Genomic DNA, 57671 nt, shown 5'->3' on the forward strand with positions numbered 1-57671 from the left:
TCTTTGAATCATGCTCGTTGCTCCATTCGTTTTTCCTAAATCATACCACATTTTCTTTAGTTTTCAGACACGTCCTAGTATGATGAATGTACAAATAAAAACGCAAAAGACAACGGGGTCTTTTTCTGCGCTTGTGATAGAGCGCCGGGAAGGGCCCTGTTTTTTTGCCTGGGGCCAACTTCCCGAAAAATGAGAGCGTTTTCATTTGGGGTTCCTAACAATCTCAGAAAGAAAAGGGGATGACAACAATGTCTCACACACTGGCAAAGCGCAGCTTTTGGTCGCTGACGCTGCTGATGGCCGCTGCACTGCTCGCAGCGTCGCTGCCTGTCTTGGCGCACGCGGCAACACCAGCTCCACAAGTGTTCGACAAGGGGAAATGGGCACCTGCCACCTATCAGGCTGTCAACGCATTGATCGAGAAAAACGGCAGCAAAAATCCTGCCTACAACGCGGCCAAAAAGCCGTATGTCGTCTTTGACTGGGACAACACCAGCATCATGCACGATACGGAAGAAGCCCTCTTTGTCTACCAGATCAACCACCTCGCCTACAAGCTCACGCCGGAAGAGTTCGGCAAGGTGATTCGCACCAACGTGCCGGAAGGGCCTTTTTCCGATGCGTATAAAAACGTGGACGGCAAACCTGTCACTCTCGACGCGATCGCAAGCGACCTGGTTGCCGACTACACTTACCTGTACCAAAATTACGAAGGGCTCAAAGGCAGCAAAACGCTGGAGGAAGTGAAGGCAACGGAGCAATTCGCCGACTTCAGAGCGAAGCTGTATTTTCTCTACGAAGCGATCAACGACACACACAGCAACACCATCGGCTATCCGTGGGTGCTCTACCTGTTCACCAACATGACGATCGACGAGGTTCATCAGCTTGCCGAGGTTTCCAACGATGCGAGCCTGGGCATGGCGATTGAAAAAGTAACCTGGACGAGCCCGAAAGCTTTGGCAGGCAAAGCAGGCGTAGTAAAAGCTTCCCACACAACCGGGCTGCGCCTGACTTCGGAAGTGGCGAACCTGATGAACACGCTGCGCGCAAACGGCATTGACGTCTACGTCGTGTCCGCTTCGCTCGAGGACGTGGTGCGAGTTTTCGCCACCCTGCCGAAATACGGCTACAACCTGCCATCGGAAAACATCATCGGCATGCGGCTGAAAACGGAAAACGGGCTGATTACGAACGTGTACCAGCCAGATTACCCGATCACTGTCGGGCACGGCAAAACAGAAGTAATCGAGAGCGTGCTGGTCAAAAAATACGGCTATGGGCCGATCTTTATCGCGGGCGACAGCAACGGTGATTTTGAGATGATGACCGAGTTGGACAGCGTACAGCTCGCCCTGGTCGTCAACCGCGTCAAAGGCGGCAAAATCGGCCAGCAGGCAGCCAAAGCCGCCGAGCAGCTCGGCAAAGCCAGCCCAACGGTTGTCCTGCAAGGCCGTGACGAAAACACCGGCATGTGGATTCCGAGCGAGTCGACCATTCGGCTGGGCGAAAAAGAGCCGCAGTTGATCTCCAAATAAACGAGCTAGAAACGAGAAAAAACCGCCCGTACAAGCAGGCGTTTTTTTCTGTTCAGCCCATTTTTTTGCCTAGCCCAAGCCCATTCCACGCCCATGAGAAAAAGCCCCGCCAAGTGCAGGTGGCAGGGCTTCCCTCTATCACACGCTGTTATTGCATCGCTACTTTCAATACAGCACGAACAGAGTCAGCCGATTTGTCCAGCGCTGCCTTCTCGGAGGCAGTCAGATCCAGCTCGATGACTTTCTCGATGCCGTTGCCACCCAACAAGGTAGGCACGCCGAGGTACAGGTCGTGGTAGCCGTACTCGCCTTCGAGATAAGCGATGGACGGCAGGATGCGCTTCTTGTCTTTCAGAATCGCTTCCGCCATTTCCACCAGGGCGGCCGCAGGCGCGTAGTAGGCGGAGCCGTTGCCGAGCAGGGCGACGATCTCGCCGCCGCCTTTGCGCGTGCGCTCGACGATGGCATCGAGGCGATTTTGCGGGATCAATTTGTCGAGCGGGATGCCGCCTGCGTAGGAGTAGCGCAACAGCGGCACCATTTCGTCACCGTGTCCGCCAAGCACGAAGCCTGTCACGTCTTCCACGGAGACGTTCAGCTCCATGGCGACAAACGTGCGGAAGCGCGCCGTATCGAGCACACCGGATTGACCGATGACGCGGTGTTTCGGGAAGCCGGATGTTTTGAAGAACGTATAGGTCATCGCATCTACCGGGTTGGACAGGATGAGTACGATGGAGTTTGGCGCGTAAATTTTCACTTGCTCCGCTACCGAACGCATGATAGCCGCGTTCGTCGCCACCAGGTCGTCGCGGGACATGCCTGGCTTGCGGGCGATCCCTGCTGTAATGATGACGATATCGGAGCCTTGAATATCCTTGTAGTCGGACGTTCCGGTGATGTTGGCATCAAAGCCGAGCACCGGCGAAGACTCCATCATGTCCAGCGCTTTTCCTTTGGTCGGGTTCTCAAGCTGCGGAATATCGACCAAAACGATGTCAGCCAGTTCTTTTTGCGCCATGATGAACGCCGTTGTCGCTCCGGTAAAGCCGCTGCCGATGACGGCTACTTTTTTTCTGCGGAATGTCATGGTAGTTCCTCCTCGTCGTGTCGTTTCCCACATATGTTACAAGACCAGCTTCACACCGCTTGCTTTTTGCTCCAGCATTTTGGAGAGAATCGTACCGATGTGGGCGCCTGCCTCGATCGGCGACGTCCCTTGACGATGAATATTGGAAATTACCGTGCGCTCGGACTCTACCATTCCTTTGCGCGGACGGTAGCACATGTAGGCGCTCATGGAGTGGGCCGTAACCAGACCCGGACGCTCTCCGATCAACAGCACCAGCACTTCCGGCTCCAAAATCTCGCCGATATGGTCCATGCTCGCGACGCGTCCGCCTTTGACAAAAAACGGAGTCCCGCAACTCAGGCCGTAGCTTTTCAACGAGTCCATCAAGGAGGGAAGCACGTCTTTCAGGTTGGCGTCGACCGCGCTGGCACTCAGGCCGTCGGAGACGACGATTTGTACCTGCGGCTTCTTTTGGCAACGCTCCTGAAGCAAGCGCACGCCTTCCTCGGTGAGAACGCGTCCCATGTCCGGGCGCTTCAAATAGTTTTCGGTGTTGTCGTACTGGGTTTCTACCGTGAACAAGGAAAACTGGTCGAGCACTTCCTGGCTGACTTCCCCGTAGACGGCATCGACTGCCGCTGCGTGGTCGCGGCGGAGTTGCAGCATCGTTTTCGTCAGCGGTCTTACCCCTGTACGCCATACGCCGATCCGCGCAGGCGTGCTGGCCAACAACTCATCCAGCCCTTCCTTCCATTTCGGATTCGGGATTTGCGCTGTTCGCTCCGGCTCCGCTGGCGCGGCGTGTGTCTCCTGCGGGCGGGAAGCCATTGGTGCCGGAGCTGCTTCCTGCTGTGCCCCGGCTTTCGCGTCCGCCGCTGCTGCCGCTTTTGGCTCAGGCGCTTTTTCGCCCAGCTCGGTCAGCTTTTTTTGCAGCTCTGCCACCACTTTGTCTACCAAAAAATCCAATTGTTGTTCCATCCGTCATACACCCCCTCTTCTTACATGAAGATTGTCGGATCGCCTGCTATTGGCGTCAGCTTGCCGTTTTCCATGATCCCCATTTTTTCCAGCCACTTTTCAAAAGCAGGTGCCGGACGGAGGCCGAGAACCTCGCGGAACGCGGCAATATCGTGGAAGCTGGTCGATTGATAGTTGAGCATGACGTCGTCCGCCATCGCCACCCCGATGACAAAGTTCACCCCTGCCGCCGATAGCAAAATTCCGAGATTGTCCATATCGTTCTGGTCAACCTTCATATGGTTTGTGTAGCAGACGTCGCAGCCCATCGGCAGCCCGTGCAGCTTGCCCATGTAGTGGTCTTCCAGCCCGGCGCGGATCACTTGCCGGCTGTCGTACAAATATTCCGGTCCGATGAAGCCGACTACCGTATTGACGATAAACGGGTTGTACTTGCGAGCAAGACCGTAGCAGCGCGCCTCCATCGTCACCTGGTCGATGCCGAAGTGCGCCTCGGAGGACAGCTCGGAGCCTTGGCCCGTCTCGAAGTACCAGAAGTTCGGCCCGTAGGAAGTGCCTTCCTTGCGCATCAGCTCGTCGGCTTCGTCCAGCAGCTTGACGTCAATCCCGAAGGCGTTGTTGCCTTTTTCGCTGCCCGCAAGACTTTGGAAAATCAGGTCGGCAGGCGCCCCCTGACGGATGGCGCGCATCTGCGTGGTCACGTGAGCGAGTACACAGTTTTGCGTCGGAATCGCCCATTTGTCCATTACCTCTTTGGTCATGTTGAGAATATCCTTGACGCTGTCCGCTGTATCAATAACCGGGTTGATTCCGATTACCGCGTCGCCGATTCCGTAGCTGAGTCCTTCGTACAGCGATGCCTTGATGCCTTGTACGCTATCGGACGGGTGATTGGGCTGAACCCGCGATGCCAGTACGCCTTGCTGACCAATCGCGGTATTGCAGTGAGTCACCACGCGAATTTTGGCCGCAGCCGTAATCAGGTCGAGGTTGCTCATCAGCTTAGCGGTAGCCGCGATCATTTCGCTGGACAAGCCGCGGCTGATGCGCTTGATCTCGTTGTCGCCCGCCTCGTGGCTCAAAATGTACTCGCGCAACTCGGCGACGCTCCAGTTTTTGATTTCGTTGTAAATTTTTTCGTTGATGCCTTCTTCAATGACGCGGGATACTTCGTCTTCCTCCGGAGGAAGCATGGGGTTGTTGCGAATGTCGGCCAACGTCAGATCAGCCAATACTTGCTTGGCAGCAACGCGTTCCCGGGAATCGGAAGCGGCGATTCCAGCCAGTTGGTCGCCGGATTTGTCTTCGTTTGCCTTCGCGAAAATTTCTTTCAAATCGCGAAATTGATAGGTCTGTCCAAGCACAGTCGTTTTCGTGTTCATTTCGTCCACCCCTTTGTACGTTACGCCTTCTCATCAAAAGCGAGGGTTTTTACCACGACCGGGATAATCGTTCCCGAAATCGGCTCACCCAGGTCGATATAATCGCCATACTCCACCCGCACCTGATCGATGCAAATAATCTCTGGCTCTCCCTTGCAGCGCAGTGCCAGTCCCTGCCCCAATGCTTTGGCCATGTCTGTCTCGCAGATGACGACCATCGTCCGGCTCTCGGCAAAATAATGCCGATATTGGTCCGACAGCTCCTGAGCGATCGTTTGCAGCAGCGCATACGAGCAATAGCCGATGCCTGAGATCGCGAGCGCGAACGGGATGCCTGTTGTTTTATCAAAAAGCCGTTCACCGAGCTGGTAGATCGCCGCTACCTCCTGATGAATCCGCGCCGGGTCCGACAGTTGTTCCTGGGTAAGCTCCAGCTTGAGAATCGGAATGTTTTTAATCGGCAAAAGCTCCGGCTTGATATGCACCGTCGAGCCGCTGATTTCCGTGCTTTGCATTCCAGCCCCGATCACGGTGGCCCGCACGGTTTGCTCCGGATCGAGCCAGCGCACCGGGTACGTTCCTTTTTCCCGCTCCTGCTGCAGCACATAGCCCAGCAGCGGACCAAAATCGCCGTAGCGGCTGACATCTGCCATGCTTTTCACGGGCGGTCCCGTCATCAACTGTCCGACCCCGCCGGAGACGGTCAGCTCTTCTACCGGAAATTCCCCGCGCAAATGCGGCCCTACGACGAGCAAGCCCGATACGTGCCGTTCTTTGCCCGTCAAATAATCCAGCATGCTGCGGGCCATCTGCTGGGCCACTTCTGTTATTTCTGGCAGTCCGACTTTTTGCCCGACCGCGATGCGCAAGCCTTTTGCCTTCAGCCATTCCTGAATGTTTGGCGACACGTAGGTGACGACGTCCTCCCGATCCAGGCGAATCAGCCTGCCGCCGACGTGGAAGGTCACTGTCGCAATCGCTCGGCCGCGCTGAAAATAAGCCGCATTGGCCGTACCGCCGCCGATATCCACGTTGACGATCGTTCCTTGCAGCGTTTGCGAGCGTTTTTCCGCACCCGCGCCTTTGCCTGCCAGCACGCCTTCGAGGTCTGCCCCCGCCGTTGCCACTACAAAATCGCCGGATCGCTCTGCCAGCAAATGCACGATGTGTTGCGCGTTTTTCTTGCTGGCCGTCTCCCCGGTGATGATGACGGCCCCCGACTTGATGGACGACAGACTGATTTGTGCTTTTTCGTACTCCGCTTGCAAAATCGCCCCGATGCCTTCCGCGTCAATCTCATCGAACCCGAGCAGCGGAGTGGAATGCACTTGACTCGCATACAGCAACTGGCGCTCCACGATCTGGTAGCGCGGCAGCGAAAAGGTGCTGGACATGCGCCCCAGGCGCAGACGACTGACGATCATTTTGGTCGTGCTCGTTCCTACATCGATGCCGACGCTTTGGATCCATTGTTCATCCATCGTGAACCTCCTTGAACCATTGGCGTGCCAGACAAGGCCGCAAAAGAAAAACGCCTGAACAGCCGAAAAAATCGCTTCCGGTCTGACTCAAGCGCCTTTGCTTTGCTTGCTATCTACTTGTTTCGTTTCCCGCATTTGTTTATCGGTCAGGAAAATCAGCCTTGGGAAAACAGCGTTTCCTCGCCGGCGAGAATTTCCTCGGCGAGCTTCACAAGCGGCATGCGCCGTTGCATGCTTACTTGCTGCATCCATTTGTAAGCGGCCTCTTCCTCCAGGGAGAGTGCGCTCATCAGTTTGCCTTTGGCCTTTTCCACGCATTTTCGATCCTCGATCTTCTGTTTCAGATCGCTAATATCTTTCTTCAACGACACGACTTTTTCCTTTTGGCTGAGCGCGATCTCCACAGCCGGAATCAGGTCATCCTCGGATACGGGCTTTACCAGATAAGCCGTCACTCCGGCTTTCCGCGCATCGATCACCAGTTCCTTCTGGCTGTACGCGGTCAAAAGAAGGATGGAGCAGTCCGAAAAGGAGCGGATAATCCCGCTTGCCTTGATGCCATTAAGGCCAGGCATTTTCACATCCATGATAATGAGGTCGGGTTTGTGACGATGAGCGAGTTCGACCGCCTCTTCCCCGTTTTTCGCCTCGGCCACAACCTGATAGCCTTCGTTTTCCAGCATCTCGCGCAAATCCATGCGAATGATCGGCTCGTCGTCAACCACCATAATCTTTGGCTGTGTCATCTTCATCCTCCTTCTGGATCGGATAGAGAATGGTAACTTCCGTTCCGTTGCCTGTGTTGCGGAAATGCATCGTTCCCTCCAGGTCTTCCTTGACGAGCGTGTCGACGATTTTCAAGCCAAGGTGACCTTTTTTGAGAATATGCTCCATGTCCTCAATGCCCACCCCGTCATCCGTGACAGACAGGCTGACGAAATCCTCCTTCGAGACGAGCGCAATGGAGATTCGCCCTTCATGAAGCTCGCGAAATCCGTGGATCATGCAGTTTTGAATCAGCTCCGTGACGATTAGGGCAAAGGATGTCGCCTTGTTGGACGGCAGGTACACGGATTCTCCCGTCACGACGACGTGTATAGCTTGCTCTGAACGTCTCATGGAAGAGACGATTATTTTCGATATTTTGGTTAAAATCTCTTTGAAGTCGATCTGCTCCAGACCGTCCTGCGCCAAATATTCGTGAATAATGGCGATGCTGTTGATCCGGTTGATGCTTTCCCGGTAGACTTTCTCGATCTCGTTCGACTGCGAACGCCGCATTTGCAGGCGCAGCAGGCTTGCGATCGTTTGCAAATTGTTTTTCACGCGATGGTGAATCTCTTTGATGACAGCCGACTTAATCATCAACTGCTTTTCTTTTTCGCGGATGTCCGAAATGTCCCGGAGCAAGATGATGCCTCCGATGATGTCGAGCTTGCGCACGGACGAAACCGCTTTCATCATGATAAAATGCTTTCCTTTTGACAACTCATCCTGAATGTAGCCCCCGTGACGCACGAAGTTTTCCGGGGAAACTCGCCAGGAAAAAATGCGTTCGATGCTCACGCCCTTGTCCGGTCTCTCAAAGCCGATCAAGGAGAGCAGCTTGTGGGCGCGCCCGTTGGCGTAGGTGATGATCCCACTCTGGTCAAACAAAATCATGCCTTCATGCAAAAGTGAAGAAATCGGCATATCAGGCACTGCGAACTGAATCAGCGTCTCGCTCAGATGTTCGGTCGTTTCCTTGAGCATCTCGACATTTTTTTCTTGTTCGACCTGCTTGGAAATATCCTGCTCGGTAATCAGCGTCCCGATCGTTTTGCCCTCGGCGTTTGTAATCGGCACGACGCTTTGACGCATGACGACCTGCTCCTGCGAGACACCTCTCGACCCGATCACCGGCTTTCCTGTAGTCAGGCAGTACATGACAGCAGGCTCGTTGATCGCGGTCGCCAGATGCCCCACGACGGAGCCGCTGTACATGGATCGCGCGGTGCTAGGCTTGGCCTGCGCGACCACCAAAGCAGCACTTCGGTCTACTGTCGGGCAGTCGATGAACATGTCTGCCTGCGACAGATCGGCAAAAATCTGCAATTTGGAAGCGAGGTCCTCCACGATCTGGATGTCGTCCTCACTCAATATCGTAGACGCTTTGCACAGTTCCCGTATGGATTGCATGCGAACCTCTTTTCACCTGCTAGGAGTTGATATTGCCTTCATTTTCTCACAGACTCGCTACGGCGGAAAGAGGCTTATTCGCTTACCATTTCTTGCAAATACGCGCGCAATTCCGGCACTCCCTCACTGGTGTAGGAGGACGTCCGAAAAATTCGCGCGTCGCCCAGCGACTGGCGCAAAAAGCCTTCCGCTCGTTGCACATCGGCAGCGGGGTGATCTACCTTGGTGATGACTCCTACGCACGCTTGGGGAAAGCCGTGCGCGAAGCCCGGGGGAAAGTAGTTGCGCTCGCGTGTGGCATCCTGGACCATCACCACGATGGTCGCCTCCAGCGCGGTTGCCATCAGGGTGCGGTAAAACATCGGATTTTCGCTGTACTCGCCCGGCGTGTCGATCACCCAGTCCCGATATTCCAGCGCTTGCGTCTTCCTGGCCGGCTGTTCATCGTTGAACAGCGCTTTGACCAGAGAAGACTTGCCCGCTTCGATGGCCCCGATAATCATGACACGGCCTGTCATGATTTCGTCACCAATGCCGGTGTGAACCGCAGTTTTTCGCTCAGCACCTGATTGACCGCGTCCACTGCCATCTCTACAGCAGAGACATCCCCCACGACAATCAGTGAACCTGTGAAACGATCGAGAAACCCAAGCTCGACACCTGCTGCCTTCGTTGCGATGTCGGCAGCAATAATGGCCGTTTCTGTCGGTGTCAGGGTCAGAATGCCGATCGCTCCGGCCTCCTTGATCCCCAGCTTGGTATAGAGCATAGGGTCAGGGTTTGCGATCACATGAGCCAACGTGACCTGTTTCCCTGGGACAAATTCCTGTATGACCCGTGAACGTTCCTGTTCCATCGCTATCCCTCTCCTCCTGCGGCACCCGGCACCTCAAACGAATCGACGATGCCCACGATGATCGCATCGATCGGCACGCTGTTGCCAGTAAAAAGGATACGGGCAGGCGTCCCGCGCGAGACGATGACCTGCTCGCCGATCCCTGCCCCGATCCGGTCTGCTGCGATGACGGTTTGCCCGCTCTCTTCGCCGCGCCAGTCAATGGGCTGGACAACCATCAGCTTGAGATTTTCCATGCCGGTTTCCTTTTGGGTTGCCCAAACGCTGCCGATCACTTTTCCCAAAAACATGCGATCACCCTTTTCCTAAATAGCTGACCGTAATGCCGCGCTCTCTCATGCTGTCGTAAGCCAGCGGAGAGACAATCGCTCCTTTTTTCACATGCAAGGTCGTATCCCGCAACTCCGGCTGGGATTTGATCCAGTCAGCCGTCAGCAGCTTGCCGGAGAACACCGCTTCTGCCTCGTCCAAGGCCGTCAAGGTCGGCTGCTCAGGCTTTGCCTCTGCTTTTTGCAGTTGGGACTTCAGCTTGGAAACGACGCGGTCAGCCAAGCGTTTCTGCTCCACGAACTCCACGCCAAGCTCCTTCATCGCCTCGACATGACGCAGGAACAGCCTGTCGTATGCTGGCGTCAGCGTCAACGTTTGCAGGGTGCGGCGGTCGGCGCGCTTGATGCCCGGCACGTCGGAACCTGCGATGACGAACTTGCCTGTCACCAGTGCGGAGAAGACGATTTCTGCCTTGATCGTGCCTTTCAGGCCGGAGGCGATTCGCGCCGCATTGTCCAGATCAATCTCCGGAATGACGATCCCGGCGTAATCTTTCGGCACTTCCAACGGGGCGGGAGCATACTCATCCGCTGTGAGAATTTTGCCTGCTCCCCCGCATTCGATCTTGTGCATCCCCAGCCAGGAGGAAGTTTCCCCGTCCAGGAAAAGGATGTCGTGGCAAATCCCGTGGTTTTTCAGGTGGATAAAATGATCCTGGAATGCCTCATGTGCCTGGCTGTCGCAAAAGACATACAGGACACGAGGCGCTTCCGGTTTCTTTTCTGCATTCATGGAAAGCAAAATTTCTTTCGTAATCGATGCCACCATTTCTCTGATGTCCATCAAAGCTCTACCTCCGTTAGCCGGAGTAAAACTGGCCGTTTTTGCCGATCACTTTTACCCGGTCGCCCGTTTTCAAATTGGCGGCATTCCCTTCATCCAGATCGACGTGGAAATCGAGCGCGAATTGTGGATGTACGCGAACGACCACATCCGGATAGATGACAGGGCGGTCACTCTGCGTCGCAAGGATCAGCGTGTCGCCGTCCTTCACCTGGAACTGCTCGGCATCCGCAGGCGACATGTGAACGTGCCGCTTGGCTACAATCACACCTTTGTCCAGTACGACTGTGCCTTTTGCTGTTACGAGTACCAGACCCGGTGTTCCTTCAATATCTCCAGACATCCGCACAGGGGCATGCACGCCCAGCGTAAATCCGTCCGTGCGGGAGATTTCCACTTGCGTCGCTCCGCGCGCCGGTCCGAGAATGCGCACGCCGTGAATGCTGCCTTTTGGCCCGACGATGGTCACCGTCTCCTGGCAAGCGAACTGGCCAGGCTGGGACAGATCGCGCATCGGCGTCAATTGGTGTCCTGCGCCAAACAGCTTCTCTACATCGGCTGGCGACAAATGAACGTGGCGATTGGAAACGCCAAGGGGAATTTCCTGTACGGCCCCGGCAGTTTGATTGGTGGAAGGTTGCTGCTGTTGTTCTTCAAAAGATTTCACTTGAATCCCTCTTCCTTTCAAGAAATCTGCCGCTGCTGGTGTGATTTTATCCCCTTTCTCCAGGAGAAAGGGGTTTGGGATGCCTGTCTTATGCATGGCTCGCAAAGATGCTTCTGTAATAACTGCCATAGGGGATTACCCTTCGAGCTTAGGCAGGATCAGTTCAATGTCTCCGTGCGGGCGTGGGATGACGTGTACAGATACGAGCTCGCCTACTTTTTCGGCAGCAGCGGCGCCTGCGTCCGTGGAAGCTTTTACTGCACCTACGTCACCACGTACCATGACTGTTACGAGACCGCCACCTACGTGTACTTTGCCAATCAGTTTTACGTTCGCTGCTTTTACCATTGCATCAGCAGCTTCAACTGCTCCTACCAGACCTTTTGTTTCTACCATTCCCAATGCGGACATTTCTCCAGCCATTTTTTTATTCCTCCTTAATTATATGGACAAATTTTTACTAATTTACGACGTCATTTCTGTTAAAACCGATTTAATAATGTTTTTGATCTCTTCGCGGCTCAAGCCGACGTTCAGCGAAGAGACTGCTTGCAGCACGGCTTCCTCTGCCTTTGTCGCTTGTGCAGCTTGCACTGGCGCAGACTCAGGCATTTCTCTTACGCCGAAAGCGACGCGCTTGATGTTGAAAAGATGCTTGGGACCGATGTTGTCGGATGTGATGTTGTTCCCGAAAGAACCGCATCCGAGCGTAAAGGACGGCTGCACGCCAGTCGTGGCCCCGATGCCCCCGAAGGTGGTTCCGGTATTGACCGGGATGCGGGAAGCCGGCATCGCCTGGCCGTAAGATGCGATGATGTTTTCATCCTGTGCGTGAATCCCTGCGGTGTGGCCCAAGCCGCCGTGCGTGAGCAGCTCGCGGCAACGGGCAAACGCCTCGTTGTCTCCTTGAACGGTGTAGAGAGCGAGAATCGGCGCCAGCTTTTCCACGGACAGCGGATACTCTTTGCCTACGCCAGTCTCTTCCGCCACCAGCACGCGCGTTTCGGCCGGAATCGAGATGCCTGCCATTTGCGCGATGACGTGCGGGGAGCGGCCGACGATTTTGGCGTTGAGCGAGCCGTTCACCATGATGATGGCGGCTACTTTTGCCTTCTCGTTCTCGTCCAGGAAGTACGCTCCTTCGCGCTTCAAAGCGGCAATCATCTGATGCTTGACCGCTTCCTCAACCACTAGTGCCTGCTCCGAGGCGCAGATGGTGCCGTAGTCAAAGGTCTTGCTCTGCACAATGCGCTTGGCAGCGGCAGCGAGGTCAGCGCTGTGGTGGATGTAGACCGGAACGTTTCCGGGTCCGACACCGTAAGCAGGCTTTCCGGAGCTGTACGCAGCCCGCACCATTGGCGTACCACCTGTTGCGAGAATCACGTTGGTCAGCTTGTGCTTCATCAGCTCGTTTGTAGCCGGGAGCGTCGGCTTGCTAACGCAATGGATCAAGCCTTCCGGCGCTCCAGCCTGCACAGCGGCCTGTGCCATCAGCCGCGCTGCTTCCAGCGTGCATTTGGCTGCCGACGGGTGCGGGCTGAAGACAATCGCGTTGCGCGCCTTGAGCGCGATCATCGACTTGAAAATAACGGTCGATGTCGGGTTGGTCGACGGCACGATACCAGCCACGATCCCGACCGGCTGCGCCACTTCCCACACCTTGTTCTCTTCGTCCTTGCGAATGATGCCTACGGTCTTCACATCTTTGATGGAAGCATACACATCCTGGGAAGCGAACAAGTTTTTCATCCGTTTGTCCGGAACGTTTCCGAAGCCAGTCTCTTCAACCGCCAGAGCGGCCAATCGCTCGGCATTCTCTACGCCAGCCTTGGACATGGCAGCGATGATCCGGTCGATCTGCTCCTGGGTGTAGGTAGCAAGCTTCGCCTGCGCTTCCTTCGCTTGGGCGAGGTACGTGCGCACTTCCTGAATGGAATACAAATCAGCGTCCAGTGTCATTAGGCTTTGTCACCTCCGCCTTGCTGCTTTTCTTCAATCAGGCGAATCAGGTCTTCTTTCTTCGCCGTATTGATGTCATTGGTCGAAAGCGGGAAATCCGCAATCGAGCGGGCCAGCTTGCGCAAGTCGTTGATCGATTGCTCTGCCAGCGCCGGCTCTGCCTTTGCCTGTGCAGGCTGTGGCTTGGCTTCTTCCTTCGCTTCCGAACGCATCAGATTTTTAATCATTTTGGGAACATTCTCATCAGGACGCGGGATGACGTGGGAGTGCAGCAACCGTCCGACGCGTCTTGCTGCGTCAGCGCCAGCGTCTACAGCCGCCTGAACCGAAGAAACATCTCCGATTACGTACACGGTCACAATCCCTGCATCCGCGCCTTCATAAGTAACGACCTTGACGTCTGCCGCTTTGGCAGCAGCATCGGCGGCCGCGATGAGCGCGGGCAAGCCCAGCGTCTCAATCATGCCCAGTGAGTATGCATGAGCGCGCATTTACATTTCCTCCCCTTCAAGAGGGAAAATCCCTTTTATCGTTTGACTGGCTGTCGGGCGACGCTTCTTACTGCGTCGGCAAAGGCAGCGGCTGCTGCGGTGCATGCCGATTGGCTTCCTGTAAGCAGCGCTCCCCCGAAGTTGGTTTCCGTGGGCGGGCCAAAAAACTGCACCATCTGTACATCTGCTGCCTTGAGAGCGGCATCTATCCCGTACATGGCCTCAAGCGGCGGAGCGATCAGATAGGCGAGCGGCTCCCCTTCCCTGATGCCGGCAAGCCCAGACAAGTAGCTGCCCGTCCGCGACACGACATGTGCGTAATACGCATGCGTCCCCTCTTCATTCAACGAGTAAAAGCATGCTCCGCTTTCCATGAAGGCAACGGCTGCATCAATACCGCTCTGTACCTCTGATGGCGTCGCTCCCCCGATGATCCCGATGAACTCGCCGGACAACGGACCGGAAGCGTGCCCAGAGCCTGCGTAAAACGACTTGGCGTAAATCACTTCGACTGCTGCCTTTTTCGTCGCTTCATCAATGGCTGTATAGCCCACATCGTCAATGGTGGATGTCAGCATCCCCACACTGCGGATATGGGAAGGCAGGTTCAGCTTCTCCGCAAATTGTGGATCGACGTTGGGAATCATTCGGATCGCAAGCGGCGTCGCTCGAATTGGTTTTTCCATGCGTGTCACACTCCTTTCAGACAACTTCCCTTTTCAAAACGCAAAAAAAGGTGCCTAAACACGAAAGAACAAGACTCGTGTTCAAGGGCACCTTTGCCTGTTGTCTATTCACTTGTTCGGATAAGATTCACGCCAATTCTGCGATCTTATTCCTGCTTCTAATGTATGACAAGGCAAGAAAAAATGCAAGCGTTTTCGGTATTCCACGACTTTTCCATATTCCGGTCATTTGACGGACACACGGCCTGGCTATCTTGGTTGTGTAGCCGGGACGGGCAAGCCCGCAAGCTGGCACAAACAAAAAACAAACCGAAACCCCAAGGAGGAATTTTTCATGAAAAAGAAACTCGCAATGTCCGTAATCGCTCTGGCCGTATCCGCAATGGCAGGCTCTGCATTTGCCGCAGATGAATCCACAGTGCAAAAAGCTGTCGCGACTTTCCCTGCCAAAACCGTTACCGTCCAAAACGACGGCATGCAAGTGCCAATGCAGCCGGTCATTAATCTGGAGCAGATGGCAAAGGAAAAAGGCATCCCCGTGGACGAACTGCTCAAGCAGCTTGAAAAAGAAGGCAAGTTTATGAAAGCGGCGCTGACACTCGCAGTTCCCGCGACAGAGGCGGACTCTGACAAAGCGCCTGTAGCCGTAAAAATGGTGAAGCTGGCGGACGCTACCGCAAACAGCGCGGCGTTGCCGGCGATCAGCCTGGAAGAAAATCTCGCTCTCGCCAGCACTGCGGTCACCTTGCCTGCCCCTGTCCAGCCCGCCGACATCCGCCAAGAAACGCGCGAGATCATCACGCTGAAAGACTCCACATGGCTGCGGGTCGGGGTGCCGTACTACGAGCAAAACACAGTGGCGGGAACGTATTACGTCAGCACCCGCCTCAACAACGATCTGGTGCATACGTACATCACAATCATGGTTTCGATCGGGATCATTACGCTTTGCGGCTGGGCGATTGGTCTACGTCCTGTCGCGTTCGCTTACGCAGCCGCTTCGCCGATTGGCGCTGGCAGCGGAGCAAATCTCTTCCGGCAACTACGAGCCAGCCCTGCCCGACTCCACCCGGGTCAAAGAAGCCGAGATCAGCCAGCTCGTCTCCCCGTTCGCTGACATGGCCAAGCGGCTGGGGCAGTTGGAGCGGATGCGCACAGACTTGCTGGCCGGAGTCTCCCACGAGCTGCGCACCCCGGTGACGTCGATTCGCGGGATGATACAGGCTGTAAAGGACGGGGTCGTCAAAGGCCCCGATGCCGACGAGTTCATGCAGATCAGCATGGATGAAGCAAAGCGGCTGCAGACGATGGTTAACGACCTGCTCGACTTTTCCTCGATGGAGGCAGGCGCTGTCTACGCGGAAAAGCAGGAAATCAAGCTCGCCAGCTTGCTGGAGCAGGTCGTCGCGCAAGTCGGCACCTTGCCTGCCTTTGCCGAAACCGCCATCGAAATCACGCTGCCCCAGCCGGAAATCGTCTGGATCGGAGACAGCGCGCATTTCAAACAAATTTTGCTGAATTTGCTCAACAACAGCGTGGCCGCAGCAGCGACGCGCATCGAAGTGGTCGCCCGGCAAACCGACAAGCTCATCCTCGACATCATCGACAACGGCAAAGGCATTCCCGCTGAAGAAGCCCCGTTCATTTTCGAGCGGTACTACCGGGGGACAGCAAGCGGAAGAAAAAGCACGGCCTCGGGCTTGGCCTGACGATTTGCCGCCTGCTCGCCAGGGCGCATGGCGGCGAGGTAGAGCTGGTGCAGAGCAGTCCGGCGGGCACTACCTTCCGCCTGACGCTCGCCACGCCCCCTGCCGGGAAAGCATGACCGCAGGCAACAAGGCAGCAAGCAAAAACAAACCGCCAGGCGCGTTACTCGCATCTTGGCATGACCGAGAATGCCCACCTCCCAAAAATGCGGCGCGTCTGGCAGACTGCGCCGCTTGCCTGCTTTAGACGCGTTTCAGACGTGCGATCCCTCCGGCACGTGCGAGCGAATCAGATCCATGAAAATCTCCAACGCTCTCGTCTGGAACTCGTTCGATTTCGTCACCAGGGAAAAATCCCGCGTCACGGGCGTGCCCGCTACTTTCAAGGTACAGAGCGTCCCCAACTGGCGCTCTTTGCGGATCGCCCAATAGGACAAGAGACTGATCCCGAGGCCCGCTTCTACCGATTCCTTAATCACCTGTGTGCTGCCGAACTCCATTCGCTTCTGCGGCTGGAATTTGAGCTGGCGAAACATCTTTTCCGCCGCCTCCCGCGTCCCGGAGCCTTCCTCCCGCACAATCCACGTCTCCTGCATCAGCTCGCTGACCGCAACCTTCTCCTTGCCTGCCAGCCGATGCTGCGGGGAGACGATCACGTACATGCGATCGTCGGCAAACGGCTCGATGCACATTTTTTCGTTCACGTACTCCCCCTCCACGATCCCGACATCCAGTTGCCGGGTCGCTACCAGGTCAGCGATGACGGTCGAATTGTGAATCGTGATCGTCGGCGTAATCAAAGGGTAGAATTTGCGCAGCCTCGCGATCACGTGAGGAAGGACATACTCTCCATACGTGTAGCTGGCGCCAATCGTCAAATGCCCACTCGGCGTGTTCATCAAGTCGTCGACCAGGCTCTGCATGCGCGTGTACAGCCCTAAAATTTCCCGGGCATGATGGTAAACGATCTCCCCCGCCTTGTTCAACCTGACGTACTTGTTGCTGCGCTCCAGCAACTTCGTCCCGATCGCCCGCTCCAGCGAGAGAATGTACTGGCTGACGGCTGGCTGTGTCATGTGCAATTCTTCGGCGGCCCGCGAAAAGTTTTGCCTGTCTGCGACCGTGACAAATACGCGCAGTTGCTGATCCATGCAGCATCCCCCTCTTCTTTTTCCAACAACTATACGCTTTTACTTATCATCATCATAGCAATGATTTATTTTTCTTATTGTTATAGTTGTTTTATGCTTTGGTTGTCAAATCCGTTCGAGGAGTGATCGCAATGGCCTCCCCGCTGCATGAAAGCGCGCCATTGAACGACAACGACCAGGCATCTGTCAAAGCTGAAAGCAAGCCTCACAACATACCTGCCCCTGTTTCCTTCTGGCTCGGCGGTGTCGCCTTCACCTTTGTCATCGCGCTACTGGGTTACGGCTTAGCTTACATTCCCGGCTTTGACCGGGTCGGACCGTTGGCCTGTGCCATCCTGATCGCCGTGGCCTATCGCCAGTTTTGGGGATATCCGGAGCCGCTGCGGTCAGGGATTCAATTTTCCGCCAAGCGTTTGCTGCGGCTCGCCATCATTTTGTACGGACTGAAGCTGAATATGGGCGTCGTTTTGCATCAAGGACTTGGACTGCTTGTCTACGACGCAGGAGTCATCGTTTTTTCCACCGCGCTCACCATGCTGATCGCCAAATGGCTGAAAGCCGACACCTCGCTCTCGCTCATGCTCGGCGTAGGAACCGGAGTCTGCGGAGCAGCGGCCATCGCTGCCGTCTCGCCGATCATCCAGGCCAAAGACGAAGATACCGCCATTGGCGTAGGCATCATCGCGCTCGTCGGAACCGTTTTCGCAATCGCCTACACCGTCCTGCGCCCTTTTCTGCCTATGACTGCCGTCGATTACGGGATGTGGTCGGGCATCAGCCTGCATGAAATCGCCCACGTCGCACTCGCGGCCGCGCCTGCCGGGCAGGACGGCCTGGCAATGGGACTGTTGGCCAAGTTGGGACGCGTGCTCCTGCTGGTCCCGCTCTGTTTTCTCTTGATGTTCTGGATGAAGCGCAGCGGGAAAAGGCAAGGCGCAGCCAAAATCGAGTTTCCCTGGTTTTTGATCGGCTTTCTGGTCATGAGCCTGTTCGGAAGCTACGTGCTCGGCAAGCACATTCCTGTCTCCGCCGCCTTCAACGCCGGAGTGGCCCAATTGACCACCTTCGTGCTGACCATGGCGATGGTCGGTCTCGGACTGAACGTCAACCTGCGTGCCCTGCGCTCAAAAGCGGCAAAGCCGCTGATCGCCATGTCCATTACCTCGATCCTGTTATCCGCGCTGTCCTACATGCTGATCTAGCCTGTGGAGAACCCATCATCGCCTGGTGCGCAGCCAGGCGTTTTTTTGTGGATAAGGACAAAGCTTATCCCCATATGTTGATAACAGTGTGAACATCTCACCTGGAGGCGTCCATATGTTGAGTCGCTTTTTTCAAACCCGTCCGAACATCCTGTTGATAATTGTCGATCAGGAGCGCTATCCGCCCGCTTACGAGGAAGCCTCTGTGCGGGCATGGCGCGATGCAGAGCTTCCCGCTCATTCTTTTTTGCGCAGCCACGGCCTGGAGTTCAAGCGCCACTACGCAGGCGCGACAGCCTGCTGTCCCAGCAGGGCCACGCTGTTTACCGGGCAGTACCCGTCCCTGCACGGCGTCACCCAGACGAGCGGCGCCGCCAAAAGCTCCCCTGACAGCGACATGTTTTGGCTCGATCCAAACACCGTGCCTACCATGGGCGACTACTTCCGCGCTCTCGGCTACCGCACGTATTACAAAGGCAAATGGCACATATCCGATCGCGATATTTGGGTACCGGGCACGCACCTGCCCATCCTGAGCTACGATTCCGGCACAGGCATGCCCGACCCGGAAAAGGAGCGCCTGTACTGGCTCGCCAATCGGTTAAACGACTACGGCTTTTCCGGCTGGATCGGCCCTGAGCCGCACGGCAGAGCCCCGCACAATTCAGGCTCGTCAGCCGCCATCGGCGTAAACGGCCGGGACGTGGTGTACGGCAGCGAGGTTGTCAGCCTGCTCGGTTGGCTCGATCAGGAAAAAAGTCGGCTCACACGCCCGGAGACGTACCAGCCGTGGCTCATCGTCGCTTCTTTTGTCAATCCACACGATATCGCCCTCTATGGGGATATCTCGGCACAAGTTCCGCTTTTTCGCTTTGAAGTAGAGCCATCCGTGCCCGCAATCGCTCCGCCTCCGACCCGGCACGAATCGCTTGAGACAAAGCCGCGCTGCCAGGCGAGCTATCGCGAGGTTTATCCACAAGCGTTCCAGCCGATCTCAGACGAGCCTTTTTACCGCCGCTTGTATTACCAGTTGCAAAAAAATGCCGATCAACAGATCATGCGCGTGCTGCAAGCATTGACGGCAACGTCCTTTTACCCGGAAACATTGATTTTGTTCACATCCGACCACGGCGAACTGCTGGGGGCACACGGCGGGCTCCATCAAAAATGGTATTGCGCCTACGAGGAAGCGATTCACCTCCCGCTCATCATCCACAATCCGCTGCTTTTTCCACAGCCTCTGTCTACCGAAATGCTGACCAGCCATGTGGATATCCTCCCGACCCTGCTCGGCTGTGCCCATGCGGATGTGGCGGCCATTTCCGCAGAATTGCAGTTGACTCACAGCGAAGTCCGCCCGCTTGCGGGAAAAGATTTCTCTGCGCTGATTCTCGGCAACGGCGAAACAGACGCAAGCGATACCGGGCCGCTATACTTCATGTCGGAGGATGATGTGACAAAAGGACAGCACCAGATCAGCCTGTTCGGCCAGCCCTATCACTCCGTCATCGAGCCGAACCGGATCGAAACCGTCATAGCCTGCCTGCCGTCTGCTGGACATGGACACCGGGAGTTGTGGAAATACTCTCGTTACTTCGCGGTGCCCCCATCACCTGCCGAGTCTTCCCCGGCCATCGAACCCGAATACGAATTGTACAATCTCAGCACAGATCCATCTGAAATGCGCAATCTCGCCGCACCTGCCTATGCCAATCCTTCCGCAGAGCCTGTGCGCCGCCAGATGGAGCGGATGCTGGTCGAACAGCGAGAGCAGAAGCGGCTCACGCCTCGACGCGCGTCACGGCAGCAAGGCAACGGAGCGCACTCTTGAAGAAAGCAAGCTTGCTGTCACGAAGCGCTTTGCTTTGTGTCAAAAGAAAAACCCCCTTTCTGACAGGGGGTTTTTCCGGAATTTATCCTTCTTGCGACAGCAACACTTTTTCCAGCGCCGCAATCGCTTCGTTCTCGTCTACGCCATCGGCAATCAGGGTAATTTCCTCCCCTTTGGCGATCGCCGAAGCCATGATGCCCATGATGCTCTTTCCGTTGACCGTCTTTTCCTGTTTGACGATCTTGATCTCGCTGGAAAAGGACGTGGCCATCTTCACAAAATTAGCTGCCGGTCTCGCATGCAAGCCGTGCGGCAATTGGACTACAATTTTCTTCTCCACCATCCTGTTGTGCCTCCTTAGATGTCTTCTTGCAAAATTGTTTCTTTGACAAACGCTTCTACCTGCGCGGATGTGCTCATCTGCAAAATCGCGTCGATATGCTTTGCCATTTCCTCCCGGCTCAACTGGCTAATCTGCTTGCGGGCTGGCAAAATGCTGCTCGCGCTCATGCTGAACTCGTCGAGGCCGAGTCCCAAAAGGATCGGTACGGCAACAGGATCGCCTGCCATTTCTCCGCACATCCCTACCCATTTGCCTTGGCTGTGCCCTGCCTCGATGACGTTGCGCAACAGCCGCAGGACCGCAGGGTGATACGGCTGGTACAGGTAGGCTACCCGTTCGTTCATTCGATCCGCTGCCATCGTATATTGAATCAGGTCGTTGGTTCCGATGCTGAAAAAGTCTACTTCCCGCGCGAATACATCTGCCATCATGGCGGCAGCAGGGATCTCAATCATGATACCCACTTCGATGCGATCGGATACAGCGACTCCGCTGTTTTGCAAGCCCTGCTTCTCTTCTTCCAGGATCGCTTTGGCCGCGCGGAACTCCTCCAGCGTCGCTATCATCGGAAACATGATCTTCAGATTGCCATGCGCGCTCGCCCGCAGCAGGGCGCGCAGTTGCGTGCGGAACAGCTCCTGTCTGTCGAGACACAGCCGGATCGCGCGATAGCCGAGGAACGGATTCATCTCCTCCGGCATGTCCAGATAGGAGAGGTGCTTGTCGCCCCCGATGTCCAGCGTGCGGATGACGACAGGCTTGTCGCCCATGCCCGCGAGCACCTGCTTGTAGGCGAGGTACTGCTCTTCTTCTGTCGGGAAATCATCCCGTCCCATGTATAAAAACTCGGTGCGGAAAAGGCCAACCCCTTCTGCGCCGTTTGCGAGCGCGCCTGCCACATCGGCCGGGCTTCCGATATTGGCCGCCAGCTCCACGTGATGCTGATCTGCCGTAATGGTCGGGTTGTGGACCAGCTTTTCCAGCTCGGCCTTTTGCTCGGCGTACTCCGCCTGCTTCCTCGTATAGAGCGCGATCTCTTCCTCGCTCGGGTCGATGATGACCACGCCTTCATGCCCGTCCAAAATAACGAGTGTAGACGGCTGAACCGCGCTTGTGATCGTCTGCGTCCCGACCACGGCCGGAATCTCCAGGGAACGCGCCATGATCGCGGAGTGCGAAGTGCGTCCGCCAATGTCGGTCACGAAGCCTTTTACATAGCGGCGGTCAAGCTGCGCCGTGTCCGACGGAGTCAAATCCTCCGCCACAATGATGACTTCCTCTGTCAAAGAGCCGGGATGAAAAAAGTTCACTCCAAGCAAATACGCCAGGACACGCTTCGTCACGTCGCGAATGTCGGCTGCCCGCTCGCGCATGTAATCGTTGTCCATCTGTTCGAACAAGCCGATAAACGCCTGCGCGACGTCGTGCAGGGCGCTTTCTGCGTTCGTCATTTCTTGTGTAATCTTGTCTTTTACGGTGTCGACAAGCTCAGGGTCCTCCAAGACAAGCAGGTGGGCTCTGAAAATGTCGGCCTGCTCCGCGCCCATCTCTTTTTCCACGCGCAGCGCAATTTGCTGCAAGTCTGCCTTCGCCCGTTCCAGCGCTTCCTCGAAACGATGAATCTCACTGGCAGCATCTTCTACCGCTACCGTCTTGATTTGCATGTCAGGAGCGGTCAGCAAAAACGCCTTGCCGATGGCTACCCCTGCGGAAGCTTTTACCCCTACGATTTTTTGGGACATTCCTTGCACCCACCTTTCTTTACTTGGTACTGGTCCACTCCTGCATCAGCCGGGCTTGTCTGCGCACCACTTCCTCCAGCGGATGGCCTGCCGGAATGCCCGTGTTGTTGTGCAACGCATATTCCCACCCGAACAGTTTCAAGTCTGACTGGATGCGCACCGCTTCTTCGTCCTCTGGCGAGTCGAACAACAGCGCTGCGGCAATCGCCAACCCCAAATGCTCGGGACTGATTCCTCTCTCCATGCATTCCAGCGCAGGGCCTACCAGCCGATCGTGGCGGGACAGCTTGCGCAGCGGCGAACGCCCTACCCGGACCACTTCGTCCGAGAGCAGCGGATTCGTGAAGCGCGCCAATATTTTCTCGATATACTGCGCATGCGCCTGCTCGTCAAAGCCGTACTTGGCTACCAAAAGCGCTCCTGTCTCCTGCAAGGCGCCTCTCGCAGCCTTCGCCACCTTCTCGTTTTGCATCGCTTCATCAATCGTTTTCAATCCCAACTGATAGCCGAGATACGCAATCACGGCATGGCCGGTATTGACGGTAAACAGCTTTCTCTCGATGTACGGAGCCAAATCGTCTACATAGGTGACGCCTTCGATCTGCGGCACGTCTCCTACTAACTGCGAACGGTCCACGACCCACTCGAAAAACGGCTCTACCACAACGAACAGCTTGTCTTCATGCTGCTGGATCGGCACGATGCGGTCTACCGCCGCATTCGGGAAACCGATCAACTCCGTCGCCTGTGCCTGCAGCTCTGCGGAGAGCCCCGCGAAAACGTGCTCCTTCAGCTTGGCGCTCCCGCCAATCATGTTTTCGCAGGCGATTACATTGAGCGGACGCGGATTGTCTGCCAGTCGCTTCGCAATGCCTGCCGCAATCGCTCCCGAAATCGGCCCGAGGACGTTTGGCCCTACAGCCGTAGTCACCAGATCGGCGGAAGCGATAGCAGCAGCGACAGCTTCGACATCCTGCCCGTGAATCGCCCGCACTCCTTCCACGACCGACTGGGGATTTCCTGCTGTTGCCAATTGCACGTGATACATTTTTCTCTGGTTCAGCTCGTCGACCAGCGCTGTGTTCACATCGACAAACACAACCTCGTAGCCTGCCTGTCTCAACAGTTGCCCGATGAAACCGCGCCCGATATTGCCTGCTCCGAAATGGACTGCCAGCATGAGCGACTACACCTCCTCGGTGAACATCGCCATGATTTCTTCTGCTGTAGCGGCTTGGACGATCCGCTTCACGTTTTCTTCCTCAGAGCAAAGGATGGCGATATTGGACAGCACCTCCAGATGCTCATCGCCTACTGCCGCAATCCCGACCAATAGGTACGCCGTATTCCCTTCGCCAAAATCGACGCCATCCGGCACCTGCACAACCGAGATTCCGGTGGATTGGATCTCTGCCTTTGCTTCGTTCGTTCCGTGCGGGATCGCTACGCCGCTGCCGATGTAGGTGGTCGCCAGCTCTTCGCGCTCCAGCATTTTTTCCACGTATTGAGCCGTCACGTGTCCGGCGCGAACCAGCAGCTCGCCTGCCAGTCTGATCGCTTCTTCCTTGTTCGCTGCCTTTGCATTCAGCATGATTTTCTCTGTGGTCAGTATGTTTTTCATTTTGTTCTCTCCCATCCTGTCTTTTTCAGGCAAAAGGCATATAGCCTGCCTGCTATATAATCAGCAATGCGCTGTGGTTCTCCTGTCTGCAACAAGTTCTGCATGTCTTCCTCGATCAAAAGTGAGCTGACCTCGCTGAGCACCTCCAGCCCTTCCTTGGGCACTTCCTTTGGCCCCAGCAGAAGCAGCAGCAGGTCAACCTGCATCTCCTCTTCATCCATCGAGCGAAGCAATACGGGCTGCTCCAGGCGGTGAAAAGTGAACGACGCTTTCTGCACCGCCTCGTTTCTGCCGTGGAACAGCGCCATGGACGTGCCGGGGATGCCTAGCCCGCCGAGCTTTTCGCGTGCGATCAATTGCTCGACGACCGCCTCTGCCGCAAGGACGGTTTCCCGTTTTTCCAGCTCTGTGCAAATGTCCCGCAAAAGAGCTGGCATATCGTGCTGGCTGTTACTGACGCGCTGTCCCCATAAGCCATCGAGAATTTGATTGGCGTAAGTGGCATAGAGCTGCATCGCCTTCAACTGCTCCTGCGACTGCCTGCCAGGCGGCACAATTTTGCTTTCCTTTTTCGCCGCCCCCACCTGGACCGGGCGGTTGTGCAGATGAAACTTGATTTTTTGAATGTCGTCCTGCGGCAGCAGCGGGCTGACGACTACGTATTCTGCCGGGTCGAGCGCCAGCGGCAGGGTGGAAATAATCAGATCGTAGTCGCTGCGCGGCACGTTGCCCAGATCAAACATGGACAAGTTGCGCAAGCTGACGATCTCGGGAATTTCCTTTTTGATGCGCGTCGCCAAAATCTTCGACGAGCCGATGCCGCTGGAGCAGACGACCAGTGCGCGATAGCGATGGTGCTCCAGCCGCCCCCTCTCCAGCGCTGCCCCCAGATGCATGACCAGATAGCCAACCTCTTCCTCCGGCACTTGCAGCTCAGGCAGGAGGACCGCCACCACCTCCTTCGCCACCGTAAACAGCTCCGGGTAGTTTTGCTTGATCTGGCCGAGGATCGGATTGTGAATCTCCATCTGACGCCTGAGCCTGTACAGCGCCGGCTCCAGATGCGTCAGCAGGCCGTGAAACAAAGACGTGTCCTCCCGCAGCGAAAGCCCCAGACGCTCTTCGCACAGGGCAATGAAGCGTGCGGTCAAGGCGGCCAGCTCGGTATTTTCCGGCCAGACGGCGTCCTCGGGGGACTGCCGCAGCTTCGCTCCACGCAAATGCATCGTAATATAGCCGATTTCATCCTGCGGAATCTCCATCTGAAAGATGTGCTGCAGCCGTTCCATGATGTTTTTGGCGACGACGTATTCGGGGGTTCCCGCCAGCTCGCTCAGCGTATGCTCGTCGAAGCGAATCTTTTCGCCTTTTTCAATCCGCTCCATCGCCAGTGCCAAATGCGCGACCAGGCCGATATAGGCGCTGTCCGCGAGCGGATACGGCAGCTCGGCTTCGAGGTGGCTCAGGGCATTTTCCACCTTCATCAGCTTTTCCCGGTCGATCAGTGACAAAAGCCGCCGGGAAATCGAGTCCATGTCCCGCGAAGATTTGTTTTGAATGTTTTCCTTAATAATCCCGATCAGCTCGTGGTCATCGAGATGCTCGGCAATCAAACGGCTGATCGCCTTTCTTTTGGACGCCTCGTTTCCCAGCAGCTCGACTCCGTATCCTCGCTTTCTCAGCAAGGTCAGGTCGTAACGGCCGAGCAGTTCCTCGAGATCGTCCAGGTCGTGGCTGATCGTGGCGGTCGTTACCTTCAGATCAATCGCCAGCGAAATCAACTTGACGGGTTCTGTGGCTGCCAGCAGGGAGCAGAGGATGATCGCCTTGCGTTCCTCGGCGGTAAACTCCGTCGTCGTCTGGTGCAGGACAGACATTTTCAGCGCCAGCTTTTGCTCGGGTGTGCCTACAACCTCTACCCCGGCCCCCGTCTTGCGCACCAGTTCCAGACCGCTTTCGGCAAACAGCGGGTCGAGGGCGTCCAGCTCCCTGTGGACGGTTCGCGTGCTCACGCCGATTCGCTCGGCGATCTGCGCTACGGTTATGCCCTTTTTCTCCTGCAATAAAATTTCCATGATCGATCGCTGCCGTGAGGATACATGCATGCCCTTGCTCCCTCCTTAACGCCAAAGAGGGAAAACGCTAGCTTTCACTAGCGTTGATCCCCTTTTACCCCAGCCGTTTGACCAACTTGTCATACTCCGGACTATTCAAGAAGTTATCAATGGAGATGTGCTCGGCAGACGGTGCTTTTGCCCGCGCTCTCTCTGTCAGCGACTTGTGCGTAATGACGATGTCGGCATCATCAGGAATGTCGTTGATCGCGGTGTTGATAACCGTGATCTCGCCAAGTCCGGCATCCTTGAACTTTTTGCGCAGGGATGCCGCCCCCATTGCGCTGGAGCCCATACCAGCGTCGCAAGAAAAGACTACTTTTTTCACATCGGCAGCCACCACTGCTTTCGCCGCCGCTACCTCTTCTCCTTCTGCTGCTGGTTGCTTTTTGCCTTTCAGTTCCTGCATTTTTTCCGTCGCTTTTTCCAACTCGTCCTCATCGGACTTGCCGCCCATTTTCAGCAATGCAGCCGCGATGACGAAGGAAACGACTGTCGCTGCAACAACCCCTGCCAACACTGGCAGCAAGCCGCCCCGCGGAGCCATTGCACTGAGAGCGAAAATGCTACCTGGCGATGGCGATGACACCAGTCCTGCTCCAAGCAGCGTGAAGGTGAAGACCCCTGCCATTCCGCCGCCTATTGCCGCCAAAACGAGGCGCGGATTCATCAAGATGTAAGGGAAGTAAATTTCGTGAATACCACCGAAAAAGTGAATGATAACCGCACCTGGCGCCGACTGCTTGGCGTTGCCGCGCCCTGCCAGCCAATATGCCAATAGGATTCCCAAGCCAGGCCCTGGATTTGTCTCCATGAGGAAAAAAATTGATTTCCCTGTTCTCACTGACTCTTCCAGTCCAATCGGACTAAAAATACCGTGGTTAATTGCATTGTTCAAAAACAGCATCTTCGCCGGCTCGACTAAAATGCTTGCGAGCGGCAGCAATCCTGCATCCACAATCACTTGAACACCGGAAGCGAGTGCTTTGCTAAGACCAGTCACGACCGGACCAATCGCTAGGAATGCTATTATCGCAAGCACCCCCCCAATTATTCCCGCCGAAAAATTGTTAATCAGCATTTCAAAACCAGAACGAATTCTGCCTTCAAGTAGTTGGTCCACTTTTTTCATGATCCAACCACCGAGAGGTCCCATTATCATTGCTCCCAAAAACATCGGGATGTCTGATCCAACTATAATCCCCATTGTGGCAACGGCCCCTATGACACCGCCACGTACATCGTGAATCATTTTCCCACCCGTGTATCCGATCAAAAGCGGTAGCAGATACGTAATCATTGGAACAACCAACTTGGCCAGTTCCTCATTAGGCCATCGCCCCGTGGGGATAAACAACGCCGTAATCAGTCCCCAGGCGATAAACGCGCCGATGTTCGGCATCACCATCGCACTGAGAAACCGCCCAAATTTTTGTACCGAGACTCGCACACCGCCGGAAGATTGGTTCTTTGTCGCCAAGTTCTCCATACTGGACCCTCCTTTACCCTGTCTATAAAAATGTTGACATGATTAAACAGATAATGTGCACACCTCAAATATAAAGCGTTTACATACGCGTCACAACAAAATCAAAGCGCGAATTTGTCGTTCTCATTGTTGCCAAAACTTAATAACGGCTAAAAAAAAGACTTCCGCTCCGCAGAGCCGAAGTCTCTTTTCCTTAAAAATCTTCTCTTTCCACCTTCATCACTTTTCCCGTTTCCGCATTGACCTCGACTCAAGAATCTGTCACATTCTCTCCCAGTGTGTCGGGTAATATCAAAGGAATACCCGTTACCGTAGGCGGTTCCATTAGTAGCACTGTTGGCTACACATTAAATGTCCCTGCCAATAAAACTGTATATATGGGATACAGAGTGAAATATAGCGTTGAAGAGGGGACTAGGGAAATGATTGACCTGGTCACTGGAAAAGTCGTCTCTAGTAACACCTATGTTGTTAAAAATCCGAAATTCGGTGAATACAAACTAATCGACGCAAAGTGATCCCCAAGTAACAAACAAAAAGGATTGGCTAACCAGCTAATCCTTTTTGTTCAGAATGAAGTATCCTAGTTTTGAAAGTGTGTACATAGCGAAGATAGACATTAATGTCTTAGAAATGACGTAACCATCAACGGCCAATTGATATCCCGGGGGTATTAAACTCTTGGGATTAAACCAAAAGTAAACGGAAACTACCGCAGGTATCAGTATCAGAATTTACGCTATGACATGCCTGTTTTCCATGGAGATTCTGCCACCTTATACGATTATTAGTCATTCTGACTGGAATCCATTTTGACAATGATTGGCTTTAAATTCAAGAGGAATTTTTACCAAAATATCCCTCATTCTCTATTTCTTTCTTGCATGCAAAAAAAGCCGACGCAATCACCATTGCATCGGCTTTTCCTTATCGGTAGCGCTTAGCGCTGTTTGTTATATGGTCTTCCTGCGGACTCGCCGCTGCGGGAGCGGGACTCGCCGCCGCGCGGGCGGGAATCGCCACTGCGAGGACGGAACTCGCCGCTGCGCGGGCGAGGTGGGCGTTTGCCGCCGAAGCCGGAGCCAGAGCCGTATCCGCCTTTTCCTTTCGGGAACGTCTTTTTCTTGCCTACGCGCAGAGGCGCTTCTTCGGTCAGGCGAACCGGAGTCATATCCGGCTCTTTGGTCAGCAGCTTGAGGGCAGCAGACACGAGCGTCACAGAATCAATATCCTCCAGCAATTGCTCCGCCAATGTTTTGTAGGCGCTCAAGTCTTCGCGGCCGGACGCCTCCAAAATTTTCTCCACGGTCAAACGCTGCTGGCCTTCCAACGCTTCTGCCATCGTCGGCACCGAACGACGCTCCATGCGGCGGTTTGTCGCGCGCTCGATCAGACGCAGATGGTCGATTTCGCGGGAAGTGACAAACGTGATCGCCAGACCTGTTTTCCCGGCACGGCCCGTACGGCCGATGCGGTGAACGTAGCTCTCGGAGTCTTGCGGAATGTCGAAGTTGAATACGTGCGTTACGCCGCTGATATCCAGACCGCGGGCAGCAACGTCTGTCGCCACCAGCACCTCGATCGTGCCTTCCTTGAACTTGCGCAGCACGCTGTCGCGTTTTGCCTGGTTCAAATCGCCGTGGATTCCTTCAGCGCCGTAGCCGCGCTTGGTCAGCGCTTCCGACAGCTCATCTACACGACGCTTGGTGCGCCCGAAAATAATCGCCAGCTCAGGCGAGTGAATATCGAGCAAGCGGCAGAGCACGTCGAATTTTTGCTTTTCGGCAACTTCCATATATTGCTGTTCGATGTTTGGAACGGTGACTTCCTTCGGCTTGACGGAAATCAGTGCCGGCTCTGTCATGAACTGCTGCGCGATTTCCTGAATCGCTCTCGGCATAGTCGCAGAGAACAGCAACGTTTGACGGTTGTCAGGCACTTCTTGCAAAATTTCCTTGATGTCATCAATGAAGCCCATGTTCAGCATTTCATCCGCTTCGTCCAGGACGACGATCTCGATCGCGTCGAGGCGGATGGTTCTTCTGCGCATATGGTCCATAAAACGGCCCGGCGTTGCCACGATGATTTGCGGACGCTTTTTCAGCGCCTTGATCTGGCGGGTAATGTCTTGACCGCCGTAGATCGGCAGCGCGGAAATGTTTTTGAACTGGGCGATCTTGTTGATTTCTTCTGCTACCTGCACAGCCAGCTCGCGAGTCGGCGTCAGGACAACCCCTTGAATGTTGCCGTTGTTTTCATCGAGGCGTTCCACCAGCGGAATCCCGAATGCAGCCGTTTTCCCTGTACCTGTTTGCGCCTGTCCGATCAAGTCCCGGCCTTGCAGAGCAACAGGAACGGTTTGCTCCTGAATCGCAGTCGCCTCTTCGAATCCCATATTGCCAAGCGCTCTTACAACAGAATGATGCAAACCAAAATCATAAAATGTAGTCAATGAACGTCAGTCTCCTTTTACTTTACCTTCTTCTATAAAATCCTCACTAAAAAAGGGCACTATTCCTTACAGCCGGAACATGCCCTTTTATCTCCGATTGTACATAAGCACCCCACAAAGAACATAGCTGTAATCGTACCATGCATCCTGTAAAATTGCAAACGGCATTTGTGCCCATTTTCCTCTAGTCTCAACAGATTGGCGCAGAAACATACCTCCGTTAACTGCAAAAACAAAAGCAGCCCTGCCCGGATCATCCAGACAGGACTGCTTTCTTCCGTCATCGCGCTTTCATACCCGGCACCGCGATTATTTTACCCATTTATGGAACAGCTCGTCGAATTTCCCTTGCAGCTTCATTTCGTCCATCCAGACATCGAGATAGCTGGCGAAAATAAAGTCGCCGCGCGGAATCATGTACGCTTTTTCGCTGCGGGTAAACGGCTTGTCCGTCAGAGCCGCGTACAGGCGGGAATCGGCTTTGGAATACACCATGGCTTCGATCGTGTCGGTAATCATCACATCGTATGTGCCGTTGGCGACAAGGCCAGGGATGTCCAGGTTGTTTTGCACGACAGTAACGGTAGCGTTTTTAAAATGGTCGCGCACGAACTGTTCGTTGGTACCGCCCGGATTCACGCCGATGCGCACTTCTTTTTTATTGATGTCTTCCAGGCTTTTGTACTTGTCCTTGTCCTGCACGCGAATCAGCGGAGCTTTTCCGAACTCGATGTACGGATCGCCCATGTGCGCTTTTTTCTGGCGATCGGTGTTGCGGGTCACGCCGCCGACCGCGATGTCAAATTTGTTCGCCAGCAGATCGTCCATCAGCGTCGGCCAGGAGGTTTGCACGAAGCGCGCTTCTACTCCAAGGCTTTTCGCAAACTCTTTCATCGCGTCGATGTCGTAGCCTTCAAATTCGTTCGTTTTCGGGTTCAAATATGTGAACGGCTTGTAGTCGCCCGGTGTGCCCACGAGAATGTATCCCCGTGCGATAATCTCGTCGAGGCGGGACTCAAACTGTTTGTTTTCCTGTTTTTTGATCGCTTCCACTGCTGCGGTCTGCCCGGTTTGCGCGCCTGTAGTAGCAGCAAACGCTCCGGTTCCAGTCATCAGCATCGTTGCAGCGAGTGCGCTCGCCATCATTCTTTTTGTCCACTTTTTCATTAGTTTCTTCTCCTCCCGATTGTCGATCAGTCTGTCTCATGCCCATCTGCTGTTTCGAGCTGTCTCATCCCTTACATGGCATCCCCCCTTTAACCAGGGACGGGCTTTAGCCTTACAAGGTCTTACAAGGTGAACTTGCCTACGCCCTGCTGCAACTCCTCCGTGACCGTGTTCAACTGCTCGACCGAACGGGCAATGTCCTGAATGGCTTGCAACTGTTCGGCCGTGGCCTCCACGACCTTCTGCGCGTCTTCCGAGGCAAGCTTGGCAATGTTGTACATTTCGTCGACCGAGGCGCTCACCTGCTCAGAGCCTGCAGACATTTCCTCCGATGCCGCCGACACCTCCAAAATATGGGCGGCAACATTGCGCGACGATTCCAAAATATGCGCGAAAATATCCCGCACCTCTTCGATCATCGAAATGCCTTCCTGCGCCTCGCGATTGCCGGTGTTCATCACTTCTACCGCGTGGCGGGTATCCTGCTGGATTTCCCCGATCAGCGCCGCGATTTTCGCAGCCGACTCCTCGGATTGATGCGCCAGATTTTTCACTTCTCCCGCCACGACGGCAAAGCCGCGGCCGTGCTCGCCAGCCCGCGCTGCCTCAATCGACGCGTTGAGCGCAAGCAGGTTGATTTGCGAGGTTAACTGGCTGATCGTATCGAGAATCCCTTCGATCTCCTTGGATCGGCTGTTCAAGCGCTCAATGGCTTCAGCCGCTCTGGTCGTGCCCTCTCCGATGCTGCCCATTTGCCGGACGGCCTGCTCGACGACTGCTGCGCCTTGCTCGGCCTGATCCGATGCCTCGCGCGCCGCTTCGGACACATGCGCGGATGTCTCTGCAATTTTCACAATCCCCGCCGCCATGTCATTCATGGACAAGGCGACGTCCTTGGAGCTGGTAGCCTGTGCCTCGGCCCCGCTGGCAATCTGGTTGATTGACGTCCCGATCCGGTTTACGTTTTCGGTCGCGTGTTCAATTCCTGCCGACACTTCATGCGTAAAGCGCAGCACCTGCTCCGACGATTGCGACACGCCTTCGATCAAGCCTTTCAAGTGCGAGACGGTCTGGTTGAAGTCGCGGGAAAGCACTGCGATCTCATCTTTTCCGGCCACCGTGACCGTCTCTGTGAGATTGCCCTGGGCGACGACATTGACGGCCTGGTTCAGACGCTGGATCGGTCGAACCAAACGAACCGACAGCCAGTACACGAAGACGATGCCCACCGCCAGAACGACCAAGGAAATAGCCAGTAGCTTGATCGACAGTTCGTTGACCGGAGCGTGCAGGTCTTTGGCCGGAGCAGTGATGAACACTCCCCAGTTCAATCTGGTCGAAGCGTAGGAGGCGAATTGCGCCGCTTGTCCCTCTTCGTATTGAATGATTCCGCGACCGCCTTGTGCCGTTGCTTCAAAGGCGGTTTTCAACTCAGGAATATTGCTGTCGAGCACCGACTGCTTCAAAATGACTTCGCTGTTCGGATGCCAAATATACGTTCCTTTTTTGCTCACCAAAAAGGCATAGCCACTATGTCCGAACTTCTCCTCGGAAACCGTCTTCTGAATCTCGTTGATCGGAATGGTCGAACCGACATAGCCGTATTGACGATTGTCCTTCATCAGCGGAACGATGATCGTCACGATGTAGTTGCCTGTCCGCTGCGACACGACCGGCTCGGAAACGATGATTTTCCCCTCGCCTCGTCCTGCCTCCTGAAAATGCGGACGATCAGACGGGTTCGTCTCCTCGCCCTTGAAGTTGATGACTTTTTTGCCGCTCAGGTCATAGGAAAAGAAAAACGTCTCAAACTCGGGGTTTTTCTTCTGCGCCTCCTGAATCAGCTTCAAGTCATGGTCGAAATTGTTGTCGGCGGAAATCATCTCTCCGATCGTTTCAACAATTCCGATTTTTTCTTGGAAAAAGCTGTCGATTCTGATGGAAAGATTGCTGGCCGTAAGTTCCGCTTCTTTGTCCAGGCTGGACGACAGCAACTGCGACGAGCTGTAGTAGCTGGCACCGCAGACCGTACCCAAGCTGACAATCAAGAGCAGGCACATGACGACGATTAGCTTTTTCTTCAAACTGGATTCCATCTCACGCTGTACCTCCTATCTTTTTTTGGCAACAAAAAAGACTGCCACCCGGACAGCCTTCTTACGTGTACGGCATGGCAACCCGGCTATCGTAGCAGCAGAAGATGCGCTCTGCTTGCCTTAGACCCGTGGCTTTGCGTCCCTGCCTTTCAACAGGTTTGCCTTTGTCATTTTTTGTCGTTTTATCTGTATAAAAATACTATAGCACAACATCGGAAAAATGTGGGTTAACTTTAAAATAATGGATTGGATTTTTTTCCACACAAAATCTTTACCCAAATTGTTTGACAAGTAAACTACTTTCTACGAAATAATTGCGAAAAAATCGCAAAAAGGCTGACACCTAGTTGTTGGTGTCAGCCTGTCGTCCACTTTTGACTTCTTCGTTTAGCTCAGCCCTTCCACGTGGCCGTGCTCATCCACATACAGCGATTCGGCCGCAGGTTTCTTCGGGAGTCCCGGCATCGTCACCAGGCTTCCGGTCAAGGCGACGATGAAGCCTGCTCCTGCCGAAATCCGCACTTCGCTCACCTGAATGGTAAAACCGACAGGGGCGCCAAGCTGATCGGCCCGATCTGTAAAGGAGTACGGCGTCTTCGCCATGCACACAGGCAGATGGGACAGCCCCATTTCCTCTACCTTCTGGATCGTTTTTGTCGCCAGCGGCGAAAAGACTACCCCGGAGCCGCGGTAAATTTCTTTGACCACCGTCTCAATCTTTTCCTTCACGCCGAGGTCTTCTTCGTACAAAAAGCGGAATTGCCCAGGGCGCTCTGCCGCGCGCGTCACTTTTTCCGCCAGTTCGATTGCGCCTTCTCCGCCTTCTGCCCACGCCTTGGACAGCGCCGCCTCGGCACCTGCCTCCTGGCACAGCGCCATGACTGCGTCGATCTCCGCTTGTGTATCAGTGGCAAAATGGTTGATCGCTACAACCGCCGGCACGCCGAACTTCTGCAAGTTTTCCAGATGGCGACGCACGTTGGCGAAGCCTTTTTCCAATGCGGCGAGGTTTTCTTCGGCCAAATCCGGCACTTTGATTCCGGCGTTGTACTTCAAGGAACTCACGGTAATGACCACGACTGCTGCCGATGGCGTCAGCCCGGCTTTTCTGCACTTGATGTCAAAAAACTTCTCCGCGCCCAGGTCAGCGCCGAAGCCCGCTTCCGTTACGACGTAGTCGGCCAGCTTCAAGGCTGTCTTCGTGCCGATCACGCTGCTGCATCCGTGCGCGATATTCGCAAACGGACCGCCGTGGACGATGACTGGCGTGCCCTCAATCGTTTGCACGAGGTTTGGCTTGATCGCTTCCTTGAGCAGTACGCACATCGCCTCGACCGCATTGATTTCTTCCGCCCGGACTGGCTTGTCTTCAAAATCGTAGCCGATGATGATGTGGTTCAGCCGCTCGCGCAAGTCGGCGAGGTTCTCGCTCAGGCACAAAATCGCCATGATTTCCGATGCGGTCGTAATCATGAAGCCGTCTTCGCGCGTCATGCCGTTGCCGTCTCCCAGCCCGACCACGATATTTCTGAGCGCGCGGTCGTTCATGTCCATCGCCCGTTTCCAGACGATTTTTTTCGGATTGATGCCCCGCGGATTGCCGTGGAAAATATGGTTGTCGATCATCGCCGCAAGCAAATTGTGCGCCGCGGTAATGGCGTGAATGTCGCCAGTAAAATGCAGATTGATTTCATCCGCAGGGAGGATTTGCGCCTTGCCGCTTCCGGTAGCCCCTCCTTTTATCCCCATGCACGGGCCAAGGGATGGCTCGCGGAGCGCTGCAATCGTCCTTTTTCCAAGCAGATTGAGCGACTGCGACAAACCAATCGTGGTCAGTGTCTTGCCTGCTCCTGCCGGATTGGGATTCATCGCGGTAACGAGAATCAGCTTGCCATCAGGTCGGTCTTTTATTTTATCCCACAGCTCATCAGAGATTTTTGCCTTATACTTTCCGTAAAGCTCCAGATCCTGTTCATCGATACCTGCTGCCTTGGCAATCTCAACAATCGACTTCATACCTGCCTCCCTGCCTTGCGAAATGTTTATTTACCAATCTTCTACATTCCACATTGCAGTTTGTTCTCCTTTCCGGCGCTCCACTTTTCGCAAAAAGAAAACCTGCATTCTGTTGCGCATTCAGAATGCAGGCTGTCATTATTTGTCGAATATTTTTCCCGGGTTCAAAATGCCGTTCGGATCGAGGACTTGCTTCATCGACCGCATCACGTCCAGCGCCGCTCCGTGCTCCTTGCGCTGGTATTTGACCTTGCCGACTCCGACGCCGTGCTCTCCGGTGCACGTCCCGCCTCTGCCGAGCGCGTACTCTACCAGATGCGCATTCAGCGCCTCGGCGCGCGCCATTTCCTCGGGATCATGGACGTCTATCATCACAATCGCGTGGTAGTTTCCGTCGCCCACATGCCCTAGTACGGCTCCGTCCAGACCCGAGCGGTCAATAGCCTGTCGGGCGTCGACCACTGCTCCGGCCAGTTCGGAAAACGGCACGCATACGTCTGTCACCATCATCTTTTTCCCTGGCGACTTATGCACGAAGGCGTAGGCCAGATTGTGGCGGGCATCCCAGAGCACAGCCCGCGCCTTGGAATCGGTCTCGAACAAAAACTGCGTGCAGCCATGCTCGGTCGCGATCGTCTGGGCAAACTCGATGTCGTGCGCCAAGCTCTGCTCGCTGCCGTGAAACTCGATAAAAAGCGTCGGGTTTTCCGGGTAGCTCGTCTCTTTGTACAAATTCACCTGGCGAATGGAGCGCTCGTCAACCAGTTCGATCCGCGCCACCTGAATCCCGGCTCCGAGAATATCGACGACAGTATCTACCGCGTCCTGAACTGTCGGGAAGCTGGCCCGCGCTGCCATCGTCACCTCCGGAATCCCGTACACGCGCAGCGTCAGCTCGGTGAACACGCCCAATGTCCCTTCCGAGCCGACGAACATTCCGGTCAGGTGATACCCGGACGAAGACTTGGCTGTCATGCTGCCCGTATGGATGATACGGCCATCGGCCAGCACCACTTCCAGATCGCGAACCTGATCGCGCATCACTCCGTAGCGTACCGAGGTCGTTCCGCTCGCATTGGTGGCCGCCATGCCGCCCAGCGTCGCGTCAGCCCCAGGGTCCACGGAAAAAAACAAGCCGTGCTTTTTCAGCTCGCGATTTAGCTGGGTGCGCGTCACGCCTGGCTGCACCCGCACGAGAAAATCTTGCGGCCGCACCTCCAGCACCTGGTTCATCAGCGAAAAGTCCATGCTGATGCCACCCGCGTACGGAATCGCGTGCCCTTCCAGGCTGGTCCCCAGTCCAAACGGCGTCACCGCAATCCGCTTTTCATTGGCCAGCTTCAGGATTGCGCTGACCTCTGCCGCCGTCTGCGGAAACACGACTACGTCCGGCAAATGCGGCGTGTGATACGATTCGTCATGGCTGTGGTGCACAAGAACGGTCGGGTTGGTCGTCACCCTGTCTTCTCCTAGCAGACTCACTAATTGCTGTTGATAGTCCACGCATACTCTCTCCTTCGCTACTTGCTCAGATTGACGAGAAACAGGCTGATTTCCGGAATGTACGTAATCAGCATCAAATCTACACACAACAGGATCAGAAACGGAATGGCTGCCTTCTCAATTTCTGTATTCGACAGCTTGGCAATATTTCCCGCTACCAACAGATTAATTCCGACCGGAGGAGTCAACATGCCAATGGCCGAGTTGACGACCATGATAACGCCGAACAGGACGGGATCAATCCCCAGTGTGTGAATGATCGGCAACAGAATCGGGGTCAGGAGAATGATGGTCACTGCCGTCTCCATGAACGTACCGAGAATCAGGAGCAGTATATTGATAATCAACAGCGTAATGATCGTGCTATCCGTAATCCCCAGCATGAACTGCGCGATCTCCTGGGGAATGTTTTCTCTCGTCATCAAAAACCCGAACGCGTTGGCGGTCGCAATAATCAGCATGATGACAGCCGTCATGCTGGCTGCGCTGTTGAAAATTTCGCCCAGGTCCCGCCACTTGATCTCCCGGTAAACGAACAGGCCGACGACAAGCCCGTACACGACCGCCACGACCGCAGCTTCCGTCGATGTAAAGACGCCGCCGTAAATCCCGCCCAGAATAATGACTGGCATGAGAATCGCCAAAATCGCATCTTTGAACGCCTGCCAGATTTCTTTTGCCGAATGCTTTTCTCCGCCGCCCCAGCCCTGCTTTTTGCTGACCCAGTACGCGTAGATGATGAGCGAGATCGCGACAAGAATGCCCGGGCCGATGCCCGCGATGAACAGATCGTTAATCGACGTGCTCGCTGCCACTCCGTACAGCACCATCGGCACGCTGGGAGGAATCATGACGCCAATCGTTCCGCCTGCTGCGTGCAGCGCCGAGGAAAAGCGCACATCGTACCCTTTTTTAACCATGTGCGGAATCAGAATGCCCCCTACAGCAGCCGTCGTCGCAGCCGACGAGCCCGAGATCGCGGCGAAAAAGGTGCACCCGAGAACCGCCACGATAGCCAGTCCGCCGGGCAAATTGCCGACGATCGTATTGGCAAAGCGAATCAGCCTTGCCGAGATCCCGCCCGTTTCCATCAGCTTGCCCGCCAGCAGAAAAAACGGAATCGCCATGAGCGGGAACGAATCAGTTCCGTTAAACATTTTTTGAATGACGACCAAAAGCGGAATATTTCCTTCGACTATAAAGGCCACGACTACCGACAGCCCCAACGCAACCGCAATCGGGACGTTAATGATTAAAAGCACAAGCAGCGTCAAAAACAATATCGTGCCCACGATGGCTCACTCCTTCCCGGTAATGTCTTTCCATGTCACATGAATCACGTTCATGATGAGCAGAACACCGCTGATAGGTATCACCATGTAGACATAGCCCATGGGAATGAGCAGGGTGGGTGATTTTTGAACCATGCTTCTGGCAGACAGCAGATAGCCTTGCTGAACCATCACGAGAAAAAAGAAAAGGCTGCACAGAGCCGCCACGATCAACACGACCTTATTCATGAATGGCGACAAATGCTTTTGGATGTATTCGGTACCGATATGGGCCTTGATCGCCATGGCATAAGCGGAGCCGAGAAAAGTAATCCAGATCAAAAGATAGCGCGCCAGCTCCTCTGTCCAGGCCAGCGGCTGGTCAAGGAAAAAGCGGAAAAGGACTTGCAGGAAGACGGCGACGACCATAACGGCCAGCAAGGCAATAATGACGAGACGCAGAGCGCTGTTTAGTTTGGATATGAGATTGCTCACACAGTTTCTCCTTTCGCGGAAAAGGGGGGAGAAAAGCCGCCTGGCCCCTCTCCCTTTTGCCGTTTATTTCGTGTTGACGATTTCATCCACCAGCTCTTTGCCAAACTGGTCGGAAAACTTGTCGTACACAGGCTTCATGGCCTCGCGGAAAGCCTGCTTGTCGACGTCCTCTGTCACGACAACCCCTTTTGCCTTGAGGTTGGCAATCGCTTCTTCCTCCATCTTAATCATCAGCTCACGCTCGAACTGCCCGGCTTTTTTCGCTTCTTCCGCAATCAGTTGCTGAACGTCTGCGGGAAGTTTGTCCCACACCGGCTTGCTGAACAAAATCATCGCCGCGGAGTACACGTGCCCGGTCAGCGACATGTGCGTTTGCTTCGAATCGTACAGCTTGTAGGTCTGTGCGACGATCGCCGGATTTTCCTGCGCGTCTACCACTCCTTGCTGCAAAGCGGTCAACGCCTCTGTCCATGCCATCGGCGTCGGCTTGGCGCCCAGCGTCTCGAAGGCAGCGAGGTGAATCGGATTTTCCTGGGTACGAATCTTCATGCCGGAGACGTCCTCCGGCTTCTTGATGTCTTTCGTTCCGTTCGTGATGTGGCGGAAACCGTTTTCAGCCCAAGCCAGGCCAACGAGGTTGGCGCTTTCCAAGTTTTTCAGCATCTCTTCTCCGACTTTTCCATCGAGCACCTTGTACGCTTGCTCGCGGCTCTCAAACAGGAAAGGCAGGTCGAGCACGCCCAGCTTGGCATAAAAATTCGTGACAGGCGCGGTTGACGTGATCGACATATCTGCCGTTCCAAACGTCAGTGCCTCTGTCAGCTCCCGCTCGGCCCCGAGTTGGCTCAATGGATACACCTCGATTTTCACTTTTCCGTTCGAACGCTTGTCTACATCCTCGGCCATCTTTTTCAGCGCCAGATGGTACGGGTGATCTTCGGTCAAGGAGTGCCCCGCCTTGAAGACATAGCTTTGCCCGTCGCTCGACGGCGCTCCCGTTTGCGCGGCTGGCTGTCCCCCGCCTTGTCCGGAAGGCTGGGCGGCCTGTTGACCGCCTCCGCCTCCGCATGCCGCCAGTAATAACGAAACAGACATGATGCCAGATAGCACGAAACTCCACTTCTTTCGAGACATGTTGCAATACCCCCTATTTGTGTTTGTTTGTTTTTAATTTATTTAATAATATGAAAATTCCGCTCATTTGACTAGCTACTAGATTCCTCTTCCACCGTCCACATTCATGACCTCGCCCGTCACGATTTTCGACAGATCAGATGCCAGGTACAGGGCGGCTTGCGCGATATCCTCCGGCTGAATCAGCTCCCCCAGCGGAACGCTGCTGATGAAAATATCTTTTTTCCCGGCTTCTACCTCTGCTTCGTCCCCGTTGATGAATTTGCCCAGCATCGGCGTCTCGGCCGGGCCCGGATTGATGACATTGACCCGGATGTGATGAGGGGCCAGCTCGATCGCCAAAGCCTTGCTCAGCATGATCGCCGCTCCTTTGGAGGCGCAGTAGGCGTTGAGGCCAGGCCGCGCGCGAATCCCGGCAATCGAGGCGATGTTGATGATGCTTCCTTTGTTTTTCGCTTTCATATGCGGAACCGCATGCCTGGTCGTCAAATAGATCGATTTGGTATTGACGGACATGATCCGATCCCATTGGGCGAGCGTCAGCTCCTCGATAGGGGTGAACGCCTGTGGCACTCCGGCGCAATTGACCAGCACATCGGGCGCTCCGTAGACATCGAGCGTTTCCCGGACGAGCGCGGCTACGCTCTCATCGTCAGCTACATCGGCTTGCACCGCGTGGCCGCTTCCTTCCGGCAATTCGGCGACCACCTGCAAAGCGGCTTCTTCGTTTAGATCAGCGAGGATGACATTGGCTCCTTCTGCGGCAAACAGCTTGGCGATCGCTTTTCCCATCCCTGACCCGGCACCTGTTACCAGCGCGGTTTTTCCTTGCAGCAGTTGTCCGTTCATAGATTAATCACCACCATTCTTTCGTCGGTCATTTCTTCTACGGCGTAGCGCGGGCCTTCCTTGCCCAGTCCGCTGTTTTTCACGCCGCCATACGGCATGACGTCGTTGCGGTAGGTCGAGACGTCGTTGATGACGACACCGCCGTATTCCAAGGTACGCGCCGCTTTCATCGCGACATTCAGATCGCGGGTGAAAATTCCCGCCTGCAAGCCGTACTCCGAATCGTTGGCCTGGACAAAAGCGTCTTCCAGATCGCTGTACGGAATGATCGTCACGACAGGAGCAAACACTTCCCGGCACACGACCTTCATCTCCGGCTTCGTATTGACGAGCACCGCCGGATAGAAAAGAGCGCCTTCCCGTTTGACTGGCAAAAGCGACTGCGCCCCCTGGCTGATCGCTTCCTGCACCCATTCCTCCGTGCGTTTGGCTTCTTTTTCGCTAATCATCGGCCCTACGTCTGTTTCCGGGTCTTCCGGATTGCCTACTTTCAACTGCTTGACGTGCGCGATGTACAGCTCGCTGAACTTTTCCACCACGTCCTCGTGTACGTAAATGCGCTGCACGGCGATGCACGCCTGGCCTGCGTTATGAAAGCTGCGCGCGGCTGTCTGACGGGCCGCCAGCTCCAGGTCTGCATCGTGGTGTACGAGATTGGGCGAGTTGTTGCCAAGCTCCAGCGCCACCGGACGCATGCCGCTGCGCTCCTTGATATGGCGGCCCACCTCGCCCGACCCGGTGAAGGTGTACATGGCGATGCGTTCCTCATCCAGCAGCCATTCTCCCACCTCGCTGCCTGCGCCTGTCACGATGTTCACATACCCTTTGGGCAGGCCCGCTTCCTCCAATACGTCCAGCAAAAGAAAGGTCGCGATCGGCGTGACCGTCGCCGGCTTGACTACCAACGTATTTCCCGCGGCGAGCGCCGGAGCGATCTTGTGCGTGCTGAGCAAAAGCGGGTAGTTGAACGGAGTAATCGCTCCGATGACGCCTTTAGGTACGCGGATCGTAAAGCCCAGGCGATTTTCCGAGCCTTCCGTCGATTGCAGCGGAATCATTTCGCCGTGAATTTTTTTCGCTTCCTCCGCCGACAGGCGCAGCGTGTTGATCGTGCGGTCCAGCTCGTTCTGCGCGTCCTTGCGCGTTTTCCCCACTTCGCGAATCAGCGACAGCTCCATTTCCTCGCGGCGCTCCTCCATCAGCGCGGAAGCCTTCAGCAAAATTTGATAGCGCTGAAACGGCGTCAGCTTATCCTGCTTGAACGTCTGCCAGGCCGCTTCTACCGCCGTCGTGACGTGCTGCTGTTCGGCGCGGGCGATATGCGCGATGCACTCGCCGCTGTATTTGTGAAAAACGGGAATGTAGCTCTCTGTTTTGATCCATTCTCCGCCGATGTACAGGTCATACGTTTTTGGTTCCATGCTCCTTTTCCTCCCTTGTTTTTATCTGGTTGCCAGGTAGATGTGCCGGACAAGCTCGTCTCCCACTTCCTTTGTCGTCGCCTTGCCCCCGAGGTCAGGCGTCAGCACCTTGCCCTCCTGCAGCACTTGTTCGATCGCGTTCATAATGACGGCGCTTGCATCCGGCAAGTCGAGGTGGTCCATCATCATGCTGAGGCTCCACACCTGTGCGATCGGGTTGGCGATGCCTTTTCCGGCGATATCGGGCGCAGAGCCATGAATCGGCTCAAACATGGACGGGTATTTGCGCTCGGGATTGATGTTCGCAGACGGTGCCAGCCCCAAGCCGCCGACAATCGCTGCCCCAAGGTCTGTCAAAATGTCTCCGAACAGGTTGCTGGCAACCACCACGTCAAACGTCTCCGGGCGCGTGATAAAGTAAGCGGCCAATGCGTCGATATGATACAGGTTGGTCTGAATGTCTGGGTGCTCCCGGCTGATTTCCTTGACGATCTCATCCCAGAAAGGCATGGAATGGTTGATGCCGTTGGACTTGGTCGCCGCCGTCACGCTCTTTTTCGGCCGCTTTTCCGCCAGCGCGTACGCGTATTTGAGAATGCGCTCGGTGCCGTAGCGAGTAAATACGTTGTTTTGCACCGCCATCTCGTACGGCGTCCCCTGGTGCATCCGCCCGCCCATGTTGGAATACTCGCCCTCTGTATTTTCCCGGACGACGACGAAGTCGAGATCGGCGTGCCCTTTGTAGCGCAGCGGGCTCTCCAACCCTTTGAGCAGCTTGACAGGCCGCAGGTTCACATACTGCTGGAAGGCACGGCGAATCGGCAAAATCAGCTCCCACACCGACACGTGATCCGGTACTTCCGGCGCCCCGACAGCTCCCAGCAAGATCAGATCGTAGTCCTTCAATGTATGTAGTCCATTTTCCGGCATCATCCTGCCATGCGTGAGGTAGTACTGGCAGTTCCAGTCCATGACGTCACGGGTAAAGCGAATCCCGCCGTGCGCTTCTTCCAGCGCCGCCAAAACCTTCAAGCCTTCGTCCATCACCTCTGGACCAATACCGTCTCCCGGAATGACTGCAATCGAATAGTGAAGCAATCGACTCCCCCCTAAATGATCTAAATTTTTTGACTATATGCACCAGATAGTAAATGCACGTTTGATGCCAAGCAGGCGCAATCGCGTTAACGCGGTAAAACGCTTACATTTTGTCTCGACTGTCCACGCCGTCTCGATGCTTCCTCCCTCATAAAACAACAAAGTGTTGCAACAAAACGTTGCAACACTTTGCTCACTCCAGACGATACTGTTTCATTTTCCGCCACAGTGTAGTTCGATCCATGCCCAATGCCTTTGCCGCAAGAGTCTTGTTGTATCTCGTCTGCTGCAGCGCGCTGGCAATTTGCTGCGCTTCGGGGTTCCGCTCTGCTTCGCTTGCTTCCGGCGGCACGGGCAGCCTGCCGTCGTGCCCTCCCTTTTGCCTCGCGAACAAAAAGCCTGCGTCCTCCTTGCCGATTCCTCCCCCTTTTGCCAGCAGCACCATCCGCTCGACGACATTTCTCAGCTCCCGCACATTGCCGGGCCACGAGTAACTCTGAAACAGCGGGTAGATGTCTTCATCGACTTCCTTGATCTTTTTCTCGTGCTGCTCGTTCATCTCGCGAATCATGCTCTCGACCAGCAGCGGAATGTCGCTCAGGCGCTCCCGCAACGGAGGGACATCGAGCCTGAGCATGTTGATGCGGTAGTAGAGATCGGCGCGAAACTGCTCCTTCTCGATCTCCTTGGCCAGCTCGCGATTCGTCGCCGCGACAATCCGCACATCGACGGGAATCACTTTTTCGCCGCCGACGCGACGCACGCGCCTCTCCTGCAGGACGCGCAGCAAGAGCACCTGAATGCGCAGCGGCATCTCCCCGATCTCGTCCAAAAACAGCGTGCCTCCGTGCGCCAGCTCGAACAAGCCCGGCTTGCCGCCCTTTTTCGCCCCTGTAAAAGCGCCATCCTCGTAGCCGAACAGCTCGCTCTCCAGAAGCCCCTCCGGGAGCGCCGCACAGTTCACCGCCAAAAACGGCCCGACAGCGCGTCCGCTTTCCAGGTGGATGCCTTGGGCAAACAGCTCCTTGCCCGTTCCCGATTCCCCTGTAATCAGCACGGTCGCGTTCGTTTTCGCAAACAGCGCCGCCTGCTCCTTCGTTTCGAGGATGGCAGGCGAGGAGCCGACGATGCTGTCCAGGCGGTATCTGGCTGACAGTCCGTTGTCGTGCAGCTTTTTGCGCAGCGTCATCTCCATCTTCTGAATGTCGATGATTTCCTTGAAGTTGGACACCGCCCCCACAACCTGATCCTTGACGATCACCGGAATGCGATTGATGACGATGGAACGGTCGCGCACCGTCGCGATTTCGCCCAGCTCCTCCCTGCCCGTCTTCAGCACGCGCAGCATGTCAGAGTGCGGGATGTAGTCCGTGATCGGTTTGCCCAGCACATCTCCGGACAGCCCCAGCAGCATTTTGGCATGCTCGTTGACCAGCGTAATCTGGCTGTGCCGATCGACGGCGATCACCGCGTCATGAGCCGAGTTTACGACGGCTTCCATCTGATGCTTTTCGCGCAGCCGCTCCTTTGTGTAAGTGACCAGCGAGGCTGCCTGCTGCACCGCTTTGCGCAAGGTGGCGAGCGAAGGCTCGACGGGATGCCACTGCTGCGAGGCCGGGTGCAGCGCAAAAGCATGGCGGTTCCAGATCGGCACGAGATAGACAGCCTGCTCCTGCGGATACGCCAGCTCTTTTGCGCAGAGAAACGTGCAGTCTGGCTGCGGTTGCCCCTCTTCCAGAGCGTACTCCTGCTGCAACCAGCTTTTTTCTTTTTGCGTGGCGCACACCACGACGACCTTGTGGCCCCGCCCTTCATCCGGAAGCGTTGCGATAGCCCGGCGCACGTCATTCATGTCTATCGACAGGCTGACGACGGGCAACGAGAGCGCCTCCAGCTCCTCGCTGTATTTTTCTGTAGTGATGGCAACAAACGGGTTCATCATCTGGTCGAGAATGGATTTGATCGAGTAAAAATATCCGATGTTTTGCCCGCTGTTTTCCAGCAGCGCGGTCATTTTCCGCTCCAGCTCCTTATCCAGCCTGTACAGGGCGATCATGGTTCCTCCTGGTTGACGGGCGCTGTCAGATGGTATTCCGCCATTTTGCGGTACAAGGTGTTTCGCCCGATTTGCAGCAGCTTGGCGGCCCGGCTCACATTGCCTCCGCTCGAATCAAGCGCCCGCTTGATCGCCACAAGCTCGGTTTCCCGCAAGGATGGGACCGCATGCACAGGCTCCGCCTCTTCGGTCAAGCCTTCAAGCTGGATGTGCTCCTCGCCAATCTCCCCGCCGTCGGACAAAAAGGCAGCCTGCACCAGCACGCCCTGCAACTCGCGAACGTTGCCCGGCCAGGAGTAGGCGGCGAGCTTTGCTTTTGCCTCCGGGAGCAAGACGTATGGCTGTCCCATGGCGATTTGCTGCATCAAATGTTCGGCCAGTTGGACGATGTCGCTTCGCTTGCGCAGCGGCGGCAGGTGGATGGAGACGCTTTTGAGCCGGTAGTACAAATCCGCCCGAAAGCGCCCCGCCCTGATTTCCTCCGGCAAATTGCGGTGCGTGGCGGCGATGATCCGCGCATGAATCGGCCGCGACTGGTTGCTGCCTACAGGCGTGACGACCTTTTCCTGCAACACGCGCAGCAGAGCGGCCTGTCCGCGCAAAGACATGTCCCCGATCTCATCCAAAAAGATCGTCCCTTTCTTCGCCGCTTCAAACTTGCCGATTCTTCCTTCGCGATTGGCCCCGGTAAACGCCCCGCTTTCGTATCCGAACAATTCGCTTTCGATCAAATTTTCTGAAATCGCACTGCAGTTCACGGCGATAAAAGGCTCCTGCGCTCGCGGCCCTGTCTCGTGAACCATCTGTGCGAACAGCTCTTTTCCGGTGCCGCTCTCGCCGAGAATCAGCACGGGAAAATCAACCTGCGCCGCCTTTTGCCCGAGCATTTTCGCCTGCAAAAAGAGCGGGCACGATCCGGCGAGACGCGGAAACGGCTTGAGTGCAGGCATCGGCTTTTGGTTTGGGGCAGCCGCAGCGTTCCTGGAAGCACCGTCTGTTGCAGCTTGCGCCCCCCAGAAACGCTGGCGGTTATCCTGCACATCCCGTCCGGCGCGCTCCTGCTCCGGGGACAGCCGCGTTCCCAAAGCGTCTTTTCCCAGCCGCTGCTTGGCCAATTCGTTCAAGCCCACGATCCGCTCGTCCCTGTCGAGAGCTACGAGCGGCACTTTTCCCTGGCTGCTTTTCACGGCCGTGCTGCCGGGCAGGGCAATGACCCGCTCGGCGTTGGCATACAGAAAGCGATTTTGCAGGGCTTCCGCAATCATGCAGGCAATCGTCAAGGCAAACGGATGCGTGTACTCCTTGCGCGTGCTGATGTCGATGACGCCAAGCAGCTCGCCCGTCGGTGAAAAAATCGGCGCCGCCGAGCAGGAAAGAAAGCGGTTCTCCAAAAAGTAATGCTGGTCGCCCTGCACGGAGATCGGCTGCTGCGCGATCAGCGCCGTTCCTATCGCATTGGTTCCTTTGTAATCCTCCGTCCAGTTCGCCCCGATCTGCAGTTGCACCTTTTGCGCCTGATTGGCAAACACAGGGTCCCCGACGGTGTGAATGATATTGCCATCCCGATCCGACAGCAAAGCGATATGCTCTGTCGACAGCAAAAAAGGAGCAAGCTTGTTGAAGAGCGGGAGGCTTTCTTGAATCAGAGGGTGATTTTCCTGAATGATTTCTTTGATTCGTTTGCTGGAAATGATCTGGTCATTGGCTTTCTCCCAAGCTTTGAGGTTCGATTCCTGGCAGCGCTTCCAAGATTGCTGGACAATCGTTGACAACACTCTTCCCTCCCTCAAAAATCATTCTCTATCAGTATAGCATGATTGAGACTCCCACGGCTAAAGCCGCAAGCTGAAGCCTTTCGGTATCAGTGGGATTCTTGGGTGGATTCTTGGGTGGTAGTCGGAAGTACATTTCTGCTATCCGTAGTTCCCCCAAGTTCAGGGCTGTCTCATCAGCCCGTCCTAAGACAGTGCCTCTAGCATCTTAGGCTGACAGATTGTTACCATCTGTCACAGGTTGACGTATGATATTGATCGCTCCAACCCGATCACGATGCGTTTTGAATCCGCATGAACATTCGTATCTTCTGTCTTTCGCTTTATTCTTCTCCCCGCAGACAGGACAAGTTTGAGAAGTGTAGGCAGGATTGACCTCCACAACTTGTATGCCTACAAGGGTTGCTTTATTGGAGATGAATTGTTGAAGCTGATAGAACGTCCAACTATGCAGATTCTTGGCGTTTTTACGGCTTGTTCTTGCCGTCTTGCGAATATTCTCTAGTCGCTCAAGTTTGATGATCGACACGCCTTCCTGAATGACTGTATGGACGATGTGACGACTAGCTAGTGATATGGTTGATGGATTATACAAATAATTCATATTAAACAGAACATAAAACAAAATATAAGAAAATATTTACAAATTTACCAATAAGATATAATGTTGTTATATACCAAAAAATAAGAGTGATTGAACTGTGTTTAAGAAAAAATCAATTGCTATTTTATGCACATTAAGTCTACTGGCTATGTTGCCATCCCTTTCGTTTGCAAAAGAAGATTATAGTGAGTCACTGAAACTCCTTGGCGCCGAAGATCAAGAGGTCGTTGTAAACATCGCCGAAGAAGCCCAAGGCATGGTCACAAAAGAGCAAATCGAACAAATAGTAGAGCAAGCTGGAGATGCTAAAAGTATAACTATTCATAAAGTTGGTAAAAACACTGATGACAAAATAAAACCAATGTACCTATCTGATGTAGTTAAGCGGGTAGAAAGTTCCAATAACCCTACAGCAGCAGTGCAAATTATTTCTGTTCCAAAGGGAAGACAATTAAACTTACTACGACCCAAGCAAAGAAAGTAAATTCCTCAGCAAGAGTTAAAGCTAGTGTTTCTGTTGGGAATGGCCCAGCATCCGTCGGCGAAGAAGTAGAAAGCACTTTGACTACAGAGATATCGACAACATACACAACAGAAGAAACTTGGACTGGACCAGCCGAAAGTTCATCATATGTTTCAAGAATTTATTATTGGACAGGATTCTATGACAGAGGAACTTGGAAAGTAGATGAGATTAACTGGCTTACTGGAAAAGTAACTAATACGTATACTGGATCTTATACTGAACCTACCCATTATATTGAATGGTCTAGAGATTTCAAGTAATATACAATTATATGGAAGAGTAGCATAATGTTACTCTTCTTTAATTTTTTGTATAAATCCTTTTGCTTCTGTTTTGAATGAATGACTTGCTCTATACGAAGGATGCTGTTTATGTCTAAGTTGCAAGGAGTTTTGTTAATCGTCTCGGCTTTTGTTGCTGGGTCTTTAACTTGGGCAATAATTTCTACGGCACAAACAAGTGAATCTCTACAGGACTACAGGGTCTTTTTTAGGGATGAGAACGGGAGTGGATTAGTCCACGTCACGACTACTGCTCAAGGTGACCTATGGATCTATAACGCAGGTGCTCAGGAGATCTACTACATAGATAATCCGAAAGAATCTAAACAGATTAACATCCTAAAGAAGAAAATCGAGCCCTAAGTATATAGAACAAATCATTCGGAATCCTGTACGCGATTCCGTTTTTTTCTTTATAGAAAAGCATATTCGGTTGGGAAAACTATTCATTCCGTCCCTTGTCCCCCCTTTTCTCCTATGAAGAATAGTAAGTTGATTGGTCCGGGACTAGTCAGTGGCGAAAGGACAAGAGTCTAACGTTAGCCTTTTTATATAGCGTTTACGAGAAAATGGACGGTTAGACAACGGCTTTACATGGATCGACTCGTTTGCCATAAGCTGCATGACTTGCCTCACTGGTTAGCTTAACGCATGGAACTACCTTTGTAGGTCATTCCGTTCTTTAGTCATTTGAAAGCGGAATTCAGCTCAGAAAAATCAGTTTATTTTTTTGCATTTAAAACAACATTAAAATTCAACAGAGCCAAATAACAAGAAAAGCACTCGCACAGGTCCTGTGTGTTTGCCCTGCCCATCCTATGAGGGGATGTTCGGGCAAAGCCGTCTTTCCTCCCACGCTGAAAACCGTAGGCTTTCAATAGGCGATTACTGCGAAGCCTCGCGCAAAAAGCAGATATTTGTCAGATGCTCCCAAAATTATTGCAAACTGTCCCAAAACGGAACAATGCCTGCTCCATTTTGGAACATTTTTGGCGTGTTTCGTCTGCGAAAACGCTGTCATTTCAAGCCTTCCGGCGTTTGGTACAGGATTTGCTTTTAGAGAAGGTTGTAAAGAAAAAGGTGATATAAGAGGAGGCGCTCGCATGATCTATGCTCAACCCGGCCAAGCCGGATCCAAGGTGACTTTCAAGACTCGCTACGACAACTACATTGGTGGCAATTGGGTACCGCCAGTGAAGGGTGAATATTTTGAAAACGTCTCTCCTGTAATCGGCAAGGTCTTTTGCGAGGTTGCCCGTTCGACGGCAGAAGACATCGAGCTCGCACTGGACGCCGCCCACGAGGCAAAAGCTGCTTGGGGACGCACCTCGGTTACACAACGCTCCAACATCCTCCTGAAAATCGCAGACCGCATGGAAGCCAACCTGGAGCTTTTGGCGACTGCCGAGACATGGGAAAACGGCAAGCCCGTCCGCGAGACGCTGGCTGCTGACATTCCGCTCGCTATCGACCATTTCCGTTACTTCGCCGGAGCTATCCGCGCACAAGAAAGCTCTCTCGCTGAGATCGACAACGACACGGTTGCTTATCACTTCCATGAGCCGCTCGGAGTCGTCGGACAGATCATTCCGTGGAACTTCCCGCTCCTGATGGCGACGTGGAAGCTGGCCCCGGCCCTGGCCGCAGGAAACTGCGTCGTGCTCAAGCCTGCCGAGCAAACACCTGCTTCGATCATGGTGCTGATGGAGCTGATTGGCGACTTGCTGCCTCCAGGCGTCGTCAACGTCGTAAACGGCTTCGGTCTGGAAGCGGGTAAACCGCTGGCATCGAGCAACCGCATCGCCAAAATCGCCTTTACGGGTGAGACGACAACCGGACGTCTCATCATGCAATACGCTTCCCAAAACATCATTCCGGTGACGCTGGAGCTGGGCGGAAAATCTCCGAACATCTTCTTCCCGGATGTGTGTGCAAAAGACGACGCGTTCCTCAACAAAGCCATCGAAGGCTTCGTGCTGTTTGCGCTCAACCAGGGCGAGGTTTGCACGTGCCCGTCCCGCGCCCTCATTCACGAAAGCATTTACGATCAATTCATGGAGCGCGCCCTGAAACGCGTTGCCAGCATCAAGCAGGGCAACCCGCTCGATACAGAAACAATGATCGGCGCCCAAGCTTCCCTGGAGCAAGTGGAAAAAATTCTCTCCTACCTCGACATCGGCAAGCAGGAAGGCGCAGATTGCCTGATCGGCGGCGCGCGTGCGCAGCTTGAGGGCGATCTCGAAGGCGGCTACTACATCCAGCCGACCGTGTTCAAGGGCCACAACAAAATGCGCATCTTCCAGGAAGAAATCTTTGGTCCGGTAGTCTCCGTGACGACCTTCAAAGACACGGAAGAAGCGCTCTCCATCGCCAACGACACCTTGTACGGTCTCGGCTCCGGCGTATGGACACGCGATATGAACACTGCCTACCGCATGGGCCGCGAAATCCAGGCTGGCCGCGTATGGACCAACTGCTACCACGCTTACCCTGCGCACGCTGCGTTCGGCGGATACAAAATGTCCGGTATCGGTCGCGAAACACACAAAATGATGCTCTCTCACTATCAGCAAACCAAAAACCTGCTGGTCAGCTACAGCGACCAGGCACTGGGCTTCTTTTGATCGATGAGCCAGCCTGAGAAAGTGCTCGCTACCGATGCTGCCCTGCAGTTGATCGAACGGCTGCGCGCCAAGCATGGCGACTTGATGTTTCACCAGTCAGGGGGCTGCTGCGACGGCAGCTCTCCCATGTGCTACCCGCTCGGCGAGTTTCTCGTCGGCGATCAGGATGTGCTCTTGGGTGAGATCGGCGGCTGCCCGTTTTACATGGGCAAAGCACAGTACGAGTATTGGAAGCATACCCAGCTCATTATTGATGTAGTCGAAGGCCGCGGCGGCATGTTCTCGCTTGAGGGGCCAGAAGGAGTGCGCTTCCTTACGCGTTCGCGCGTCTTTCCTGACAGCTAAATGCACAACAAAAGACCGTTCCTGCCTGTCTCACGGCCGGAACGGTCTTTCTTTTTCCCCGCTTTGCTTCACTCAGCGCTTCTTGGCCCTTCGAGCGGTGCTGCCGCGTTTTACTGGCGCCGGGCCTGGCCGTTTTCCTGATGTTTTTTTGCCTTCAAAACGTGCGCTTCCGCCTGCTGCCCGCTCGCTGCTCTGCCCTTGTTTCGTCGCACGCCCTGCTTTGCGCTGGTCATCCCGATCCGGTTTGGTCATGCGAGCGCCTTGCTGCTGGCGATCGTCACCGTGCCGCCCGCGTTTTCCGTTCCCTCGCTTCCCTTGGCTGGCCTGTTGCTTAGTCTCAGCTTTAGCTGGTCTGCTCGCACGATGCTCGTCCTCAGCCCGGGCTTGCCTGCCACTACGATGCTCGTCCCCAGTTCGGGCTGGTTTGCCGCCACGATCCCCGTCCCCAGCTCTGGCCGACCTGCCCCCGCGCTGCTCGCCTCTGCCTGCGCTCTCCTGCCCCTTATGCTGCTTCTTTTGCTGCCTCTTTTGCTGCTTACGCTCCTCGTGCTCCCCGAAATCCGCCGTCCGCTCACTCGCACGCCGCTCCAAAGTCATGGCGATCCCTTTTTCAATCTCTGCGAGCTGCGCCCGATCCTTCGCCGCCACCAATGTGTAGGCCACGCCCTTCTCCTTGGCCCGGCCCGTTCTGCCGATGCGGTGAATATAGCTGTCTACGTCCTCCGGGATGTCGTAGTTGAATACGTGTGTGACTCCCTCGACGTCAAGTCCGCGAGCCGCCACGTCCGTTGCGACGAGAAACTGGATTCTGGCTTCGCGGAAACGCTTCATCACGTCCTCGCGCTTCGCTTGTGACAAATCGCCGTGCAGTTCGTCAGAAATATAGCCGAACCCTTGCAGGGCGGCGTTCAGCGTGCTTGCCCTGCGCTTGGTCCGGCAAAAGATCACTGCCAAAAACGGGCGTTCCTCGTCAAGCAAGCTGCGCAAGGTAGACTGCTTCGCCCGGTCCGTTGTCTCCACGACGATCTGCCGGATATCCTCCAGCGTGATCCGCTTGCCTTGCACGTGAATATCCTCCGGGTTTTGCATGAACCGCTTGGCCAGCGCACGCACCTGTGGCGTCATCGTCGCGGAAAACAGCATGGTTTGCCGATCAGCAGGCGTCTGCGCGAGAATGTCCTCCACCTCGGGCAAAAAGCCCATGTGCAGCATCTGGTCCGCCTCATCCAGCACGAGCATGGAAACGGTCGACAAATCAATCGTTCCTCTTCTTATATGGTCCAGCAACCTGCCGGGAGTAGCGATCACGACCTGTTTTTTGCCCGCCAGCTTGCGCAGTTGCCGATCGACGTCTTGTCCGCCATATACGGCAAGCACATGCACCTCGTCCACGGCCGCCGTCAGCTTTTGCACCTCTGCCGTAATTTGCAGCGCAAGCTCCCGCGTAGGCGTGAGGATCAGCGCCTGAACGTCGTTTGTCTCGGGATCGACTTTCTCCAAAATCGGCAGGAGAAAAGCAAGCGTTTTGCCCGTCCCCGTCTGTGCCTGGGAAATCGCATCTTTGCCTGTCATGAGGACAGGAATTGCTTTTTCCTGGATCGGGGTCGGCTCCGCAATCCCGTTCGCCTGCAGAGCGTCTATCCATTCTTTTCGTATGCCCAATCTCAAAAAATCAGCCAGTTTCGCCATCTCCATTCATTACGTATCCAAAACCATACAGGATTATTTCGTACAAACCGCCATCCCGATAAAATAACGCACGCCGTCACGAGGCTTTTCAAACGTCGGCCCTCGCTGGTAGTAAATCTCCACCTGCGAAAACCGGACGAACAGCTCCTCAAACTCGGCGGGCGTCAATTGATGCACATGAAAAGGCTCGCTCGTCTGCATGCCTCTCCCTCTGCCAAACGGACTGGACAAGACCAGCGTTCCGCCCGGCTTCAGCATGCGGTACAGGTTGTTCATGAACAGCAAGTCGTCGGCGACGTGCTCAATCGTTTCAAAGCTCAAAATGGTATCAAACAAGCCCAGCTTCTCCGGGAGCAACGGATCGAGGGCATCGCCCTTTTGATACGTAATCTTTTGATGATGGTATTCCCGCTTCGCATAAGTGATCGTGTCGTCATCGTTGTCGACGCCGATCAGCTCGGTCAGCTCCCGCTTTCGATCCTTTGCCACCATGTGGCAGCCGTAACCCGTACCGCAGGCGATATCGAGCACTCTACCTTTGATATACGGCGTGGCAAAATAATAGCGGGCAATATGTTCCAGCAGCATGCCATTCGTCGGCTTCAGCAGCTTGGGGATAATCCTCTCCCCGGTCCATTCCAGCAAGGCCATCACCATTTTCTCGTTTTGACTTCCTCACATCTTACCTTATTTTCGGGCCAGATCCTATCTCGGGCGTATATTAAGAAATTTGTAAGAGATTTCTATGCTGTTTTGTCAAACCTGGGCGTTAAGATAGAACCATGAATGCATTCACAAGGTGGGAAAACAATGACGACTTATCACGTCCTCGTAGTCGACGACGAGGAAGAGATCCGAGACGCAATCGAAATTTACTTGAAAAACGAATCGTTAGTCGTGCATAAAGCAAGCAATGGCGTGGAAGCATTGGACGTTTTGGAGCGGGAAGAAATTCACCTCATTATTTTGGACATCATGATGCCGCAAATGGACGGGATTACGGCTACGTTTAAAATCCGCCAGGACAAAAACATCCCGATCATCATGCTTTCTGCCAAATCGGAGGATACGGACAAAATTTTGGGCTTGAACATCGGAGCCGACGACTATGTGACCAAGCCTTTTCATCCGCTGGAGCTGGTGGCCCGGGTCAAATCCCAACTGCGGCGCTACACCAACCTCGGCAACTACAAAACGACCGAGGATGAAATCCAGGTCCGCGGCTTGTCGTTGAACAAAAGCACGAAAACCGTCACTGTCGACGGCAACGAGGTGCGGCTGACAGCTACGGAGTACAAAATTTTGGAGCTGTTGATGGAAAACAAGGGCCGGGTCTTTTCCATCGAGGAAATTTACGAGCGCGTCTGGCGCGAACCGTATTTGAACGCGGAAAACACCGTTGCCGTCCACGTCCGACGCATTCGGGAAAAGATCGAGATCAACCCGAAGGAACCGAAATATTTGAAGGTGGTATGGGGAATTGGATACAAAATCGAAAAATAGCCGCTTTACGCTGCCTGCCCTGTTCGCCCTGGTAGTCAGCCTCTCGCTGCTGATGCTGACCGCAGCAGACGTTTACCAAAACCGCGAGTATTTGCAAAAAGACTCCTACTTCCAGAGCGAGAACTTCAACAGCGAAGTCAGGCTGTTCGTAGAGCTGGTGAAAGATGTTCATGTAGACTTCGCCGGCTACGAGCGCAAAACACCGGAAGAAAAGCTGGGCAAAGCGACAGTGGAGCAATTCCAGCGCGAGCGCGAGGATGCCTTGCGGGAAGTCAGGGAAAGACTGGAAAGTGAATACGCCCACGAGATCGAGAACGCCAGAAACGCCTCCGATACGAAGGAGCTTGACAGGCTCGTGACTGAACAAGCAGCCAGGCTGAAAAAGGCGCTCGAGAAAGAAACGGCCAACTGGGATCGACAGTTCCAACAGATGGTCGCGGAAAAGGACGCCGAGTACGAAGAGCGAAAAAACAGCCTTGCGCTGCGAACCGGCTCATTCAAATACTATGTCAGAGACAACAAGACGGGCAAAGTGTACACCAATATGTCCCACGAGCCTTCCGAAACAGAAGTGAGTAAAAACGCCCGCTATGCAATCCGTTTTCCGGAAAACTCCTATCAGAAATACGGAGAGTTTGCCGATATCAACCGTACTTATCAATTGAGTCAATGGAGCGGAATCTTTTACGTTCCGAAAAGCCCGGAAGGCTACAGCCAGATTCATGCCGATGCCGTCTATTTCGATTCCAAACGGGAGCGGCTGCTCGGAGAATGCGCCCTGCTCACGGTGACGCTGCTCGTGACTGCGCTGCTGCTCTGGTATTTGAAGCTAAGCCGCGCCGCCGCACAGCCGATTGTCGTCAAAAGCCTGGCACTGTTCCGGCGCATCCCGCTCGATATTCGGATTATCATGCTGCTCCCGATTGGGGTCGCGTACCTGGCTCTGATTTTCAATTTGCGCTTTTTCTTTTTCTTCTTGCCGATTGACGCCGAGCATTTCTTTACACTCGGGATCATCTCCCTGTTCACTGCCTATTTGCTGCTGCAAGCTCTGGAAGCATGGCATATGTACCTGCACCCGGGATCGCTTCGCGAGCAATGGCAAAGAAGCTTGTTCGTCCGGCAAAAAGTGCTCTTGCGGGAAAGCTACACCAACCGAAGCCTGTTTTTCAAAGTCTCCCTGCTGTTCATTTTGACCGTTGGCTTTGGCATGAGCGTAGCGCTCGGCTTGGTCGCCATGGTAAAGGCCTCTGAGGAATTGTTCTCCCTCTCTTTTTTATACGGCTTGTTCTACCTGGCAACCGTCGTCCCTTACGTCCTGCGTCGCCTGGGGCTCATGAACCGCATCATGCTGGGAGCCTCCGAGATGTCAGCCGGAAATTTGGATGCAACGATTGAAAAGATTCGTAAAGGAAACCTCTCCAATCTCGCTCACTCGCTCAACAACATCAAGCTCGGATTAAAGAGTGCGATGGAGGAACAAATGAAGAGTGAGCGCATGAAATCGGAGCTGATTACCAATGTATCGCACGATTTGAAAACGCCGCTCACCTCGATTATCAACTATGTCGATCTGCTTAAACGGGAAAACCTGACAGCAGACGAGATCAAAAGCTATGTCGATGTATTGGACCGCAAAACGGCCCGCTTGCGGGTGCTCATCGACGACCTGTTTGACGCGGCGAAAATGTCCAGCGGAGCTGTAGAGCTGCACATCGAGCAGGTGAACGTAGCATCCCTGCTCAACCAAGCCATCGCGGAGTTCAGCGAAAAGATCGAGCAGTCGTCCCTCACCTTCCGCGTCAACGTCGAGCAGCCGAAAATCGTGGCACCGCTTGACGGGAAAAAGACGTGGCGCGTCTTCGAGAATTTGATTGGCAACGCCTTGAAATATTCCTTGCCCAACACGCGTGTCCTGATCGATCTGTACGAAAAGCCGGGAGAAGTCATCATGACGATCAAAAACGTCTCTGCCTACGAAATCGACTTCGACGCCCAAGAGCTTTTCGAGCGGTTCAAGCGCGCCGACCAATCGCGCAACACCGAAGGCTCCGGCCTCGGACTCGCGATTGCGAAAAGCATCGTCGAGCTGCAAGGCGGCCGCCTCTCCATCGAAATTGACGGCGATTACTTCAAGGTGATGGTCGTGTTTCGCAAAAACGCCTAGTGCCTGCCTTTTGTCGGGACCCTGTCGTCCCCAGCGCTGCACTGGCAAACCCGCATGCGAAGCATTGCCCGAAAATGACGAAAAGCCAATGCCCATTTGTTCGGGCACTGGCTTTTTTGATTTGCTCCTGCACTTTTAACGCTACTAGATGGCGAAATTTCGCTCAAACAACGACCGCAGAGCCGTTGCCGCCTCCTGTTCGTCGACGCCCTCCACCTCAAACGTCATCTCGTCCCCGGTCTTCACGCCCAGCGCCATGACGCTGAGAATGCTTTTGCCATTGGCCTGCTTGTCGTTGTAGATCATTTTGACTGACGAGCGGTATTGGTTGAGCAGGTTTACCAGGACAGAAGCCGGACGGGCATGAAGGCCGCCACTTACGGTAATTTCGACGCTAAAACGGACCATTGCACTCCTCCTTTTCTGCCTCATGCATCGTGTATGGTGAAAAACTTGCGGATGACAGCGGCCACGCCGTGCTGGTCGTTCGTGTCGGTCACGTAGCGGGCCAGCCGCTTCACATCGTCCGGGGCGTTGCCCATCGCCACGCCCATTCCGGCATATTGCAGCATTTCCGCATCGTTGTAGTTGTCGCCGACGGCTACGATTTCTTCCGGACCGATTCCCAGCTTTTCTGTCAGTACCGCGAGTCCGCTTGCTTTGGATACCCCTTCCGGCAAAATCTCCAGATTGCGCTCGCCGGATGCCGTCACTCTGATTTTTTCCAGGCTGGCGCGTTCCAGCTCCCGCCTGGCCGCCGCGATCCGCTCCGCTTCTCCGGTAACGAATATTTTGGGGGCGCACACTTGCTTGGCCCGGACGTACTCCGCGAGCGCTGACGCCGGCTGGATTTTGAGCGGATACCGATCCTGCTCAGGGCAAGCAGCTTGTATTTCATGCTCCTGCCCCGCCTGCTACGCCGTTCCACCAGTCTCCCACCTTCACGTCACCGGCTTGAAAAACTGCGGCAGATACTCCTTGTGCGCTTCCAGCATTTCATCG

The 57671-nt window shown here is 54.8% G+C and carries 49 protein-coding genes, 2 pseudogenes and 1 riboswitch (1 of these 52 running past the window's edge); of the genes and pseudogenes, 10 read left to right on the forward strand and 41 right to left on the reverse strand.

Annotation, left to right across the window (positions count from 1 at the left end; all coding sequences use genetic code 11):
• The first annotated feature begins 248 nt into the window (after nucleotides 1-248).
• Nucleotides 249-1538 carry a haloacid dehalogenase-like hydrolase gene (locus tag AC3WQH_RS09355; RefSeq protein WP_007777346.1) on the forward strand — a complete coding sequence of 430 codons (1290 nt, stop codon included), beginning with the start codon at nucleotides 249-251 and terminating at the stop codon, nucleotides 1536-1538.
• Nucleotides 1539-1686: 148 nt separating this feature from the next.
• Here the strand turns inward: AC3WQH_RS09355 and mdh are convergent, their stop codons facing one another.
• The 15 genes from mdh to eutL form a co-directional block, all read right to left on the reverse strand.
• The gene (gene mdh, locus AC3WQH_RS09360; protein WP_005827536.1) at nucleotides 1687-2628 is read right to left on the reverse strand and encodes a malate dehydrogenase; all 942 of its coding nucleotides are present in this window, start codon (nucleotides 2626-2628) and stop codon (nucleotides 1687-1689) included.
• A gap of 36 nt (nucleotides 2629-2664) precedes the next feature.
• Nucleotides 2665-3588, reverse strand: coding sequence for an ethanolamine ammonia-lyase subunit EutC (eutC, locus tag AC3WQH_RS09365; protein ID WP_005827534.1), 924 nt, complete (start codon nucleotides 3586-3588; stop codon nucleotides 2665-2667).
• A 20-nt stretch (nucleotides 3589-3608) separates the two neighbouring features.
• Complete coding sequence (locus AC3WQH_RS09370) at nucleotides 3609-4970, reverse strand: ethanolamine ammonia-lyase subunit EutB (RefSeq protein ID WP_221843057.1); 1362 nt, start codon at nucleotides 4968-4970, stop codon at nucleotides 3609-3611.
• Nucleotides 4971-4990: 20 nt separating this feature from the next.
• Nucleotides 4991-6451 (reverse strand): ethanolamine ammonia-lyase reactivating factor EutA, encoded by a 1461-nt coding sequence (locus AC3WQH_RS09375; RefSeq protein WP_005827530.1) that lies wholly within the window; start codon nucleotides 6449-6451, stop codon nucleotides 4991-4993.
• Between the two features lie 155 nt (nucleotides 6452-6606).
• The gene (locus AC3WQH_RS09380; RefSeq protein ID WP_429777001.1) at nucleotides 6607-7203 is read right to left on the reverse strand and encodes an ANTAR domain-containing response regulator; all 597 of its coding nucleotides are present in this window, start codon (nucleotides 7201-7203) and stop codon (nucleotides 6607-6609) included.
• The gene (locus tag AC3WQH_RS09385; protein ID WP_026557594.1) at nucleotides 7169-8629 is read right to left on the reverse strand and encodes a sensor histidine kinase; all 1461 of its coding nucleotides are present in this window, start codon (nucleotides 8627-8629) and stop codon (nucleotides 7169-7171) included. The genes AC3WQH_RS09380 and AC3WQH_RS09385 overlap by 35 nt, the downstream gene beginning before the upstream one ends.
• 74 nt (nucleotides 8630-8703) lie before the next feature.
• Nucleotides 8704-9147: a EutP/PduV family microcompartment system protein gene (locus AC3WQH_RS09390; RefSeq protein WP_005827524.1), complete on the reverse strand. Its 444-nt coding sequence runs from the start codon at nucleotides 9145-9147 to the stop codon at nucleotides 8704-8706.
• Nucleotides 9144-9485: an ethanolamine utilization microcompartment protein EutS gene (eutS, locus tag AC3WQH_RS09395; RefSeq protein WP_005827522.1), complete on the reverse strand. Its 342-nt coding sequence runs from the start codon at nucleotides 9483-9485 to the stop codon at nucleotides 9144-9146. Before eutS ends, AC3WQH_RS09390 begins: the two co-directional genes overlap by 4 nt.
• A 2-nt stretch (nucleotides 9486-9487) precedes the next feature.
• Complete coding sequence (locus tag AC3WQH_RS09400) at nucleotides 9488-9775, reverse strand: EutN/CcmL family microcompartment protein (protein ID WP_005827520.1); 288 nt, start codon at nucleotides 9773-9775, stop codon at nucleotides 9488-9490.
• A 4-nt stretch (nucleotides 9776-9779) separates the two neighbouring features.
• On the reverse strand, nucleotides 9780-10598 hold the full coding sequence (locus AC3WQH_RS09405; RefSeq protein WP_007777362.1) for a hypothetical protein: 819 nt from the start codon (nucleotides 10596-10598) through the stop codon (nucleotides 9780-9782).
• Between the two features lie 16 nt (nucleotides 10599-10614).
• Complete coding sequence (gene pduL, locus AC3WQH_RS09410) at nucleotides 10615-11394, reverse strand: phosphate propanoyltransferase (protein ID WP_005827517.1); 780 nt, start codon at nucleotides 11392-11394, stop codon at nucleotides 10615-10617.
• A 6-nt stretch (nucleotides 11395-11400) separates the two neighbouring features.
• Nucleotides 11401-11688, reverse strand: coding sequence for an ethanolamine utilization microcompartment protein EutM (eutM, locus tag AC3WQH_RS09415; protein WP_005827515.1), 288 nt, complete (start codon nucleotides 11686-11688; stop codon nucleotides 11401-11403).
• A 42-nt stretch (nucleotides 11689-11730) separates the two neighbouring features.
• Nucleotides 11731-13224 (reverse strand): acetaldehyde dehydrogenase (acetylating), encoded by a 1494-nt coding sequence (locus tag AC3WQH_RS09420; protein ID WP_007777369.1) that lies wholly within the window; start codon nucleotides 13222-13224, stop codon nucleotides 11731-11733.
• Nucleotides 13224-13715 carry a BMC domain-containing protein gene (locus AC3WQH_RS09425; RefSeq protein ID WP_007777371.1) on the reverse strand — a complete coding sequence of 164 codons (492 nt, stop codon included), beginning with the start codon at nucleotides 13713-13715 and terminating at the stop codon, nucleotides 13224-13226. The genes AC3WQH_RS09420 and AC3WQH_RS09425 overlap by 1 nt, the downstream gene beginning before the upstream one ends.
• 35 nt (nucleotides 13716-13750) lie before the next feature.
• Nucleotides 13751-14401 (reverse strand): ethanolamine utilization microcompartment protein EutL, encoded by a 651-nt coding sequence (gene eutL / locus AC3WQH_RS09430; RefSeq protein ID WP_005827509.1) that lies wholly within the window; start codon nucleotides 14399-14401, stop codon nucleotides 13751-13753.
• Between the two features lie 334 nt (nucleotides 14402-14735).
• Here eutL and AC3WQH_RS09435 point away from each other — a divergent pair, with 334 nt between their 5' ends.
• Nucleotides 14736-15518, forward strand: a complete 783-nt coding sequence (locus AC3WQH_RS09435; protein WP_309478839.1) for a histidine kinase — start codon at nucleotides 14736-14738, stop codon at nucleotides 15516-15518.
• Nucleotides 15409-16226: pseudogene (locus AC3WQH_RS09440) on the forward strand (sensor histidine kinase). The gene AC3WQH_RS09435 and the pseudogene AC3WQH_RS09440 overlap by 110 nt, the downstream one beginning before the upstream one ends.
• A gap of 135 nt (nucleotides 16227-16361) precedes the next feature.
• On the opposite strand, the gene AC3WQH_RS09445 reads toward AC3WQH_RS09440, so the two are convergent.
• Complete coding sequence (locus tag AC3WQH_RS09445; protein WP_340673443.1) at nucleotides 16362-17258, reverse strand: LysR family transcriptional regulator; 897 nt, start codon at nucleotides 17256-17258, stop codon at nucleotides 16362-16364.
• A gap of 131 nt (nucleotides 17259-17389) precedes the next feature.
• On the opposite strand from AC3WQH_RS09445, the gene AC3WQH_RS09450 reads away from it, so the two are divergent.
• Together AC3WQH_RS09450 and AC3WQH_RS09455 are read left to right on the forward strand one after the other, a co-directional pair.
• Nucleotides 17390-18460 (forward strand): YeiH family protein, encoded by a 1071-nt coding sequence (locus tag AC3WQH_RS09450; RefSeq protein WP_005827504.1) that lies wholly within the window; start codon nucleotides 17390-17392, stop codon nucleotides 18458-18460.
• Nucleotides 18461-18575: 115 nt separating this feature from the next.
• Entirely contained in the window at nucleotides 18576-20291 is a 1716-nt protein-coding gene (locus AC3WQH_RS09455; RefSeq protein ID WP_005827502.1) for a sulfatase family protein, read from the forward strand.
• Between the two features lie 82 nt (nucleotides 20292-20373).
• Here AC3WQH_RS09455 and AC3WQH_RS09460 read toward each other — a convergent pair whose 3' ends face one another.
• From AC3WQH_RS09460 to AC3WQH_RS09555, 20 genes and pseudogenes are all read right to left on the reverse strand, one after another.
• Nucleotides 20374-20634: an HPr family phosphocarrier protein gene (locus AC3WQH_RS09460; protein WP_005827500.1), complete on the reverse strand. Its 261-nt coding sequence runs from the start codon at nucleotides 20632-20634 to the stop codon at nucleotides 20374-20376.
• Nucleotides 20635-20648: 14 nt separating this feature from the next.
• Nucleotides 20649-22376: a phosphoenolpyruvate--protein phosphotransferase gene (ptsP, locus tag AC3WQH_RS09465; RefSeq protein ID WP_007777390.1), complete on the reverse strand. Its 1728-nt coding sequence runs from the start codon at nucleotides 22374-22376 to the stop codon at nucleotides 20649-20651.
• A 19-nt stretch (nucleotides 22377-22395) separates the two neighbouring features.
• The gene (locus tag AC3WQH_RS09470) at nucleotides 22396-23556 is read right to left on the reverse strand and encodes a mannitol-1-phosphate 5-dehydrogenase (RefSeq protein ID WP_492331998.1); all 1161 of its coding nucleotides are present in this window, start codon (nucleotides 23554-23556) and stop codon (nucleotides 22396-22398) included.
• Between the two features lie 6 nt (nucleotides 23557-23562).
• Nucleotides 23563-23997: a PTS mannitol transporter subunit IIA gene (locus AC3WQH_RS09475; RefSeq protein WP_005827491.1), complete on the reverse strand. Its 435-nt coding sequence runs from the start codon at nucleotides 23995-23997 to the stop codon at nucleotides 23563-23565.
• Complete coding sequence (locus AC3WQH_RS09480) at nucleotides 23994-26102, reverse strand: BglG family transcription antiterminator (protein WP_026557599.1); 2109 nt, start codon at nucleotides 26100-26102, stop codon at nucleotides 23994-23996. Before AC3WQH_RS09480 ends, AC3WQH_RS09475 begins: the two co-directional genes overlap by 4 nt.
• A gap of 64 nt (nucleotides 26103-26166) precedes the next feature.
• Entirely contained in the window at nucleotides 26167-27600 is a 1434-nt protein-coding gene (locus tag AC3WQH_RS09485) for a PTS mannitol transporter subunit IIBC (protein WP_007779330.1), read from the reverse strand.
• 940 nt (nucleotides 27601-28540) lie between these two features.
• Entirely contained in the window at nucleotides 28541-30052 is a 1512-nt protein-coding gene (gene cshA, locus AC3WQH_RS09490) for a degradosome RNA helicase CshA (protein WP_007779327.1), read from the reverse strand.
• 309 nt (nucleotides 30053-30361) lie between these two features.
• Nucleotides 30362-31219, reverse strand: coding sequence for a transporter substrate-binding domain-containing protein (locus AC3WQH_RS09495; protein WP_492331999.1), 858 nt, complete (start codon nucleotides 31217-31219; stop codon nucleotides 30362-30364).
• Between the two features lie 122 nt (nucleotides 31220-31341).
• On the reverse strand, nucleotides 31342-33315 hold the full coding sequence (locus tag AC3WQH_RS09500; protein ID WP_327953417.1) for a methyl-accepting chemotaxis protein: 1974 nt from the start codon (nucleotides 33313-33315) through the stop codon (nucleotides 31342-31344).
• Nucleotides 33316-33388: 73 nt separating this feature from the next.
• A riboswitch (cyclic di-GMP riboswitch) is annotated at nucleotides 33389-33488 on the reverse strand.
• Nucleotides 33489-33702: 214 nt separating this feature from the next.
• Nucleotides 33703-35355: a formate--tetrahydrofolate ligase gene (locus tag AC3WQH_RS09505; protein WP_290426744.1), complete on the reverse strand. Its 1653-nt coding sequence runs from the start codon at nucleotides 35353-35355 to the stop codon at nucleotides 33703-33705.
• Nucleotides 35356-35469: 114 nt separating this feature from the next.
• Complete coding sequence (locus AC3WQH_RS09510; protein ID WP_007779314.1) at nucleotides 35470-36834, reverse strand: FAD-binding oxidoreductase; 1365 nt, start codon at nucleotides 36832-36834, stop codon at nucleotides 35470-35472.
• A gap of 17 nt (nucleotides 36835-36851) precedes the next feature.
• Nucleotides 36852-38126 (reverse strand): TRAP transporter large permease, encoded by a 1275-nt coding sequence (locus AC3WQH_RS09515; RefSeq protein ID WP_005835148.1) that lies wholly within the window; start codon nucleotides 38124-38126, stop codon nucleotides 36852-36854.
• A 6-nt stretch (nucleotides 38127-38132) separates the two neighbouring features.
• Nucleotides 38133-38600, reverse strand: coding sequence for a TRAP transporter small permease (locus AC3WQH_RS09520; protein WP_005835149.1), 468 nt, complete (start codon nucleotides 38598-38600; stop codon nucleotides 38133-38135).
• 63 nt (nucleotides 38601-38663) lie between these two features.
• Nucleotides 38664-39734 carry a TRAP transporter substrate-binding protein gene (locus tag AC3WQH_RS09525; protein ID WP_492332000.1) on the reverse strand — a complete coding sequence of 357 codons (1071 nt, stop codon included), beginning with the start codon at nucleotides 39732-39734 and terminating at the stop codon, nucleotides 38664-38666.
• Between the two features lie 78 nt (nucleotides 39735-39812).
• Entirely contained in the window at nucleotides 39813-40583 is a 771-nt protein-coding gene (locus AC3WQH_RS09530) for an SDR family oxidoreductase (RefSeq protein WP_005835152.1), read from the reverse strand.
• Complete coding sequence (locus AC3WQH_RS09535; protein WP_025846886.1) at nucleotides 40580-42004, reverse strand: aldehyde dehydrogenase family protein; 1425 nt, start codon at nucleotides 42002-42004, stop codon at nucleotides 40580-40582. The genes AC3WQH_RS09530 and AC3WQH_RS09535 overlap by 4 nt, the downstream gene beginning before the upstream one ends.
• 21 nt (nucleotides 42005-42025) lie before the next feature.
• A complete protein-coding gene (locus AC3WQH_RS09540; protein ID WP_007779288.1) occupies nucleotides 42026-43102 on the reverse strand; it encodes a tartrate dehydrogenase in 1077 nt (358 codons plus the stop codon).
• A 193-nt stretch (nucleotides 43103-43295) separates the two neighbouring features.
• Nucleotides 43296-45158, reverse strand: coding sequence for a sigma-54 interaction domain-containing protein (locus AC3WQH_RS09545; protein WP_492332001.1), 1863 nt, complete (start codon nucleotides 45156-45158; stop codon nucleotides 43296-43298).
• Nucleotides 45155-46930: a sigma-54-dependent Fis family transcriptional regulator gene (locus AC3WQH_RS09550; protein WP_035316868.1), complete on the reverse strand. Its 1776-nt coding sequence runs from the start codon at nucleotides 46928-46930 to the stop codon at nucleotides 45155-45157. The genes AC3WQH_RS09545 and AC3WQH_RS09550 overlap by 4 nt, the downstream gene beginning before the upstream one ends.
• A gap of 208 nt (nucleotides 46931-47138) precedes the next feature.
• Nucleotides 47139-47495 (reverse strand): annotated as a pseudogene (locus AC3WQH_RS09555) (RNA-guided endonuclease TnpB family protein); the annotation flags it as partial.
• Between the two features lie 136 nt (nucleotides 47496-47631).
• On the opposite strand from AC3WQH_RS09555, the gene AC3WQH_RS09560 reads away from it, so the two are divergent.
• From AC3WQH_RS09560 to AC3WQH_RS09570, 3 genes are all read left to right on the forward strand, one after another.
• On the forward strand, nucleotides 47632-48018 hold the full coding sequence (locus tag AC3WQH_RS09560; protein ID WP_005835158.1) for a hypothetical protein: 387 nt from the start codon (nucleotides 47632-47634) through the stop codon (nucleotides 48016-48018).
• Nucleotides 48019-49444: 1426 nt separating this feature from the next.
• Nucleotides 49445-50965, forward strand: coding sequence for an aldehyde dehydrogenase (adh, locus tag AC3WQH_RS09565; protein WP_026557619.1), 1521 nt, complete (start codon nucleotides 49445-49447; stop codon nucleotides 50963-50965).
• Between the two features lie 3 nt (nucleotides 50966-50968).
• On the forward strand, nucleotides 50969-51310 hold the full coding sequence (locus tag AC3WQH_RS09570; RefSeq protein WP_005835162.1) for a DUF779 domain-containing protein: 342 nt from the start codon (nucleotides 50969-50971) through the stop codon (nucleotides 51308-51310).
• A gap of 72 nt (nucleotides 51311-51382) precedes the next feature.
• Here AC3WQH_RS09570 and AC3WQH_RS09575 read toward each other — a convergent pair whose 3' ends face one another.
• The gene (locus AC3WQH_RS09575; protein ID WP_492332002.1) at nucleotides 51383-53005 is read right to left on the reverse strand and encodes a DEAD/DEAH box helicase; all 1623 of its coding nucleotides are present in this window, start codon (nucleotides 53003-53005) and stop codon (nucleotides 51383-51385) included.
• 27 nt (nucleotides 53006-53032) lie between these two features.
• Nucleotides 53033-53656 (reverse strand): class I SAM-dependent methyltransferase, encoded by a 624-nt coding sequence (locus tag AC3WQH_RS09580; protein WP_005835165.1) that lies wholly within the window; start codon nucleotides 53654-53656, stop codon nucleotides 53033-53035.
• Nucleotides 53657-53809: 153 nt separating this feature from the next.
• Between AC3WQH_RS09580 and AC3WQH_RS09585 the strand changes: the two genes are divergently transcribed.
• Both AC3WQH_RS09585 and AC3WQH_RS09590 read left to right on the forward strand, forming a co-directional pair.
• Nucleotides 53810-54502, forward strand: coding sequence for a response regulator transcription factor (locus AC3WQH_RS09585; protein WP_005835167.1), 693 nt, complete (start codon nucleotides 53810-53812; stop codon nucleotides 54500-54502).
• Nucleotides 54480-56669, forward strand: a complete 2190-nt coding sequence (locus AC3WQH_RS09590) for a sensor histidine kinase (RefSeq protein ID WP_026557621.1) — start codon at nucleotides 54480-54482, stop codon at nucleotides 56667-56669. The genes AC3WQH_RS09585 and AC3WQH_RS09590 overlap by 23 nt, the downstream gene beginning before the upstream one ends.
• A 144-nt stretch (nucleotides 56670-56813) precedes the next feature.
• Here the strand turns inward: AC3WQH_RS09590 and AC3WQH_RS09595 are convergent, their stop codons facing one another.
• The 3 genes from AC3WQH_RS09595 to AC3WQH_RS09605 all read right to left on the reverse strand — a co-directional run.
• Nucleotides 56814-57077, reverse strand: a complete 264-nt coding sequence (locus AC3WQH_RS09595) for an HPr family phosphocarrier protein (protein ID WP_005835170.1) — start codon at nucleotides 57075-57077, stop codon at nucleotides 56814-56816.
• Between the two features lie 20 nt (nucleotides 57078-57097).
• Nucleotides 57098-57475: an HAD-IIB family hydrolase gene (locus AC3WQH_RS09600; protein WP_007778407.1), complete on the reverse strand. Its 378-nt coding sequence runs from the start codon at nucleotides 57473-57475 to the stop codon at nucleotides 57098-57100.
• Nucleotides 57476-57610: 135 nt separating this feature from the next.
• Nucleotides 57611-57671, reverse strand: partial view of a 6-phospho-beta-glucosidase gene (locus tag AC3WQH_RS09605; protein WP_309479568.1) — the 3' portion only. It continues 1262 nt past the right edge of the window; only the last 61 of its 1323 coding nucleotides appear in the window; the start codon falls outside the window, past its right edge — the gene reads right to left on this strand; the stop codon is at nucleotides 57611-57613.

The sequence above is a fragment of the Brevibacillus sp. FW301-21C12A genome (assembly GCF_058788915.1).

What these genes read in the sequence shown, in the direction of transcription:
- AC3WQH_RS09355 (WP_007777346.1), top strand. Translation starts at nt 249, where the DNA reads ATGTCTCACACACTGGCAAAGCGCAGCTTTTGGTCGCTGACGCTGCTG.
- mdh (WP_005827536.1), bottom strand. Translation starts at nt 2,628, where the DNA reads ATGACATTCCGCAGAAAAAAAGTAGCCGTCATCGGCAGCGGCTTTACC.
- eutC (WP_005827534.1), bottom strand. Translation starts at nt 3,588, where the DNA reads ATGGAACAACAATTGGATTTTTTGGTAGACAAAGTGGTGGCAGAGCTG.
- AC3WQH_RS09370 (WP_221843057.1), bottom strand. Translation starts at nt 4,970, where the DNA reads ATGAACACGAAAACGACTGTGCTTGGACAGACCTATCAATTTCGCGAT.
- AC3WQH_RS09375 (WP_005827530.1), bottom strand. Translation starts at nt 6,451, where the DNA reads ATGGATGAACAATGGATCCAAAGCGTCGGCATCGATGTAGGAACGAGC.
- AC3WQH_RS09380 (WP_429777001.1), bottom strand. Translation starts at nt 7,203, where the DNA reads ATGAAGATGACACAGCCAAAGATTATGGTGGTTGACGACGAGCCGATC.
- AC3WQH_RS09385 (WP_026557594.1), bottom strand. Translation starts at nt 8,629, where the DNA reads ATGCAATCCATACGGGAACTGTGCAAAGCGTCTACGATATTGAGTGAG.
- AC3WQH_RS09390 (WP_005827524.1), bottom strand. Translation starts at nt 9,147, where the DNA reads ATGACAGGCCGTGTCATGATTATCGGGGCCATCGAAGCGGGCAAGTCT.
- eutS (WP_005827522.1), bottom strand. Translation starts at nt 9,485, where the DNA reads ATGGAACAGGAACGTTCACGGGTCATACAGGAATTTGTCCCAGGGAAA.
- AC3WQH_RS09400 (WP_005827520.1), bottom strand. Translation starts at nt 9,775, where the DNA reads ATGTTTTTGGGAAAAGTGATCGGCAGCGTTTGGGCAACCCAAAAGGAA.
- AC3WQH_RS09405 (WP_007777362.1), bottom strand. Translation starts at nt 10,598, where the DNA reads ATGGACATCAGAGAAATGGTGGCATCGATTACGAAAGAAATTTTGCTT.
- pduL (WP_005827517.1), bottom strand. Translation starts at nt 11,394, where the DNA reads ATGGCAGTTATTACAGAAGCATCTTTGCGAGCCATGCATAAGACAGGC.
- eutM (WP_005827515.1), bottom strand. Translation starts at nt 11,688, where the DNA reads ATGGCTGGAGAAATGTCCGCATTGGGAATGGTAGAAACAAAAGGTCTG.
- AC3WQH_RS09420 (WP_007777369.1), bottom strand. Translation starts at nt 13,224, where the DNA reads ATGACACTGGACGCTGATTTGTATTCCATTCAGGAAGTGCGCACGTAC.
- AC3WQH_RS09425 (WP_007777371.1), bottom strand. Translation starts at nt 13,715, where the DNA reads ATGCGCGCTCATGCATACTCACTGGGCATGATTGAGACGCTGGGCTTG.
- eutL (WP_005827509.1), bottom strand. Translation starts at nt 14,401, where the DNA reads ATGGAAAAACCAATTCGAGCGACGCCGCTTGCGATCCGAATGATTCCC.
- AC3WQH_RS09435 (WP_309478839.1), top strand. Translation starts at nt 14,736, where the DNA reads ATGAAAAAGAAACTCGCAATGTCCGTAATCGCTCTGGCCGTATCCGCA.
- AC3WQH_RS09445 (WP_340673443.1), bottom strand. Translation starts at nt 17,258, where the DNA reads ATGGATCAGCAACTGCGCGTATTTGTCACGGTCGCAGACAGGCAAAAC.
- AC3WQH_RS09450 (WP_005827504.1), top strand. Translation starts at nt 17,390, where the DNA reads ATGGCCTCCCCGCTGCATGAAAGCGCGCCATTGAACGACAACGACCAG.
- AC3WQH_RS09455 (WP_005827502.1), top strand. Translation starts at nt 18,576, where the DNA reads ATGTTGAGTCGCTTTTTTCAAACCCGTCCGAACATCCTGTTGATAATT.
- AC3WQH_RS09460 (WP_005827500.1), bottom strand. Translation starts at nt 20,634, where the DNA reads ATGGTGGAGAAGAAAATTGTAGTCCAATTGCCGCACGGCTTGCATGCG.
- ptsP (WP_007777390.1), bottom strand. Translation starts at nt 22,376, where the DNA reads ATGTCCCAAAAAATCGTAGGGGTAAAAGCTTCCGCAGGGGTAGCCATC.
- AC3WQH_RS09470 (WP_492331998.1), bottom strand. Translation starts at nt 23,556, where the DNA reads ATGCTGGCAGTCCATTTCGGAGCAGGCAATATCGGGCGCGGTTTCATC.
- AC3WQH_RS09475 (WP_005827491.1), bottom strand. Translation starts at nt 23,997, where the DNA reads ATGAAAAACATACTGACCACAGAGAAAATCATGCTGAATGCAAAGGCA.
- AC3WQH_RS09480 (WP_026557599.1), bottom strand. Translation starts at nt 26,102, where the DNA reads ATGCATGTATCCTCACGGCAGCGATCGATCATGGAAATTTTATTGCAG.
- AC3WQH_RS09485 (WP_007779330.1), bottom strand. Translation starts at nt 27,600, where the DNA reads ATGGAGAACTTGGCGACAAAGAACCAATCTTCCGGCGGTGTGCGAGTC.
- AC3WQH_RS09495 (WP_492331999.1), bottom strand. Translation starts at nt 31,219, where the DNA reads ATGAAAAAGTGGACAAAAAGAATGATGGCGAGCGCACTCGCTGCAACG.
- AC3WQH_RS09500 (WP_327953417.1), bottom strand. Translation starts at nt 33,315, where the DNA reads ATGGAATCCAGTTTGAAGAAAAAGCTAATCGTCGTCATGTGCCTGCTC.
- AC3WQH_RS09525 (WP_492332000.1), bottom strand. Translation starts at nt 39,734, where the DNA reads ATGTCTCGAAAGAAGTGGAGTTTCGTGCTATCTGGCATCATGTCTGTT.
- AC3WQH_RS09530 (WP_005835152.1), bottom strand. Translation starts at nt 40,583, where the DNA reads ATGAACGGACAACTGCTGCAAGGAAAAACCGCGCTGGTAACAGGTGCC.
- AC3WQH_RS09535 (WP_025846886.1), bottom strand. Translation starts at nt 42,004, where the DNA reads ATGGAACCAAAAACGTATGACCTGTACATCGGCGGAGAATGGATCAAA.
- AC3WQH_RS09545 (WP_492332001.1), bottom strand. Translation starts at nt 45,158, where the DNA reads ATGATCGCCCTGTACAGGCTGGATAAGGAGCTGGAGCGGAAAATGACC.
- adh (WP_026557619.1), top strand. Translation starts at nt 49,445, where the DNA reads ATGATCTATGCTCAACCCGGCCAAGCCGGATCCAAGGTGACTTTCAAG.
- AC3WQH_RS09570 (WP_005835162.1), top strand. Translation starts at nt 50,969, where the DNA reads ATGAGCCAGCCTGAGAAAGTGCTCGCTACCGATGCTGCCCTGCAGTTG.
- AC3WQH_RS09575 (WP_492332002.1), bottom strand. Translation starts at nt 53,005, where the DNA reads ATGGAGATGGCGAAACTGGCTGATTTTTTGAGATTGGGCATACGAAAA.
- AC3WQH_RS09580 (WP_005835165.1), bottom strand. Translation starts at nt 53,656, where the DNA reads ATGGTGATGGCCTTGCTGGAATGGACCGGGGAGAGGATTATCCCCAAG.
- AC3WQH_RS09585 (WP_005835167.1), top strand. Translation starts at nt 53,810, where the DNA reads ATGACGACTTATCACGTCCTCGTAGTCGACGACGAGGAAGAGATCCGA.
- AC3WQH_RS09595 (WP_005835170.1), bottom strand. Translation starts at nt 57,077, where the DNA reads ATGGTCCGTTTTAGCGTCGAAATTACCGTAAGTGGCGGCCTTCATGCC.